The 55,623-nt window shown below is 67.9% G+C and carries 54 protein-coding genes and 1 tRNA gene (1 of these 55 only partly in view); 19 read left to right on the top strand and 36 right to left on the bottom strand.

Annotated features, from left to right (window positions below):
- From DIS04_RS05820 to DIS04_RS05780, 9 genes are all read right to left on the bottom strand, one after another.
- Positions 1–253, bottom strand: the 5' portion of a protein-coding gene (locus DIS04_RS05820) for a GNAT family N-acetyltransferase (protein WP_111412845.1). Its footprint begins 212 nt before the window's first position; only the first 253 of its 465 coding nucleotides appear in the window; the start codon lies at positions 251–253; its stop codon lies off the left edge, out of view.
- The gene (locus DIS04_RS05815; protein WP_111412844.1) at positions 243–1,049 is read right to left on the bottom strand and encodes a hypothetical protein; all 807 of its coding nucleotides are present in this window, start codon (positions 1,047–1,049) and stop codon (positions 243–245) included. Before DIS04_RS05815 ends, DIS04_RS05820 begins: the two co-directional genes overlap by 11 nt.
- A complete protein-coding gene (locus DIS04_RS05810; protein WP_111412843.1) occupies positions 1,046–1,354 on the bottom strand; it encodes a BolA family protein in 309 nt (102 codons plus the stop codon). The genes DIS04_RS05815 and DIS04_RS05810 overlap by 4 nt, the downstream gene beginning before the upstream one ends.
- 27 nt (positions 1,355–1,381) lie before the next feature.
- Positions 1,382–2,812 (bottom strand): MFS transporter, encoded by a 1,431-nt coding sequence (locus DIS04_RS05805; RefSeq protein WP_111412842.1) that lies wholly within the window; start codon positions 2,810–2,812, stop codon positions 1,382–1,384.
- A gap of 76 nt (positions 2,813–2,888) precedes the next feature.
- Positions 2,889–3,275: a hypothetical protein gene (locus DIS04_RS05800; protein ID WP_111412841.1), complete on the bottom strand. Its 387-nt coding sequence runs from the start codon at positions 3,273–3,275 to the stop codon at positions 2,889–2,891.
- Positions 3,276–3,347: 72 nt separating this feature from the next.
- Positions 3,348–4,898, bottom strand: a complete 1,551-nt coding sequence (gene lysS, locus DIS04_RS05795) for a lysine--tRNA ligase (RefSeq protein WP_111412840.1) — start codon at positions 4,896–4,898, stop codon at positions 3,348–3,350.
- 161 nt (positions 4,899–5,059) lie between these two features.
- A protein-coding gene (gene prfB / locus DIS04_RS05790) for a peptide chain release factor 2 (RefSeq protein WP_111412839.1) occupies positions 5,060–6,158 on the bottom strand; the annotation gives its coding sequence in 2 pieces (ribosomal slippage) (positions 5,060–6,082 and positions 6,084–6,158; 1,098 coding nt in all).
- A gap of 160 nt (positions 6,159–6,318) precedes the next feature.
- The gene (locus DIS04_RS05785) at positions 6,319–7,734 is read right to left on the bottom strand and encodes an OmpP1/FadL family transporter (protein WP_111412838.1); all 1,416 of its coding nucleotides are present in this window, start codon (positions 7,732–7,734) and stop codon (positions 6,319–6,321) included.
- A gap of 187 nt (positions 7,735–7,921) precedes the next feature.
- Positions 7,922–9,259, bottom strand: a complete 1,338-nt coding sequence (locus DIS04_RS05780; RefSeq protein ID WP_111412837.1) for an OmpP1/FadL family transporter — start codon at positions 9,257–9,259, stop codon at positions 7,922–7,924.
- Between the two features lie 336 nt (positions 9,260–9,595).
- On the opposite strand from DIS04_RS05780, the gene DIS04_RS05775 reads away from it, so the two are divergent.
- Positions 9,596–10,015: a VOC family protein gene (locus tag DIS04_RS05775; RefSeq protein WP_111412836.1), complete on the top strand. Its 420-nt coding sequence runs from the start codon at positions 9,596–9,598 to the stop codon at positions 10,013–10,015.
- A 14-nt stretch (positions 10,016–10,029) separates the two neighbouring features.
- Here DIS04_RS05775 and DIS04_RS05770 read toward each other — a convergent pair whose 3' ends face one another.
- The 11 genes from DIS04_RS05770 to ffh form a co-directional block, all read right to left on the bottom strand.
- Positions 10,030–10,647 (bottom strand): YitT family protein, encoded by a 618-nt coding sequence (locus DIS04_RS05770; protein ID WP_111412835.1) that lies wholly within the window; start codon positions 10,645–10,647, stop codon positions 10,030–10,032.
- An 82-nt stretch (positions 10,648–10,729) separates the two neighbouring features.
- Complete coding sequence (locus DIS04_RS05765; protein WP_422667694.1) at positions 10,730–12,529, bottom strand: single-stranded-DNA-specific exonuclease RecJ; 1,800 nt, start codon at positions 12,527–12,529, stop codon at positions 10,730–10,732.
- A gap of 256 nt (positions 12,530–12,785) precedes the next feature.
- Entirely contained in the window at positions 12,786–14,174 is a 1,389-nt protein-coding gene (thrC, locus tag DIS04_RS05760) for a threonine synthase (RefSeq protein ID WP_111412833.1), read from the bottom strand.
- Positions 14,175–14,177: 3 nt separating this feature from the next.
- Positions 14,178–15,494 carry a homoserine dehydrogenase gene (locus DIS04_RS05755; RefSeq protein WP_111412832.1) on the bottom strand — a complete coding sequence of 439 codons (1,317 nt, stop codon included), beginning with the start codon at positions 15,492–15,494 and terminating at the stop codon, positions 14,178–14,180.
- A gap of 70 nt (positions 15,495–15,564) precedes the next feature.
- A complete protein-coding gene (locus tag DIS04_RS05750; RefSeq protein WP_111412831.1) occupies positions 15,565–16,320 on the bottom strand; it encodes a DsbC family protein in 756 nt (251 codons plus the stop codon).
- Between the two features lie 3 nt (positions 16,321–16,323).
- Positions 16,324–17,226: a site-specific tyrosine recombinase XerD gene (gene xerD / locus DIS04_RS05745; RefSeq protein WP_422667601.1), complete on the bottom strand. Its 903-nt coding sequence runs from the start codon at positions 17,224–17,226 to the stop codon at positions 16,324–16,326.
- Positions 17,227–17,310: 84 nt separating this feature from the next.
- A complete protein-coding gene (rplS, locus tag DIS04_RS05740) occupies positions 17,311–17,667 on the bottom strand; it encodes a 50S ribosomal protein L19 (RefSeq protein WP_111412830.1) in 357 nt (118 codons plus the stop codon).
- A gap of 145 nt (positions 17,668–17,812) precedes the next feature.
- The gene (gene trmD, locus DIS04_RS05735; RefSeq protein WP_111413296.1) at positions 17,813–18,574 is read right to left on the bottom strand and encodes a tRNA (guanosine(37)-N1)-methyltransferase TrmD; all 762 of its coding nucleotides are present in this window, start codon (positions 18,572–18,574) and stop codon (positions 17,813–17,815) included.
- Positions 18,575–18,612: 38 nt separating this feature from the next.
- Positions 18,613–19,170: a ribosome maturation factor RimM gene (rimM, locus tag DIS04_RS05730; protein WP_111412829.1), complete on the bottom strand. Its 558-nt coding sequence runs from the start codon at positions 19,168–19,170 to the stop codon at positions 18,613–18,615.
- 23 nt (positions 19,171–19,193) lie between these two features.
- Positions 19,194–19,442, bottom strand: coding sequence for a 30S ribosomal protein S16 (gene rpsP, locus DIS04_RS05725; RefSeq protein ID WP_086508976.1), 249 nt, complete (start codon positions 19,440–19,442; stop codon positions 19,194–19,196).
- 231 nt (positions 19,443–19,673) lie between these two features.
- Positions 19,674–21,083 carry a signal recognition particle protein gene (gene ffh / locus DIS04_RS05720; RefSeq protein ID WP_111412828.1) on the bottom strand — a complete coding sequence of 470 codons (1,410 nt, stop codon included), beginning with the start codon at positions 21,081–21,083 and terminating at the stop codon, positions 19,674–19,676.
- A 276-nt stretch (positions 21,084–21,359) separates the two neighbouring features.
- Here ffh and DIS04_RS05715 point away from each other — a divergent pair, with 276 nt between their 5' ends.
- Both DIS04_RS05715 and DIS04_RS05710 read left to right on the top strand, forming a co-directional pair.
- Positions 21,360–22,160 (top strand): cytochrome C assembly family protein, encoded by an 801-nt coding sequence (locus DIS04_RS05715; protein ID WP_111412827.1) that lies wholly within the window; start codon positions 21,360–21,362, stop codon positions 22,158–22,160.
- Positions 22,161–22,235: 75 nt separating this feature from the next.
- Complete coding sequence (locus DIS04_RS05710; RefSeq protein WP_111412826.1) at positions 22,236–23,522, top strand: HlyC/CorC family transporter; 1,287 nt, start codon at positions 22,236–22,238, stop codon at positions 23,520–23,522.
- Here DIS04_RS05710 and DIS04_RS05705 read toward each other — a convergent pair whose 3' ends face one another.
- Positions 23,523–24,248: a 1-acyl-sn-glycerol-3-phosphate acyltransferase gene (locus DIS04_RS05705; RefSeq protein WP_111412825.1), complete on the bottom strand. Its 726-nt coding sequence runs from the start codon at positions 24,246–24,248 to the stop codon at positions 23,523–23,525.
- Positions 24,245–24,862 (bottom strand): TetR/AcrR family transcriptional regulator, encoded by a 618-nt coding sequence (locus tag DIS04_RS05700; RefSeq protein ID WP_111412824.1) that lies wholly within the window; start codon positions 24,860–24,862, stop codon positions 24,245–24,247. The genes DIS04_RS05705 and DIS04_RS05700 overlap by 4 nt, the downstream gene beginning before the upstream one ends.
- A gap of 160 nt (positions 24,863–25,022) precedes the next feature.
- Here DIS04_RS05700 and DIS04_RS05695 point away from each other — a divergent pair, with 160 nt between their 5' ends.
- Positions 25,023–25,697 carry an SOS response-associated peptidase gene (locus DIS04_RS05695; protein WP_111412823.1) on the top strand — a complete coding sequence of 225 codons (675 nt, stop codon included), beginning with the start codon at positions 25,023–25,025 and terminating at the stop codon, positions 25,695–25,697.
- A 5-nt stretch (positions 25,698–25,702) separates the two neighbouring features.
- Complete coding sequence (locus DIS04_RS05690) at positions 25,703–28,585, top strand: insulinase family protein (RefSeq protein ID WP_111412822.1); 2,883 nt, start codon at positions 25,703–25,705, stop codon at positions 28,583–28,585.
- Between the two features lie 94 nt (positions 28,586–28,679).
- On the opposite strand, the gene sbcB is transcribed toward DIS04_RS05690, so the two are convergent.
- The 4 genes from sbcB to minC all read right to left on the bottom strand — a co-directional run bounded on the left by sbcB (position 28,680) and on the right by minC (position 32,108).
- Positions 28,680–30,170 (bottom strand): exodeoxyribonuclease I, encoded by a 1,491-nt coding sequence (sbcB, locus tag DIS04_RS05685; protein WP_111412821.1) that lies wholly within the window; start codon positions 30,168–30,170, stop codon positions 28,680–28,682.
- Positions 30,171–30,261: 91 nt separating this feature from the next.
- Positions 30,262–30,513: a cell division topological specificity factor MinE gene (minE, locus tag DIS04_RS05680; protein ID WP_010630224.1), complete on the bottom strand. Its 252-nt coding sequence runs from the start codon at positions 30,511–30,513 to the stop codon at positions 30,262–30,264.
- Complete coding sequence (gene minD, locus DIS04_RS05675; protein ID WP_111412820.1) at positions 30,510–31,328, bottom strand: septum site-determining protein MinD; 819 nt, start codon at positions 31,326–31,328, stop codon at positions 30,510–30,512. The genes minE and minD overlap by 4 nt, the downstream gene beginning before the upstream one ends.
- A 51-nt stretch (positions 31,329–31,379) precedes the next feature.
- Positions 31,380–32,108, bottom strand: a complete 729-nt coding sequence (gene minC / locus DIS04_RS05670; protein WP_111412819.1) for a septum site-determining protein MinC — start codon at positions 32,106–32,108, stop codon at positions 31,380–31,382.
- A 252-nt stretch (positions 32,109–32,360) separates the two neighbouring features.
- Between minC and DIS04_RS05665 the strand changes: the two genes are divergently transcribed.
- Positions 32,361–35,144: a DUF349 domain-containing protein gene (locus DIS04_RS05665; protein ID WP_111412818.1), complete on the top strand. Its 2,784-nt coding sequence runs from the start codon at positions 32,361–32,363 to the stop codon at positions 35,142–35,144.
- Between the two features lie 60 nt (positions 35,145–35,204).
- On the opposite strand, the gene phbB is transcribed toward DIS04_RS05665, so the two are convergent.
- Positions 35,205–35,951, bottom strand: a complete 747-nt coding sequence (gene phbB, locus DIS04_RS05660; protein ID WP_111412817.1) for an acetoacetyl-CoA reductase — start codon at positions 35,949–35,951, stop codon at positions 35,205–35,207.
- Between the two features lie 198 nt (positions 35,952–36,149).
- Between phbB and DIS04_RS05655 the strand changes: the two genes are divergently transcribed.
- Positions 36,150–36,226: transfer RNA gene (locus DIS04_RS05655), tRNA-Met, on the top strand.
- Positions 36,227–36,446: 220 nt separating this feature from the next.
- Here DIS04_RS05655 and DIS04_RS05650 read toward each other — a convergent pair.
- From DIS04_RS05650 to DIS04_RS05635, 4 genes are all read right to left on the bottom strand, one after another.
- Positions 36,447–38,438 (bottom strand): acyltransferase family protein, encoded by a 1,992-nt coding sequence (locus tag DIS04_RS05650; protein WP_162623021.1) that lies wholly within the window; start codon positions 38,436–38,438, stop codon positions 36,447–36,449.
- Positions 38,439–38,578: 140 nt separating this feature from the next.
- Positions 38,579–39,433, bottom strand: coding sequence for a protein phosphatase 2C domain-containing protein (locus DIS04_RS05645; protein ID WP_111412815.1), 855 nt, complete (start codon positions 39,431–39,433; stop codon positions 38,579–38,581).
- Entirely contained in the window at positions 39,423–40,403 is a 981-nt protein-coding gene (locus DIS04_RS05640; RefSeq protein ID WP_111412814.1) for a kinase, read from the bottom strand. The genes DIS04_RS05645 and DIS04_RS05640 overlap by 11 nt, the downstream gene beginning before the upstream one ends.
- A gap of 31 nt (positions 40,404–40,434) precedes the next feature.
- Complete coding sequence (locus DIS04_RS05635; protein WP_111412813.1) at positions 40,435–41,103, bottom strand: vWA domain-containing protein; 669 nt, start codon at positions 41,101–41,103, stop codon at positions 40,435–40,437.
- Positions 41,104–41,299: 196 nt separating this feature from the next.
- Here DIS04_RS05635 and DIS04_RS05630 point away from each other — a divergent pair, with 196 nt between their 5' ends.
- Positions 41,300–42,232, top strand: a complete 933-nt coding sequence (locus tag DIS04_RS05630; protein ID WP_111412812.1) for a tetratricopeptide repeat protein — start codon at positions 41,300–41,302, stop codon at positions 42,230–42,232.
- Positions 42,233–42,278: 46 nt separating this feature from the next.
- On the opposite strand, the gene DIS04_RS05625 is transcribed toward DIS04_RS05630, so the two are convergent.
- Positions 42,279–43,457, bottom strand: a complete 1,179-nt coding sequence (locus tag DIS04_RS05625; protein WP_111412811.1) for a MalY/PatB family protein — start codon at positions 43,455–43,457, stop codon at positions 42,279–42,281.
- 35 nt (positions 43,458–43,492) lie between these two features.
- Here DIS04_RS05625 and DIS04_RS05620 point away from each other — a divergent pair, with 35 nt between their 5' ends.
- The 8 genes from DIS04_RS05620 (at position 43,493) to DIS04_RS05585 (ending at position 48,239) form a co-directional block, all read left to right on the top strand.
- Entirely contained in the window at positions 43,493–43,927 is a 435-nt protein-coding gene (locus tag DIS04_RS05620; protein WP_111413295.1) for a hypothetical protein, read from the top strand.
- Positions 43,928–43,958: 31 nt separating this feature from the next.
- Positions 43,959–44,774 (top strand): hypothetical protein, encoded by an 816-nt coding sequence (locus DIS04_RS05615; protein ID WP_111412810.1) that lies wholly within the window; start codon positions 43,959–43,961, stop codon positions 44,772–44,774.
- Between the two features lie 67 nt (positions 44,775–44,841).
- The gene (locus DIS04_RS05610; protein ID WP_111412809.1) at positions 44,842–45,255 is read left to right on the top strand and encodes an acyl-CoA thioesterase; all 414 of its coding nucleotides are present in this window, start codon (positions 44,842–44,844) and stop codon (positions 45,253–45,255) included.
- Positions 45,252–45,722: a Cys-tRNA(Pro) deacylase gene (gene ybaK / locus DIS04_RS05605; RefSeq protein ID WP_111412808.1), complete on the top strand. Its 471-nt coding sequence runs from the start codon at positions 45,252–45,254 to the stop codon at positions 45,720–45,722. The genes DIS04_RS05610 and ybaK overlap by 4 nt, the downstream gene beginning before the upstream one ends.
- A gap of 89 nt (positions 45,723–45,811) precedes the next feature.
- Positions 45,812–46,141, top strand: coding sequence for a hypothetical protein (locus DIS04_RS05600; protein WP_111412807.1), 330 nt, complete (start codon positions 45,812–45,814; stop codon positions 46,139–46,141).
- The gene (locus DIS04_RS05595) at positions 46,113–46,634 is read left to right on the top strand and encodes a DUF501 domain-containing protein (RefSeq protein WP_111412806.1); all 522 of its coding nucleotides are present in this window, start codon (positions 46,113–46,115) and stop codon (positions 46,632–46,634) included. Before DIS04_RS05600 ends, DIS04_RS05595 begins: the two co-directional genes overlap by 29 nt.
- Before the next feature lie 66 nt (positions 46,635–46,700).
- On the top strand, positions 46,701–47,258 hold the full coding sequence (locus DIS04_RS05590; RefSeq protein ID WP_111412805.1) for an LOG family protein: 558 nt from the start codon (positions 46,701–46,703) through the stop codon (positions 47,256–47,258).
- 9 nt (positions 47,259–47,267) lie between these two features.
- Positions 47,268–48,239, top strand: a complete 972-nt coding sequence (locus DIS04_RS05585) for an NAD(P)H-quinone oxidoreductase (protein ID WP_111412804.1) — start codon at positions 47,268–47,270, stop codon at positions 48,237–48,239.
- 11 nt (positions 48,240–48,250) lie between these two features.
- On the opposite strand, the gene DIS04_RS05580 is transcribed toward DIS04_RS05585, so the two are convergent.
- A complete protein-coding gene (locus DIS04_RS05580; protein ID WP_111412803.1) occupies positions 48,251–48,745 on the bottom strand; it encodes a 3'-5' exonuclease in 495 nt (164 codons plus the stop codon).
- Positions 48,746–48,801: 56 nt separating this feature from the next.
- Positions 48,802–49,320, bottom strand: coding sequence for a tetratricopeptide repeat protein (locus tag DIS04_RS05575; RefSeq protein WP_111412802.1), 519 nt, complete (start codon positions 49,318–49,320; stop codon positions 48,802–48,804).
- A gap of 244 nt (positions 49,321–49,564) precedes the next feature.
- Here DIS04_RS05575 and DIS04_RS05570 point away from each other — a divergent pair, with 244 nt between their 5' ends.
- Positions 49,565–50,596 carry an NADP(H)-dependent aldo-keto reductase gene (locus DIS04_RS05570; protein WP_111412801.1) on the top strand — a complete coding sequence of 344 codons (1,032 nt, stop codon included), beginning with the start codon at positions 49,565–49,567 and terminating at the stop codon, positions 50,594–50,596.
- 109 nt (positions 50,597–50,705) lie between these two features.
- Complete coding sequence (gene yaaA, locus DIS04_RS05565) at positions 50,706–51,512, top strand: peroxide stress protein YaaA (protein WP_111412800.1); 807 nt, start codon at positions 50,706–50,708, stop codon at positions 51,510–51,512.
- On the opposite strand, the gene DIS04_RS05560 is transcribed toward yaaA, so the two are convergent.
- A complete protein-coding gene (locus tag DIS04_RS05560) occupies positions 51,489–52,064 on the bottom strand; it encodes an isochorismatase family protein (protein WP_111412799.1) in 576 nt (191 codons plus the stop codon). The genes yaaA and DIS04_RS05560 overlap by 24 nt on opposite strands.
- A 90-nt stretch (positions 52,065–52,154) precedes the next feature.
- On the opposite strand from DIS04_RS05560, the gene DIS04_RS05555 reads away from it, so the two are divergent.
- Positions 52,155–52,976 (top strand): Tim44 domain-containing protein, encoded by an 822-nt coding sequence (locus DIS04_RS05555; RefSeq protein ID WP_111412798.1) that lies wholly within the window; start codon positions 52,155–52,157, stop codon positions 52,974–52,976.
- 3 nt (positions 52,977–52,979) lie between these two features.
- Here the strand turns inward: DIS04_RS05555 and DIS04_RS05550 are convergent, their stop codons facing one another.
- Positions 52,980–54,926: a methyl-accepting chemotaxis protein gene (locus tag DIS04_RS05550; protein ID WP_111412797.1), complete on the bottom strand. Its 1,947-nt coding sequence runs from the start codon at positions 54,924–54,926 to the stop codon at positions 52,980–52,982.
- Between the last annotated feature and the right edge of the window lie 697 nt (positions 54,927–55,623).

Raw genomic sequence — 55,623 nt, 5'->3', positions numbered from 1 at the left:
CCGCCAGGCCGCGTCGACGCATGTCCGGCGCCACCAGCATGGCCTGCAGTTCGGCCGCGTAGGGTAGCCTGGCGATCACGGCGTGGCCCACGAGCCGTTCGCCCAGCTCGGCGCCCCACACCCGGCACTCGCTGTCCAGAAGCGCCGCCTCGAGCTGGCCGCGCGACCAGTGGCGCGGCTGGCAGCCTTCCAGCGCCGCCAGTCGGTCCAGGTCGGCGAGCGTCAGCCGCCGCAAGCCGACCTCAATCGCCATCGGCGGCCTGCAGCGTCCAGGCCCGACGCCACGCCAGCAGGGTCGGCCACAGTTCGCGCTTGGCCGCGGCGCTCTGCGCCAGCTCGCCCAGCGCGGGCCCCTGCCAGCCGGCGAGCCCCATCAGCTCGAAATCACCCTGGGTAGCGTCGAGCAGGCGGTCGAGCGTGGCCTCCTGGCCGAACACCAGGATCCGCTCGAGCGCCCACCCCCGCCGGCGCGTGCCCTCGAGGAAGGCCTGGAGCCCTTCGCGTGCCTCCTCCAGCGGCGCCTCGACCGGCAGGTTGTCCATCGGTGGCCAGCGGAACGTCTCGAAGGTCAACGGGGTCTCGATGCCGATCCCCGCCGCCTGCAGCAGATTGCCCAGCAGCTGTGCCTCGGCGGCCTCGGGAGCGGCCGACCGGGGAACGATCACCAGCCAGCGGCCGGCCAGGCTCGTCACCTGCAGGGTGAAGCGCAGCGGCTCCTGGGCCGGGCTGGAGGGCGCGGGCGTCGTGCCCCCGCCGGACGTCGGCGCCTCGCTGTCGGGCGCGATGCCCAGCAGCTGGCGGGCGCGCTTGGGGCTCGCGCCCCGTGGCGGCTCCACGGCCGAGGGCGTGGGGGGTGGCTGACGCGCCGCGGCATCCGCCTCGTCGAGCAGCGCATGCAGCCGCTCCGCCGGCGGCGAGGCGGCCGGTCGCTCCGGCAGCTCCCATTCGCAGGCCTCGGTCGGCCGCGCATGGGGCAGTCGGTAGCGTGCCACCCAGGCGGTCAGTCCCATCGCCTCCAGGTACTGCAGGCGCTGCGGCTCGGTGGTCACGCGCCGGCGCCTCGACAGTCGGGCGAGTCGGGACGTCCCTCGCCACGGGAGGCCCATTCCGCGGGCGTATAGAGATGCAGTGCCAGGGCATGCACCGGCCCGGCCAGTTCGTCGGCGAGCAGCGCGTAGAGGCGCTGGTGGCGCTTCACCGGCATCAGCCCCTGGAAGTGCTCGGACACTACCGTCACCTTGAAATGGGTTTCGGAGTTGGCAGGCACGGCATGCCGATGGCTCTCGTTCTCCACCGCCACGTAGCTGGGCTCGAGGGCCTGCAGCTTCTCTTCGATAGCGGCCTGAATGCTCATGAGGGCTCCTCGATCATGGGTGAGGGTTCATTGTACTCGCTTGCTCGACGACTGCACCTGCGACGCCGTCTCGCGACTTTCCGCCTGGGCGGCGCCGGCCAGCGAGACCCGCGCCAGGCTGGCCGCGAGCGCCAGCAGGCAGGCAAGACATCCGACCCACAGGGTGGCCTGCACCGGCGCGCCGGTCGCCATGAAGGCACCCACCAGGGCCACGCCGAGGGACTGGCCCACGGTGCGCGTGGTGCTGAGCACCCCCGAGGCGCTGGTACTCAGCTCCCGCGGCGCGCTGGTCATCATCTCGCGGTTGTTGGGCGGCTGGAACAGTCCGAAGCCGATCCCGCACAGCGCCGTGCGCCACAGGCTGTCCACCACCCCGGCATCCGGCGGCAGCAGGGCCAGCGAGGCGAGCCCCAGCATCAACAGCACCAGCCCCAGGCTGGCCATGAGGCTGGGGTTCAGGCGATCGGCCAGGCGGCCGGCCAGGGGCCCGACCAGCATGATGGCAAGCGGCCAGGGGGTGAACAACCAGGCGGTATGCAGCGGCGAAAGGCCCATCTCCTGCTGGTAGAGGAACGACAGCGCAACGAAGGCGAGCCCCTGGCCGACGAAGGCCAGCCCCGAGGCCGATACCGCCAGGCGAAAGCGCGGCACCCGGAACAGCCGTGGCGGCAGCAGCGGATGGCTGGCCCGCCGCTGGCGACGCAGGAACAGCCCGCCCGCCACCACGCTGAGCGCCAGCCAGGCCAGCGCCTGCCACAGCGGCGCGCCGTGCCCCAGGGTGTCCATGGCCAGAAAGAAGCTGCCCAGCATGACCACCGAGCCCAGCGCCCCGCGGCCGTCGAAGCCGCCGCGCCGTCCCTTCTCGCGGGGCAGCGCACGCCACGCCAGCCACAGCGAGACCAGCCCCAGCGGCAGGTGCAGCGCGAACAGCCAGGGCCAGCTGACCGCCGAGAGTATCAGCCCGCCGAGGGCCGGGCCGGCGGCGTAACCGCCCGCCACCACCAGGGCGGAGAGCCCCAGCGCGCTGCCCAGCAGGCGGGTCGGAAAGATCGAGCGATAGAGCGACGGGCCGATGGAGAGCGTGGCCGCCGCCCCTAGCCCCTGCAGGGCGCGGAACACCAGCAGCCACTCCAGGCTGCGCGAGAGCGCCGCGCCGAGCGCGGCGAGCACGAACAGCGCCAGGCCGGCCACGTAGAGGCGGCGCCGGCTGATCATCTCGCTGAAGGAGGCGCATACCAGCAGGAAGGCGGCGCAGACGATCTGGAACAGGTTGGTGACCCAGACCGCGCGGGCGTCGGAGACCTCGAGGTCGCGCGCGATGGAAGGCAGCGCGATGTTGACCATGGTGACGTCGACCACGGCCATCAGGGTGCCGAGGATCAGCGCCAGCACCGCCAGGCGTCGCTCGGGGCCCGGCAAGCCGTCGTCGCCGGGCCGGTTGGAGAAGAGTCGGCTCATTCGGTTCCCATCAGAGCTTGTGACATAACGAGAAAACCGGCCGCAGCCGGTTCTCGAAGATCAACGAAGGAGCGAATCAGTCCTGATCCGTCTCCAGCAGCAGAGAATCGTCGACCTCGGAGATCTCCAGCGCCGTCTCGTCGTCGAGGTCGATGGCCAGGTAGCTGTGCTCGACCTGCAGGAAACGCTGGAACAACGCCCAGTCCAGGGCCTCGGGCCACTGGCGCTCGTCCTCTTCCCAGGCACGCAGTTCGGTCTCGAGGATCTCCAGGTAGCGCTCGCGCACGAAGGCCTCGAGCGCTTCCGGGGTGTCCATCTCGGGAATCAGATAGACGGTGCTTTCACGTTCGACGTCGGACAGGGTGAGGTCGTCGTCCCCCATGGTGGGTTCCAGGGCGTTGATCCAGTCCACGAAGTGCCGGGTCGGCCTGACGCTCAGGGCGGAGCGGTTGAGCAGTTTCATCGCGGTCTCCTCGACGTCGAAACGGTGATCATTATGGGTGCTACCGCCGCCGCTTACCAATACTTCCGCCCTTCATTCCACCTCGGGGCGCATGGCAGGGAACAGCAATACATCGCGGATCGAGGCGCTGTCGGTGAACAGCATGACGAGGCGGTCGATACCAATGCCCTCGCCTGCGGTGGGCGGCAGGCCGTACTCCAGCGCGCGCACGTAGTCGGCATCGTAGTACATCGCCTCGAGGTCGCCAGCCTCCTTCTCCGCCGCCTGGGCGCGGAAGCGCTCGGCCTGGTCCTCGGCGTCGTTGAGCTCCGAGAAGCCGTTGGCGATCTCGCGGCCGCCGACGAAGAACTCGAAGCGCTCGGTGACGAAGGGGTCGCGGTCGTTGCGTCGCGCCAGCGGGCTCACCTCGGTGGGGTAGTCGGTGATGAAGGTCGGGTCCTTCAGGCGATGCTCGACGGTCTTCTCGAAGATCTCGATCTGGATCTTGCCCAGCCCCCAGCCGTCCTTGACGTCGATGTCCAGGCGCTCGGCGATCTGCCGCGCGGCGGCCTCGTCGGCCAGGGCCTCGGCGTGGATGTCCGGATTGAACTCGAGGATCGAGTCGAACACGCTGATGCGCTTGAGCGGGCGGCCGAAGTCGTACTCGTAGCTCTCGAGCACCTCGCCGTCGGCGCTGCGCACGGTGTTGACCACCGTGGTAGTGCCCAGCACCTTGAGCGCGACGGCGCGCAGCATCTCCTCGGTGAGGTCCATCAGGTCATGGTGGTTGGCGTGGGCCTGGTAGAACTCGACCATGGTGAACTCGGGGTTGTGGCGCGTCGACAGCCCTTCGTTGCGGAAGTTGCGGTTGATCTCGAAGACCTTCTCGAAGCCGCCCACCACCAGGCGCTTGAGGTAGAGCTCGGGAGCGATGCGCAGGTACATGTCGATGTCCAGCGCGTTGTGGTGGGTGATGAAGGGCCGCGCGGTGGCGCCGCCGGGAATCGGCTGCAGCATGGGGGTCTCGACCTCCATGAAGCCGCGCTCCTCGAAGAAGCGGCGCATGGCGCTGATCACCCCGGCGCGGGTCTCGAACACCTTGCGCGAGTCGGGGTTCATGATCAGGTCGACGTAGCGCTGACGATAGCGCGCCTCCATGTCGGTCAGGCCATGGAACTTGTCGGGCAGCGGGCGCAGGCTCTTGGTCAAGAGCCTGGCCTCCTCCATCATCACGTAGAGGTCGCCCTTGCCCGACTTGTGCACCGGGCCACGGGCGGCCACGATGTCGCCGATGTCCCAGCCCTTGATATCCTCGAGCACCTCTTCCGCCAGCCCCTTCTTGTCGACGTAGAGCTGGATCGTGCCGGAGGGGTCCTGTATCACCAGGAAGGGGCCGCGCTTGCGCATGATGCGCCCCGCCACCGCCGCCGGCCGGTGCAGCGCCTCCAGCTCCGCCTTGTCCCTCTCGCCCAGCTCGGCCGCGAGGTCGGCCGCCAGGCTGTCACGGCGAAAATCGTTGGGGAAGGCGCTGCCGCCGGTGGCGGCGGCACGCTGGCGGCGCGCCGCCAGCTTGGCCCGGCGCTCGGCGATCAGGCGGTTCTCGTCGGTCTGGGGGCTGTCCGGGGAGGAGCTCTGGTTGGCCATCTCGCTACCTGTTAGCAGTCACAATATGCGGTGTTGTAAACGCGACTAGCGCCGCGCGAGCGAAGCTGAGACAAGGCGCCCCTCAACGAGAGAACGGAGTCGACTGTCGTCAATGGGTCTCTCGAGTTGAGGGGCCACGCCGTATCAGCGAGCGCAGCAGGCTATAGCCCCTGCTTCAAGCTGGCTTCGATGAAGGCGTCAAGATCGCCATCCAGCACCCGGTCGCAGTTGCTGGTCTGCACTCCGGTACGCAGGTCCTTGATGCGCTGGTCGTCGAGCACGTAGGAGCGGATCTGGCTGCCCCAGCCGATGTCGGCCTTGGCGTCCTCCGCCTCCTGCTTGGCAGCGTTGCGCTTCTGCATCTCGTGTTCCCACAGCTTCGCCTTGAGCTGCTTCATGGCGAAGTCGCGGTTGGCGTGCTGGCTGCGCTGGCTCTGGCAGGCCACCACGATGCCGGTGGGCTCGTGGGTGATGCGCACCGCCGAGTCGGTGGTGTTGACGTGCTGGCCGCCGGCGCCGCTGGAGCGGTAGGTGTCGACGCGCAGGTCCGCCGGGTTGATCTCGACCTCGAAGTTGTCGTCGACCTCCGGTGACAGGAACACCGAGGCGAAGGAGGTGTGGCGGCGGCCGCCGGAATCGAAGGGGCTCTTGCGCACCAGGCGGTGCACGCCGGTCTCGGTGCGCAGCCAGCCGAAGGCGTGGTCGCCCTGCACGTGCACGGTGGCCGACTTGATGCCCGCCACCTCGCCGGCCGAGACCTCGACGATCTCGGTCTTGAAACCGTGATGCTCGCACCAGCGCAGGTACATGCGCAGCAGCATGTTGGCCCAGTCCTGGGCCTCGGTGCCGCCGGAGCCGGCCTGGATGTCGAGGTAGGCGTTGTTGGCGTCCATCTCGCCGGAGAACATGCGCCGGAACTCGAGCTTCTCGAGGCTGCCCTGGAGCGAATCGAGCTCCTTCCGGACCTCGGCGACAGTGTCCTCGTCGGCCTCCATCTCGGCCAGCTCGAGCAGGTCGCGGCTGTCCGCCAGGCCCCGGTCGAGCTCGTCGATGGTCTCGACGATGACCTCCAGCGACGCGCGTTCCTTGCCGAGCTTCTGGGCGTACTCCGGGTCGTTCCAGACGTTCGGGTCTTCCAGCTCGCGGGAGACTTCCTCTAGCCGATCCTTGCGTTCGGCGTAGTCAAAGATACCCCCTCAGGACGTCTGTCCGTTCGGCCAGGTCCTTGATGAGGTTGTGGATGGGATTGGTTTCCAGCATGGGCTCGCTCGCCTGAATCGCATGGGGAAAACGGCCGCCGACGCATCAGTTGCACCCAAGGCGAGGGCGGCGCGGAAAAGGCGACTATTGTAGCGAACTTGCCGAGGTGGCGCATCCGTTCACCACGGCCGGGTTGCTGGCCATACGCTGCGGCTGACGATCAGAATCGGTAAGTGACCGCCGCCCCCACCGCGTGCGCCTCGGTCTCGTAGTTGGCGCCATAGTAGGTCGAGGCGTCGGCATCGACATCGATCAGCCCGGCCAGCGCCTCGCTCGATCCCCGGTAGGTGCGCGCCTGGTCGATCCGGGTGCGTTTCTCGTTGATGTAGGTATAGGCCAGATCGAAGCTCAGGTTCGGCAGTGGCGTCCAGCCCAGCCCCAGGGAGTAGAGCTTGCGGTCGTCCGAGGGAACGCGAACGCTGCGCGTGCGATCATTGGTTGGCGAATTGTCGATGGCAAAGCCCGCCCTTAGCGCCAAGGTGGAGCTCGGCCTGTACTCCGCGCCCACGGAGTAGACCCAGGCATCGCTGTACTCCTGCGGCTCGACAATGATCCGCTCGCCGGATTCCTCACCGTCGATGGCGATCTCCTCGAACTGGCTCCAGCGGGTCCAAGAGGCGCCAGCCATCAGCGTCAAGGGCTCGAACAGGTCATGCGAGATGGAGAAGTTGACCGTTTCCGGCGTGGTCAGGTCGAGGCTGCCGGGCTGTCTCGGCAGCATCTCCTGCACGAAGCCGGTGGTGTCGATATCCCCGGCCAGCTCGAACTCGACGCTGGAGCGATAGGTCAGGCCGAGCGACGTGGCATCGGTGGGGCGGTACATCAGCCCCAGATGATAGCCCCAGGCGTCGTCGTCACCACTCACCCGCACCTCCTCGTCGGTTTCGGGCGAGGGCGGCGTACCGTTCACGGCGTCCTCGATGTGCGGCACCTTGACGGCCAGCTCCCCCTCGGCACGGTTGTAGGTCAGCCCCGCGCCGAAGGAGAGTCGGTCGGTCAGGCGATAGGAGAGGGTCGGCTGCGCCGTTATCACACTCAGCTCGGTCAGGGTGCCGTGGTAGCGCCCCTCGAAGTCGTCGTCATAATCGGTACTGGCGCCGAACGGCACGTAGACGCCGAAGCCAACGCTGAGCCGCTCGGTGAGCGGCTGGGCGTAGAAGGCGTAGGGGATGAGTGAATCGGGCACCATGTTGCCCTCGTTGGTGCCCGAGACCCGCCCCATGTCGCCCGGCCCCAGCTGGAAGGTCAGCGGTGGCAGGAAGGGCAGCAGCGACAGGCTGCCCTCGGCGTCGGCACTGAAGTTGGACGACACGTTGTCGATCTCGGTGTAGGCACGAATGCCGGTCCCCCCGACCGATACCTGAGCATGATCGAGAAAGGACATGCCGGCGGGGTTGCCGTAGACGACGGTGGCGTCCGCCACGTTGGAGCTGCGCCCGGCATGACCGGTGCCCTGTGAACCGATGCTCTGGGCAGTGATCTCGAAGCCACCGGCGGCGGCATGATAGGCAGCCAGGGAAGCGAAGCTGCCCATGAACAGGGCGAGAGAAATCGAGGGAGTCTTGGTCTTGTTCATGAAAGTGTCCTGTTTCAGTCGTCTGTCGACGCTTGACGTTCACCGGGGCGAACACGGGACCCTTCCGTTCCATACTGCACAAACGTTCGTTTTATTTTTGGGCGAGAGGCGAACCTCTCTTGGCCGAAGCCGGATAGCATCCAGATGATACAAGGCCTGCCGGCAGTGCCGGCAGGCCATGCTTCGATCAGAAGCGATAGGTCAGCTGAGCGCCGAAACCATGGGCTTCGTTCTTGTAGTCCGCGGAGTAGGCCAACTCCGTTTCTGCCCCAGTACCCTCATGATCTATCCTTGTCTGATCAACTTGGGTGCTACGCTCGGTCAGATAGGAATAGGCAAAGTCCAGCGTCAGGTTTTCCGTAGGCGTCCAGCCGGCGCCGATGGAGAAGATGCGGCGATCGTCCGAGGGAATCCGTGCGCTGCGGAACTCGTCGCTGGTAGGCGTGAAGTCGAGAGTGACACCGGCACGCAGAACCAGCTGTGGGTTGAGCTGGTATTCACCACCGACACCGTAAGCCCAGGCATTGGAATAATCCTGGGTCTCCCGGGTGATCGTGTCGCCCGCATCATTCGTTACATGGATTTCCTCAAAGCGGTCCCAGCGAACCCAGGAGGCACCCGCCATCAGCTTCAAGCGGTCGCTCATCTGCTGGGTCACGGAGAAGTTGATGGTTTCCGGCGTTACCAGGTTCAAGCGTGCGTTGTCCTCCAACGCTGCACCTGTCAGGGGATTGGTAGCGACCGAACCATCGGGATTGGTTGCCCTGTAGGAACCCGTAAGGTCGTAATCGACCTTCGAGCGATAAGTCAGACCCAGCGTGGTTTCGGGAACCGGCTGGTAAATGACACCCAGGTTATACCCCCAGGCATCGTCGTCCCCCTCTACCCGTGAGTCGAGGTCTTGATCCGGATCCGCCATTCCCGCACCAGGCTGCGGCACTTGGCGCTGGAGTTCACCCTCCACACGGTTATAGGTAATGCCAGCGCCGATCGACCACTGATCGTTGAAACGATACGACACCGTGGGCTGGGCACTCATTACCTTCAGCTCGGTGTAATTCCCCAGATTGCGACCAACGAAGCCGTCTTCGTAGTCGGTCTGAGAGCCGAACGGCGCATAGACGCCAAAGCCAAAAGCCAGCCGCTCATTGACCGGCTGGGCATAGAAGGCAAAGGGAATCAGCGTACCCGGCACCATATCGCCTTCAGACGAACCTGTCGTCTGCTGAGGTGCCATCAGTGTACCAGCATTGGTTCGACTCGCCTCGGCATTACGGATCTCGCTATTGACGTTCAGATAGGTTCCGCCGGCGGTGAGCTGCGCGCGGTCGAGGAAGGACATGCCCGCCGGGTTGCCGAACACGATGGTGGCATCGTTGACGTTGGAGCTCCGACCCGCATGGCCATAACCCTGGCCGCTGACACTCTGCTCGTTGACCTGATAGCCGCCGGCGTTGGCCTGGCTGGCGAAGGCGGCAGCCGCGATGGCCACGGCCCAGGTGATCTTGTTGAACTTGTTCTGCATGGTCTCGACGTCCTCTATCCAGATGCGAGCTGGAGCTGGTTATCTGTTCCGCTCTCACCGGAGCGGTACCCTACCCGGTCAGTTTTCGCCAAACATTCGTTTGGATCAAGGCCAAACGTTCGTTTTAATGCGAGAAACCCTCATCCTTTAGTCCTACTCAAGCGTAAGCCGTTGAACTTTTTCCTGTACGACGCAACACACACGTCCTTGTCGGCGATCGCCCCTGCCCGACGATCCTGTTCTGCACGAGGCCTATCTTTCCGCCACCCTGCCAAGGCGCCGGAAGACGGCAAGTAGCTGCTACGCTGAAGACATATGGCCGGAGGAGAGAACGCCATGCCCAGACTCAACGGCGTACTGGAGACCGCGCTCTACGTCGACGACATGGATCGGGCGCGGGTCTTCTTCGAAGGCGTGATGGGGCTCGAGCCCTTCAACGCCGACCACCGCTTCACCGCCTACGACGCCGGCGCCGGTTCGGTGCTGCTGCTGTTCCTGCAGGGCGAGACGCTGGAGACCGTGGTGCTGCCCCACGACATGGGCACCATTCCGCCCCACGATGGCAAGGGGCGGGTGCATCTCGCCTTTGCCATCTCGGCGCGCGAACTGCCCGCCTGGGAGCGCCAGCTCGACGACCACGGCATCGCGATCGAGGGACGCACCCACTGGCCTCGCGGCGGCGAGAGCCTCTATTTCCGCGACCCGGATGGGCACCTGATCGAGCTGGCGACGCCGGGTGTCTGGCCTACGTACTGAGCACCGCCACTTCTTCAGCTCACGCCCATATAGCGACCCGGCTTGTGGTTCAAGGCAATGATCAGGTTCAGCGCCACGGCGCCGAGCACCGAGAGCCCGACCCGTTCCGGCGGCAGCACCAGCAAGGCAGCGAGCATGATCAGCGCGTCGACGCCGAGCTGCACGAAGCCGGCGCGCAGGCCGTAGCGGCCCTGCAGGTAGAGCGCCAGGATGTTGATGCCACCGAGGCTGGTGCGATGGCGAAACAGCACCAGCATGCCGATGCCGATCAGGCTGCCACCCATCAGCGAGGCATAGAGCGGGTTGAGGCTGTCGAAGGCGACCCACCGGCCGGTCAGCTCGGAGAACAGCGACACCAGGGCGATGGCGACGAAGGTGCGCAGGGTGAACGACCAGCCCAAGCGCTTCACCGCCAGGTAGTAGAACGGCAGGTTGATCAGGAAGAACCACACCCCGAAGCGCCAGCCGGTGGCGTACTGCAGCAGGAAGGCCATGCCGGCGGTGCTGCCGGTGAGCAGCAGCGCCTGGGTATAGAAGGTAACGCCGAGGGCGACGAACAGCGTGCCCACCAGCATCGCCATCACGTCCTCGTAGGGGCGATGGGGGTCGGTGGGAAGATCTTGGGGATCCATGCACGTTTCCTTGGGATGGCGGGCGGCACGCCCGAACGGGCCGGATTCTAGCGGGAATGACCCGCCAGGGCATTGACCTCGCTCAGCGGCCCAGCGGCTCGGCGTACTCCACCATCAGCTGCAGCGACTCCTGCCCACGCCAGCGGTTGCGGTTGAGGCGGTAGGCGCAACGCAGCGTATCTCCCATGCCGAAGGCCGGCAGCTCGCCCGGCGTCAGGGCGCGGAACCAGATCGCCTTGAGGCTGGCCGCCCCCGCCGACAGCACCAGCGACAGGTGGGTGCCGTCGGCGCCCACCGGCCGCAGCGACTCGACCAGGAAGCGGCCCTCGAACAGCGGCGCGTCGAATTCCCGTCCGTAGGGACCCAGCGCCTCCAGCTCGAGCAGGGTGGCAAGCTGGAACTGCTCCGGCGTCAGGGCGCCGTCGGTGAGCACATGGGGATAGAGCTCGACGCCCGCCAGCTGCTCCGCGACTGCCTGCAGGAAGGCTTCGCGAAAGGCTTCCAACCGCTCGATCGGCACGCCCACGCCGGCTGCCCCGCGGTGGCCGCCGAAGCGTGGCAGGGCGTCGGGGGCGAGCTCGTAGGCGCGCTGCAGGGCGTCGCGCAGGTGCAGCGCGTCGATGGAGCGCCCCGAGCCGGTAAGCATGCCGGGCGCCGCGGCCGGGGTCAGCACCAGCGCGGGGCGCCCGAAGGCCTGTACCAGCCGCGAGGCGACGATGCCCTGTACGCCGGGGTGGCCGCTGTCCAGAAACACGATGAGCGCCGGCTGGTCCGCCTCGAGCTGGGGCATGGCCAGGGCGCGCGCCTCCTCGACCATGTCCGCCTCGATGGCCTTGCGCGACTGGTTGTCCTCGTCCAGCGTCTGCAGGTGGCGTATCGCGGTGGCATCGTCCGCCGCCAGCATGAAGTGAAGCGCGGCGTAGGGGTCGTCCAGGCGCGAGCGGGCATTGATCCGCGGCCCCATCTGGAAGGCCAGCGTCTCGGCGGAAAACGGCACGCTGTCATCCCCCAGGCGCGCCGCCATGGCGCGCCAGCAGGCGGCCTCCATGCGATTGATCAGTGCCAGTCCGTGGCTGACCACGGCGCGGTTGGCCGGGCTCGCACCCAGCGAGACACAGTCGGCGACGGTGCCCAGCGCCACGTAGGAGAGCCAGGCGGAGAGCTTGGGCGTGGCTCGGGGAATCACCCCCCACTCGATCAGCACGCTGCGCGTGAGCGACATGACCAGCCAGGCGACCATGCAACCGGCAATGGTACGGTCAGGATACTGGCAGTCGCTGCGCGTCGGATTCACCACGGCATGGGCCGAGGGTGGAGGTCCCTCGATAGGCAAGGCGTGATGGTCGCTCACCACCACGTCGATGCCGGCCGCCTTGAGCCGGGCGATACGCGGCTCGTCGGAACTGCCGCAGTCGGCGGTGATGACCAGGCTCGGCCGCGGCGAAAGTGCCAGCGTGCGCTCCACCAGCGGCAGGCTGATGCCGTAGCCGTCGTGGATGCGGTGGCCGATCAGGCTGTGCAGGCGCGACTCCGGCACGCCGAAGAACTCCACCAGGGTGCGCCGTATCACCACGTGGGAGGTAATGCCGTCGACGTCGTAGTCGGTGAGGATGCCGATATGCTCGCCCTCCACCACCGCGCGCGCGATGCGCTCGGCGGCGCGGCGGCCGTCGGCGAGGCGCTCCGGGTGTTCGAGGTAGCGCAGGCTGGGCTGGGTCAGCGGTGCCAGTTCGCCTTCGTAGTCGGCCAGTCGGCCGGCCAGCACGCGCGCCTGCAGCTCGCTCAACCCCTCGGCGCGAGCGCGGGCGTAGAGTGCGTCGTTGCGCGGACGCGGCAACAGCCGCGGCTTGAGTCGGGCGTGCAGGTCGGGCGGCGCGGTCACGTCCAAGCGTGGCTCCTCTGGTTCGCATCCGATGGTACAAGGCGATGGAAACGGCGTGCAGAGCGAAGGGCGCCGGGGACAAGCCGAAGAGGGGGTCTTTTGCCATGGATGGCAAAAGTAGCGCCCAAGGAAGGGTTCACAGCGCCCCCTCGCAGGCCTGTCGCCGGATCAGCCCTGAGCGGGCATCTGGCGCCAGCGGCATAGAGGCTTCCCGAGGCCTTTCCCCGGCGCCCTCGCTCAGCTTCGGCCTTCCATTCTAGCGCCGGTTTTCGGCCACGAACGCCTGCACCTTCGCCAGCTCCGCCGGCAGCACGGTGTAACGCTCCTCACGTTCGAGCAGGTCGTCCATGTGCGGCGGCAGCGGCACGCCGGGGAAGCCCGCCTTGACCACCGCCTCGGCGAACTTGGCCGGGTGGGCCGTGGCCAGGGTGATCATCGGCGTCTCGGCGTCGGCCCGGGCCCGCTCGGCGGCGCGGTAGCCGGTGGCGGTGTGGGGGTCGAGCACTTCCTTGGTGCGGTGGTGCGCTTCGCGGATCACCTCGAGGATGGTGGCATCGTCGACGCTGTGGCTCGAGAAAAGCTTACGCAGCCGGGCCAGGGGGGCATCCGCCAGGGCAGTGGGCTCCTGCTGGAAGCGCTCGAGCAGCGCCGCCACGGCGGCACCGTCACGCTCGTAGGCCTCGAACAGCAAGCGCTCGAAGTTGGACGACACCACGATGTCCATGGAGGGCGCCAGGGTCGCCTTGAGCTCCTGCTTGGAGAAGTCGTTGGCGGCGATGGTCCGGTGCAGGATGTCGTTGGCATTGGTGGCGATGATGAACTGCTTGACCGGCAGCCCCATGCGATAGGCCATGTAGCCGGCGAAGACGTTGCCGAAGTTGGCCGAGGGCACGCAGAAGCTGACCTGACGATGCGGCGCCCCCAGCGCCACGCCGGCGGCCACGTAATAGACGATCTGCGCCATGATGCGCGCCCAGTTGATCGAGTTCACCGCCACCAGGCGCGTGCCGTCGAGGAAGCCCTGGTCGGCGAAGCTCGCCTTGACCATCGCCTGGGCGTCGTCGAAGTTGCCCTCGATGGCGATGTTGAAGACGTTGTTCGCCAGCACCGAGGTCATCTGGCGGCGCTGCACCTCCGAGACCCGGTTGTGCGGGTGGAGGATGAAGATGTCGAGGTTGTCGCAGTGGCGACAGCCCTCGATCGCCGCCGAGCCGGTATCGCCCGAGGTGGCGCCCATGATCACCGCGCGCTCGCCGCGCTTGGCCAGGAAGTGATCGAGGATGCGCCCGAGCAGCTGCAGGGCGACGTCCTTGAAGGCCAGCGTGGGGCCGTGGAACAGCTCGAGCAGGAAGTGATTGGCGTCGAGCTGGTTGAGCGGCACCACGGCATCGTGACTGAAGGTGGCGTAGGCGTCGCGCACGATGCCGCGGAAGGTCTCGTCGTCGATCTCGCCGTTGACGAACGGCTGCATCACGCGAAAGGCGATCTCGGCGTAGGAGAGCCCGGCCATGTCGGCGAGCGCTTCGCGGGAGAGCTGGGGGATCTGCTCCGGGACGTAGAGGCCGCCGTCGCTGGCCATGCCGGTCAGCACGACCTCTTCGAAAGAGAGCGCAGGCGCCTGCCCGCGGGTACTGATGTAGCGCATGGCTTACTCCTGCTCGTCCAGCGATTCGACGCGTATCCGCGTGACCGGCCCGGCGATGTCGGCCATCGACTCGATCTGGCGGATTGCCTCGTTCATCTGCTTTTCGCGGCAGCTGTGGGTCAGCAGGATGATCGGCACCAGCTCGCCCTCGGTGGCCTCCTTCTGCACCAGTGCCTCGATGGAGATGCCCTGCTCGGACAGGATGGTCGCCACCCGCGCCAACACCCCGGGTCGGTCCACCGCCAGCAGGCGCAGGTAGTAGGCGGTGACGATGTCCTCCATGGGCAGGATCGGCATGCCGCCGTCACCCTCGCCGATGCCGCTGAACGCCAGGTAAGGCACGCGGTAGTGGTGGTCGGTGGCGATGTCGCGGGCCACGTCGAGCAGGTCCGCCACCACCGCGGAGGCGGTGGGTTCGGAGCCGGCACCGGCGCCGTAGTAGAGGGTCGGCCCCACGGCATCGCCCATGATGGCGATGGCATTCTTGACGCCGTGCACGTTGGCCAGCAGACGCTCCTTGGGAATCAGGGTCGGGTGCACGCGCAGCTCCAGCCCGTGTTCGGTGCGCTTGGAGATGCCCAGGTGCTTGATCACGTAGCCCAGGTTGTCGGCCTGCTGCACGTCATCGAAGGTGACCCGCGAAATGCCTTCGGTGTAGGCCTTGTCGAACTGCAGCGGCACGCCGTAGGCGATCGAGGCGAGGATGGTCAGCTTGTGGGCGGCATCGATGCCCTCGACGTCGAAGGTGGGATCGGCCTCGGCGTAGCCCAGCGCCTGGGCCTCGGCCAGCACGTCCTCGAAGGCGCGGCCCTCGCTGCGCATGTGGGTGAGGATGTAGTTGCCGGTACCGTTGATGATGCCCGCCACCCACTCGATGCGGTTGGCGCCGAGCCCCTCGCGCAGCGACTTGATCACCGGGATGCCGCCGGCCACCGCCGCCTCGAAGGCGACGATCACTCCCTGCTCGTGGGCCGCCTGGAAGATCTCGTTGCCGTGGACGGCGATCAGCGCCTTGTTGGCGGTGACCACGTGCTTGCCGTTGGCGATGGCGGTCAGCACCAGTTCGCGGGGCACGTCATAGCCGCCCAGCACTTCGACCAGCACGTCGACGTTCGGATTGCGGGCCACCTCGAAGACGTCGTTGGTGGTCTTGATACCGGTGAGGTCGCACTCGGGGTTGGTGCTGCGCAGCGCCACCTGCTCGATGATGATCGGGCGGCCGGCCCGTCGCGCGATCTCGTCCGCGTTACGCGTCAGCACGTTGAAGGTTCCGCCCCCGACGGTCCCCAGACCACAGATTCCCACTCTCACCGGTTTCAATGTCCTGCTCCCCTGATGGTGTCGATGTCCAGCGTTCACATGCTTTCGGCAGCTCTTCGTCTGCCCTCACTCATTCTGCCAGGCCAAGCATCTCGGCCAGGCGATCGGCGGGTACGTAGCCCGGCACCAGCCGGCCATCGGGCAGCACGATGGCCGGCGTCCCCTGGACGCCCACGGCCATGCCCAGATGATACTGTTCCTCGACCGGATTGTCGCAGTCGGCGCTTGCCGAAATCTCCTGCTCGCGCTTGCCCGCGTTCATCGCCTCGCTGCGGTTGTCGGCACACCAGACCTGCTCGAGTATGCGCGCCCCCTCGGAGTCCATGCCGGCGCGCGGGAAGGCGAGGTAGTGTACCTCGATGCCCATCTCGTTGAGCGTCGGCACCTCCTCGTGGAACTGTCGGCAGTAGGGGCAGGTGGTATCGGTGAACACGACCAGCTCGGCGCGGCTGTCTGCGGTACCGCGGAAGATCACCCGCTCGCTCTCGGGCACCCGGGCGAGCTGCTCGGCGCGCTCCTCGTTGCGGCCCTGCTCGGTCAGGTTGGTCAGGCCACCCTCGCCATTCTCGTAGAGGTCGCCGACCAGGAAGTAGTTGCCTTCGGCGTCGCTGTAGAACGACTCGCCGGTCTCCAGGCGCACCTGGTAGAACCCTTCCAGGGGGGTTTCGTGCACGCTGGCGACGGGCATCGGCTGGCCGTTGACCTCCAGCCGCTCGATCAGCCGCTCGGCGCCATCGGCCAGGGCCGCGGCAGGCAGCAGAAGCGCCGCCAGGGGCAGGGCCTGGGCGATCAGGGAGCCGGCAGGACGATGAAATAACGCTGTCATGTTTCAGCCTCGAGGATGATGGTCGGCGTGCAGGGCTTCGAGTCGAGCCTGCGCAACGTGGGTGTAGATCTGCGTGGTCGACAGGTCGCTGTGACCGAGCAGCAGCTGTACGACACGCAGATTGGCCCCATGATTCAACAGATGCGTGGCGAATGCATGCCGCAGCGTGTGCGGCGACAGCGGCCGGGTGATGCCGGCGGTACGCGCATGGACCTTGATCCGGTGCCAGAAGGTCTGGCGCGTCATGCAGTTGTCGCCACGCCCGGGAAACAGCGCCGGCCGCGTCACGTCGGCCATCAGGGCGCCGCGGGCGCTACGCAGGTAGCGCGACAGCCAGTGTACGGCCTCTTCCCCCAGCGGGACCAGCCGATCCTTGTCGCCCTTGCCGCGCACCCGCACCACGCCCTGGCGCAGGTTGACGGCGTCCACGCTGAGCCCGACCAGCTCGGACACGCGCAGGCCGCAGCCATAGAGCACCTCGAGCATGGCGCGATCGCGAAGCCCCAGGTCGGTGGCCAGGTCCGGCGCCGCCAGCAGACGCTCCACCTCCTCCTCCTCGAGGGTGCCGGGCAGGTTGGGCCGCACCCGCGGCAGGCGCACGTCGGCCAGCGGATCGCACGCAAGATGCCCCTCGGCCAGCGCCCAGCGGTAGAAGCCGCGCAGGCTGGAGAGCAGCCGGGCGTTGCTGCGCAGCTGGTAGCCGGCGGCGCGGCGCTCGTCGAGCCAGGCCGGGAGCAGCGCCTCGCCCGGAGCGAGCAGCGCACCGCCCGCCTCGTCCAGTCGCCTGGCCCAGGCCTCGAGGTCGCGGCGATAGGCCGCCAGGGTATGCTCGCTCGCCCCGCGTTCCAGCCACAGGGCGTCGAGGAAGCTCTCGATCAGGGCCAGGGAGCGGGAGTCGTGTGTCATGTCATCGCCCAATACGACGAAGCCCCGCCCCGCGTGAGCGGTGGCGGGGCTTCGCATGGCGCAAGCGCCGTCAGCCGACCCGGATCAGGAGAGCTTTTCCTTGATACGCGCCGACTTGCCGCTGCGCTCGCGGAGATAGTACAGCTTGGCCTGGCGCACGTCGCCGCGACGCTTGACCTCGATGGAATCGACCAGCGGGCTGTAGGTCTGGAAAGTACGCTCGACGCCGACGCCGTGGGAGATCTTGCGCACGGTGAAGGCGGAGTTCAGGCCGCGGTTGCGCTTGCCGATCACCACCCCTTCGAAGGCCTGCAGGCGCTCACGGTTGCCTTCCTTGACCTTCACCTGCACGACGACGGTATCGCCCGGGGCGAATTCCGGCACCTGCTTGCTCATCTGCTCGGCTTCGAGCGCCTGGATCACCTTGTTCTTGCTGCTCATGACATAAACTCCTCGATGTTCGGCACCGACTGCACGGACGGTGCGTGATCCCGGCGCCCGAGCCTGGCTCGAGAGCGCGGGAGATGATGGGTGACGCAGATCCACCGCTCCTCGCCAGGAGAGTGCCCTGCACCTCCGCCCCGACCTATTTGTCGGACGAGGCGTACTCTTCGATGAACTCCTCGAGCAACTTGCGCTGCTCGTCGCTCAACGACCTGCCCTCGAGCAGGTCGGGACGCCTCAGCCAGGTCCGCCCCAGCGACTGCTTCAAGCGCCAGCGCCGGATCTCGCCGTGATGACCGCTGAGCAGCACCTCCGGCACCCGCCGCCCGTCGATCTCCTCGGGGCGCGTATAGTGGGGGCAATCCAGCAACCCTTCGTTGAAGGAGTCCTCGACCGCGGAGTCCTGGTGCCCGAGCACGCCGGGGACCAGCCTTGCCGCGGCATCGATCAGCACCATGGCCGGCAGCTCGCCGCCGCTGAGCACATAGTCGCCGATCGACCATTCCTCATCGATGTCGCTCTCGACGATGCGCTCATCGATGCCTTCGTAGCGCCCGGCCACCACCACCAGCGGGGGGCCGGACGCCAGCTCTCGCACGCCCTGCTGGTCGAGCCTGCGCCCCTGGGGCGACAGGTAGATGACCCTGGGGCGCCGCCCCGTGGCCTCGCCGGCGCGTTCGCGGGCGGCGTGGATGGCCGCGCGCAGGGTGTCGACCTTCATCAGCATGCCCGGCCCGCCGCCGTAGGGGCGGTCGTCCACGGTACGATGCCGGTCGCTGGCGTAGTCGCGCGGGTTCCAGAACTCCAGCGCCACCCGCCCCTGGCTGACCGCCCGCCCGGTGACGCCGTGCCGCGTGATGGCCTCGAACATCTCCGGGAACAGCGACACCACCCCGACCCACATGGCCGGCGCCTCGCCCGGCCCGGCTTCCGCCTCGGCGGTCAAAAGTCCGGATCCCAGTCGACGGTCATGGTGCCGCCCGCCAGGTCCACCTCGACGATCACCTCGTCGGGCAGGAAGGGCAGCAAGCGTTCACGATCGTCGATCGCCGGCGGCGCCCCCTGCGGGTCGCCCTTGACCACCAGCACGTCGTTGGCGCCGGTCTCGAACAGGTAGGCGACGCGGCCCAGCACCGCGCCTTCGCGGGTCACGACGGTGAGCCCTTCGAGCTGGTGCCAGTAGTACTCGTCGCCGCCGAGTTCGGGCAGGTCCGCCTTGGGCAGCAGGATCTCGGCGCCGGTCACGCCTTCGGCGGCCTCGCGCGAGTCGATGCCCTCCAGCAGGGCCACCAGGCCCTTGCCGTGGCGCCGTCCCTGCAGCAGCCGATGACGGGTCAGGGCACCGCCGCGCCTCAGCACCCATTCGGCGTAGTCGAGGATGCCTTCCATCGGGCTGGTGTGCGAGTAGACCTTGAGCCATCCCTTGACGCCGTAGGGGCTGGTCAGCTTGCCCAGCACCACGTGGTCGTCGCGTTCGCTTGGTGCGGCCTGCTCACTCATGGGCTTACCGGGGCATCGCAGGCTCAGGCCTGCTTGCGGGCTTCCTTGACCAGCTCGGCCACGCGATCGGACATCTGAGCGCCCTGGCCCTGCCAGTGGGCGACACGGTCCAGATCGACGCGCAGGCGCTCTTCCTGACCGCGAGCGATCGGGTTGAAGAAGCCCAGGCGCTCGATGAAACGGCCGTCGCGGGAGTTGCGTGAATCGGTCACGGTCAGGTGGTAGAAGGGACGCTTCTTGGCGCCACCACGTGCCAGACGAATGGTAACCATGGCGTTAACTGTCCTTCGGTTGAGGTTACGTTTACTACCGATATGCTCCGAGCCGGCGGTCGGCCGGTTTCTCGGCATTTGCCAGGAAAGCGGGCCCGGGGACCCGCCTTCGCGTCATTCGGTCACTTTCCTTACAAGCGTGCAGCCGGGCAGAGCCACGGTCCTGCCATGAAGACGCAGCATTCTACGGAAATCAGCCCGGCTTTGAAACCCTTTTATCGAGGCCCGCCATCAGCGCCAGGGGAAGCCGCCGGGGCCACCCATGCCGCCCATTCCGCCGGGGCCACCGGGACCGCCGCCGCCCATCATGCCGGACATGCCGCGCATCATCTTCTGCATGCCGCCCTTCTTGCCCGCCTTCTTCATCATCTTCTGCATCTGCTTGTGCTGCTTGAGCAGGCGATTGAGGTCGGGCACCTGCAGGCCGGCGCCGACGGCGATGCGCCGCTTGCGCGAGCCGTTGATGATCTCGGGCTTGCGCCGCTCCTGGGGCGTCATCGAATTGATCAGCGCCTCGAGCTTGCCCAGCTCCTTCTCGGGCCCCGGCCCCTGGGCCAGCTCGGCCATCTGGCCCATGCCCGGCAGCTTGCCGAGCAGCCCGCCCATGCCGCCCATCTTCTTGAGCTGCTGGAGCTGGTCGCGGAAGTCCTCGAGGTCGAAGCCCTCGCCCTTCTTGACCTTCTTGGCCAGCTGCTCGGCCTTCTTCTTGTCGACGGTGCGCTCGGCCTCCTCGATCAGCGACAGCACGTCGCCCATGCCGAGGATACGCGAGGCCACCCGGTCCGGGTGGAAGGGCTCCAGGGCGTCGACCTTCTCGCCCACGCCCATGAACTTGATCGGCTTGCCGGTGACGTGGCGCACCGACAGCGCGGCGCCGCCACGGGCGTCGCCGTCGGCCTTGGTCAGGATCACGCCGGTCAGCGGCAGCGCCGCGTGGAACGCCTTGGCCGTGTTGGCGGCGTCCTGGCCGGTCATGGCGTCGACCACGAACAGGGTTTCCTGTGGCTGGCAGGCGCGGTGCAGCTCGGCGATCTCGGCCATCATGGCATCGTCGATCGCCAGGCGGCCGGCGGTGTCGACGATCACCACGTCGTGGAACTGGATCTTGGCGTGCTTGATCGCCGCCTCGGCGATGGCCACCGGCTTCTGGTCGGAGCGCGAGGGGAAGAAGTCGACGCCCACTTCGCCGGCCAGCGTCTCGAGCTGGTCGATGGCCGCCGGGCGATAGACGTCGGCGGAGACCACCAGCACCTTCTTCTTCTCGCGCTCGCGCAGGTAGCGCGCCAGCTTGGCGACCGAGGTGGTCTTGCCTGCCCCCTGCAGGCCGGCCATCAGCACCACCGCGGGCGAGCCCTTGAGCGAGAGTCCCTCGTTGGCCTCGCCCATGGTCGCCTCGAGCTCCTGCTGGACGATCTTGACGAACTGCTGGCCCGGCGAGAGGCTCTTGGACACTTCCTGGCCCACGGCGCGCGCGCGCACCCGCTCGATGAAATCCTTGACCACCGGCAGGGCGACGTCGGCCTCGAGCAGTGCGCGGCGTACCTCGCGCAGGGTGTCCTTGATGTTGTCTTCGGTCAGGCGCGCCTGACCCTTGATCGACTTGAGCGTCTGGGAGAGCCGCTCACTGAGGTTCTGGAACATAAGCCACTCCGGCTGTCGGGCTGTGGGGTCGACGCGATGTCACGCCCAGGGCGGGAGGACCTGCGGCGAAGCGTCACGCGCTTCGAAGGCGACTGCAACAGCCCTGATCATGCGCTTGTAGAATCTGGCCGGCATTATACGCCCTGCCGCGGCCAGTCTCCATGCATGCCGCCCGAGCACGGCTGTGCGCCGCAGCGAGGATTGGGTATAGTGGCCCTCGGCAGACATCATCCACGAGATGCAACGCCGTCGGCGACGGCGCACGGACGACAACTGATGCAGGCGCTTCCTCTGGCCATCATGGCCCTCATCCTCTACCTGGGCGCAGCCTCCTGGCAGGGCCTCACGCTGCTTCGGCGCGTGCCGCAGCGCCCCGCCCTGGTCCGCGTCCTGGGCCTGCTGGGCCTGTTGTTCCACCTGCCCGTGGCCTTCAAGCTGATCGACCAGAACCCCGGCCTGATGCCGGGCCTCTCGACCAGCGCGGTGGTGCTGACCGCGATCATGGTCATCCTGCTGCTCGGCGTCAGCCTGGCCAAGCCGGTCCTCAGCGTGGCCGTGGCCCTGTTCCCGGTCTCGGGCCTGGCGCTGCTGCTGGCGGTGGGCCTGCCGAGCCCCGAGCGAGCCGGCGGCATGACCCCGGGCATCGCCCTGCACGCCATGAGCTCGGCGCTCGCCTTCGGCGTGCTGTTCATCGCTGCCTGCCAGGCCGTGCTGCTCGGCCTGCAGAACCAGGCCCTGCGCCACCACCATACCCGCGGCGTGGTGCAGGTGCTGCCGCCGCTGACCACCATGGAGCGGGTGCTGTTCGAGCTGATCTGGGCCGGCATGGCGCTGCTCACGCTGTCGATCGTCAGCGGCTTCATCTTCGTCGAGAGCATGTTCGCCCAGCACCTGGCGCACAAGACGATCCTGTCGCTGGCGGCCTGGGTGATCTTCGCCATCCTGCTGGTCAGCCACCATGTACTGGGCTGGCGCGGGATGCGCGCGGTGCGCTGGACGCTGGGCGGCTGCGTCGTCCTGCTGCTGGCCTATTTCGGCAGCAAGTTCGTGCTCGAGGTCGTGCTCAACCGCGCCTGAGCAGGAAGTCGCCTTGACACTGCAAGGCCGAATCCCTACAAACGGGGCTGACACGCCAGCGAGGATCCTACGACCTTGAGCGACGACTTCCCTTTGGGATTGCTGTTCGGCCTGCTTTTCCTACTCGTCTGTCTTTCCGCTTTCTTCTCGAGCTCCGAGACCGGCATGATGTCGATCAACCGCTACCGGCTGAACCACGAGGCCAACAGCGGAGACAGCCGGGCCCGTCGGGTCCTGCGGCTGCTGGCGCGACCCGACCGGCTGATCGGCGTGATCCTGATAGGCAACAACCTGGTCAACAACCTGGCGGCCGCCATCGCCACCGTGCTGGCCATTCACTTCTTCGGCGAGGTCTCCGGACCGGCGATCGCGCCGCTGATTCTGACCATCGTGCTGCTCATCTTTGCCGAGGTCAGCCCCAAGACCTATGCCGCGATCAAGCCCGAACGCATCGCCTACCCCTCCTCGCTGATACTCGAACCCCTGCTGAAGCTGCTCTATCCGCTGGTATGGCTGGTCAACGCGATCTCCAACGGCCTGCTGCGGCTGATCGGCGTCAAGAGCATAGAGGGCGGCGCCGACAGCCTGACCCGCGACGAACTGCGCACCGTGGTGCACGAAGCCGGCACGCTGATCCCCCGCCGCCACCAGGCGATGCTGCTGTCGATCCTCGACCTGGAGAACGTCACGGTCAACGACATCATGGTGCCGCGCCACGAGGTGGTCGGCATCGACCTCGACGACGAGCTGGAGGCCATCCTGGCCCAGATCCGCACCAGCCAGCACACTCGCCTGCCGGTCTTCAAGGGTGACATCAACAACATCATCGGCATGCTGCACCTGCGCAACGCGGCGCGCTTCCTGACGCGCAGCGAGGTCACGAAGGCGTCTATCGTGCAGGAGGCGCGCGAACCCTACTTCATCCCCGAGTCGACGCCGCTGCACACCCAGCTGCTCAACTTCCAGAAGCAGAAGCGCCGTATCGGCATCGTGGTGGACGAGTACGGCGACGTGGAAGGACTGGTCACGCTCGAGGACATCCTCGAGGAGATCGTCGGCGAGTTCACCACCGACGTGGCGGGCCAGGACCAGGATATCCATCGCCAGGAGGACGGCAGCCACGTGATCGACGGCACCGCCAACATTCGCGAAATCAATCGCGCCCTGGGCTGGAAGCTGCCCACCGATGGCCCCAAGACGCTGAATGGCCTGATCCTCGAGCACCTGGAGGGCTTTCCGGAGGGCCCCACCTGCCTGCAGATCGGTAACGTCCGCATGGAGATTCTCGAGATCCGCGACAACCTGATCACCTCGGCGCGCTGCTGGCAGGTGGTACGCAGCGGCCGCCAGCGCCAGACGTGATCAGCGCCGACGCGGCGAACAGGACGCCGCGCGCGGACAGGCCCAGGCATCGCCCTCGCTCTTGAGCGCCCGCACCCGCGCCTCGAGCAGCTCGCGACGCGCCAGCCTGGGCGGGACCGGCTTGCCGAAATGGAGTGCCACCCTGGCACGGAAGCGCTGCGGGCGCTTGGACAGTGCCGGGCCATCGCAGTGCGAGGTCCACGAGCCCCACAGGCCGGACAGGCCGGCCGGGATCACCGGCACCGGGTCGCGCGCCAGGATCGTCTCGAGCCCGCGGCGGAACGCATGCACCTCGCCATCCGGCGTCAGCCGCCCCTCGGGGAATAGCATCACCACTTCGCCGCTGCGCAGCGCCCGGCTGACCTGCTCCAGGGCGCGACGCACGCTGCCGGGGTCGCGCCGGTCGGATTCCACCGGGATCGCCCCCACCAGGCGGAACAGCCAGTTGAGCCAGGGCGACTCGTAGATCGGCCGGTCCATCAGGAAGCGCAGCGGACGCGGGCTCGCCCCGCCCATGACCAGCGCGTCCATGAAGCTGACGTGGTTGCAGACCACCACGGCGGGTCCCTTGGCGGGGATGTGGTCGCGGCCGCGCAGGCGCAGCCGATAGCAGCAACGAACCAGCAGGTAGATGAGAAAGCGGATGAGCGGTCGTGGTGAGCGCGCCACGCGCCAGCCGCCCAGTACCAGCAGGGAGCCGACCAGCCCGTACAGCGCCAGCTTCACGCGATATCGGACCTGTGCTTCAGGCCAGCGAGAATGGTGGAGAGCAGCTGGTCGAGCAGCTCGGGCACTTCGAGCTGCTGTCCCTGCCAGTAGCCCAGGCGCTCGTTGAGCCCCAGCTGGACCAGGCCGTGAACGCTGCCCCACAGGGTGCGCCCGAGGCGCCGGGCCTCCAGGTCGCCGAGCGCCGGCTGGTACTCCTTGAGGCCGGTCTCGACACGCAGGAACAGCGCCTCGATCATGTCCGACTGGCGCTGGTCGAGTTCGCCCTCCTGCGCCAGCGGGTAGTCGAACAGCAGTTGCCAGCGGAACGGTTCGCGCTGGGCGAACTGCCAGTAGGCCAGCGCCAGGGCGCGCATCTGCCTCTCCGGCTCCGTGCCCTGGGTCAGCGGCTCGATGACCGTACGCAAGCGGGCCAGGGTCTCGATGTTCACATGCTGCAGCAGGTTGCCGAAGCTGCCGTAGAGCTTGAGCAGGGTGCTCGGCGCGCAGCCCACCTCACGCGCCAGCGCGCGCAGCGAGAGCGCATGCACGGGGTTGCCCTGCAGCCAGTCATCGCATGCGGCCATGACCTGTGCATGGAGCGCTTCGGGCGCATGCTGTCGGGGACGAGCCATCGAGTTCCTCGCAGGAGGTGGTACATCGCAGGGCGACAGGACTTCGCCCGGTAGCTTAGGATAGCGCACATCGAACACTGTTTTCGACCATTGCGCGTCAACCCTTTTCAGTTTTCTTCGACTTGGCTAACCTGACGCCACCTCGTCACCCGGAGAGTCCATGGCCGGCCGCCTCTACATTCCGCCCCTCGACACGGCTCGACTGCTGCCCGACCTGCGCCAGGAGACTCCCCTGCTGACCGCCACCAACCTGGCGCCGAGGCGGCCGGTCTCGCACATCCGGCTGGAGGCCGGTCGTGCCACGCTGGCCCGGGTCTTCTGGGGGCTGACGCCGGCCTGGCTGACCGTACTCGATCACGCGCCTCACTGTGCCCGCGCCGAGTCGCTCGAGGCTCGCCCCATGTTCCGCGACGCCTTCTCCGCCCGTCGCAGCCTGGTCCCGGTGGGAGGGGTCTACGTATGGAAGACGCAGCCGCGCTTCAAGCAGCCGTTCCTGGTCGCTCGGGTCGATCGCGGCCCGATGCTGCTGGCCGGCCTCTGGTGCCGCTATCATACCGCCCTGACCGAACATGCCGACTCGATGGCGCTGATCACCGTGCCGACCAATGACTTCCTGGCGCCGCTCGGCGACAGGCTGCCGGCGCTGATCGATCCCGACGACGCCATGCGCTGGCTCGATCCGAGCACGCCGGAGGACGCCGCCCGCGCGCTGCTTCGCCCTGCCCCGCGGGAACTGTTGGGCGCCTTTCCGGTATCAATAAGGGTGAACAACCCTGCCGACCAGGACCCCGCCTGCGCCCACCCCACGGGTCCCATGCTGCGCTGGAACGAATAGGAGAGATGATGCTCATGCCCCGCCCGCCCCGGCTTCGCCCGGGCCGCCGACACCCGCTGCCCTGGCTGGCGAGCCTGCTGCTGGCCGGCTTCCTGCTGGCCGGCCCCGCCCAGGGCCAGCAGCCGAATGACGCCGCGCTCGAGGAGGCGGTCGATGAGGTCGTGCTGCCCCACGTCAGTCCCCACGACAGCCGCGACTACCGCGTGCTGCGCCTCGACAACGGCCTCACCGCCCTGCTCGTCAGCGACCCCGAGGCGGACCGGGCGGCCGCCTCGATGAACGTCGGCGTGGGCAGCGCCCAGGATCCCGACGACCTGGCCGGGCTTGCGCACTTCCTCGAGCACATGCTGTTCCTCGGCACCGAGCCGTTTCCCGAGGCCGACGCCTACCAGGGCTACCTGCAGCGTCACGGCGGCAGTCACAACGCCTTCACCGCTCCGCAGGACACCAACTACTTCTTCGACATCGAGCCCGAGGCGCTACCCGGCGCCCTGGATCGCTTCAGCGAGTTCTTCCTCACCCCGCTGTTCAACCCCGGCCAGCTGGAGAGCGAACGCAATATCGTGCATTCCGAGTACATGTCGCGCATCCGCGACGACGGCCGGCGCGAGAACGACGTGCTCAATCAGGTCCTCAACCCCGCCAACCCGACCACCGGCTTCTCGGTGGGCAGCCGCGAGACGCTGGCGGACCGGCCCGAGGGCGAACCCTCACTGCGTGAGCGGGTGATCGACTTCTACCAGCGCTACTACGATGCCAACGTGATGCACCTGGCACTGGTGGCCCCGCAGCCACTGGACGAACTGGAAGCGATGGTGGCCGAGCGCTTCGCCGACATCGCCGACCGCGACCTCGAGCGCCCGGTCATCGAGGAGCCGCTGGTGACGGAGGATGGCCTGCCTCGCTACGTGGAGCTCAAGTCGGTGCGCGACAGCCGCCAGGTGAGCTTCATGTTCCCGGTGCCCGACCCCATCCAGCACTATCGCCACAAGCCCGCCGACCTTCTTGCGCACCTGCTGGGCCACGAGGGCGAGGGCAGCCTGTTCGCCGTACTGCGCGAGGCGGGGCTGGCCGACGGGCTCTCCGCCGGCGTGGGCCGCGGTGACGAGCGCCACGCGCTGTTCACCGTCAGCGTCAGCCTGACGCCGGCCGGTGCCGAGCGCATCGACGAGATCGAAGCCACACTGTTCGCCGCCATCGAGCAGATCCGCGAGCAGGGCCTGGAGGAGTGGCGCTACGACGAGCAGGCCCAGCTTGCCGAACAGGAGTTTCGCTTCCAGCAGCATGGCTCGACGCTGCAGAGCGCCATGCGCCTGTCCATGAATCTGGCCCGCTTTCCGATGGAGGACGTGCAATATGCCGCCTACCGCATGGACGGCTTCGACTCCGAGCTGATCGGCACCTACCTCGATGCGCTTCGCCCCGAGGCGCTGCTGCGCGTCTATAGCGGCCCTGAGGTCGAAGGCGAGCGCAACTCGCCCTGGTTCGATACCCCCTGGCGCGAGATCGAACCGGAGGCCTCCACGGCCCAACCGCTGGCAGGCCTGGCCCTGCCCGTGCCCAACCCCTTCATCGCCGAGGACATGGCGCTGCTCGACGAGCAGGACGAACGCCCTGCCCGGCTGCTGGAGGAGGACGGCTTCGAGCTTTGGCACATGGCAGACGCCAGCTTCGACACGCCCAAGGTGGAGTGGCGCTTCAGCCTGCAGAACCCCACGGCCAGCAGTGATCCGCGCCACGCCGTGCTGGCGGACCTGCTGGCCGGCTGGCTGGAGGACAGTCTCAACGAGGAGTTCTATGCCGCGCGCCTGGCCGGCCACGACGCCGAGGCCTACGCCCATGCGCGGGGCATCACCCTGGCCTTCTCCGGCTGGCGCGACCGCCAGGACCGGGTCATGCGCCGCACCCTCGAGCAGCTGCGCGAGGGCGACATCGACGAGGCAAGCTTCGAGCGGGTGCGCTATCGCCTGCAGCGCGAATGGCGCAACGCCCCCCAGGCGGCGCTGTTCCGTCAGGGCCACCGCACGCTGGCCGAAGCCCTGATGCGACCGCACTGGCCGACCCAGAGCCTGCTGGAAGCCAGCCGCGAGCTGACGGTGGACGACCTGCGCGACTTCCGCCAGGCGTTCCTCGGCGAGCTGCGCCTGCAGGCCCTCGCCATCGGCAATCTCGATGCCGATCTGGCCCGCCGCGAGGGGCGGCTCGTGGCAGAGCTGCTCGACCCGTCGCTGCCTCGCGAAGCGATCCCGGACCTGACCCCGCTGCGCATCGATGACGAGCTGCCCACCCTGCGCCCGGTGACCACCCGCGAGGAGTCGCTGGTGCTGCGCTACCTGCAGGGGGAAGACCGCTCGCTCGACGCCCAGGCGCGCCTCTCGGTGCTCGGCCAGGTGATCGACACCCCCTTCTACCAGCGCCTGCGCACCGAGGAGCAGCTCGGCTACGTGGTCAGCGCCGGCTATTCGCCGCTGCTCGACGCCCCGGGGCTGAGCCTGCTGGTGCAGTCGCCCGATGCCGGCAGCGAGGAGATCCAGACGCACATCGACGCCTTCCTCGAGAGCTTCGGCCAGCGCCTGGCGGAGATGGACGACGACGACCTGGCCCCCTATCGCCAAGCCGTGCACGACGGCCTGCTGCAGCGTGACACCAGCCTGTCGGAGCGGACCAATCGCCTTTGGCGCGCGCTGTCGTTCGGCGATACGGAGTTCGACCGCCGCGAGCGCCTGGCTCAGCGTGTGCTCGCGGTCACCGCCGACGACCTGCGCGAGACCTGGCCGACGCTACTCGAGACGGCCATTGCCACCATTGCCTACGACCCGGGCGACGAACCCAGCGACGTGGCCTCCCTGACCCGGCACCTCGAGCCGATGCCCGAAGCCGACGACTGACGACAACCGCCCACGGCGACGCGCCCGGCCAATGGCCGGGCGCTGTCGTATCCGCTCCGGGTCGGGGCGGCACGGCTGGCCGCGCCGCGCTTGCTCAGCCGAAGGCCTGGGCCGGCATCATCGCCTCCACGTGCATGACCAGTTCCTCCAGTACCAGCCGGTCGCGGTCGCTCAGGGCGACCTGATTGAGCCGCTCGATCTCGCGGGCGAAATCCTTCAGCGTGAACCCGGCCACGGCGGCATCGTTCATGCGCTCCCAGCGGTAGACCTCCCAGCGCGACTGCTCCTCGCCGCTGAGGGTGTCGGGATAGTTGCGCGCCCGATAGCGGAACAGCATCTCCTCCAGGCGGGGGTCCTGGAAGGCAAACCGGGCGTCCACCAGGTCCCAGGGCGGCGTGGCACGGACACGCTCCATCTGCTGGCGATCGCTCGGCGAGAAGAAGCCGCCGCTGTAGAGCATCAGGTCCGGGTCGTGGGGGCCGTCGGGGGGCGCCTGGGCGAAGACCTCGGCCGCCTTGGCGGCCGCCTCGGGACTCGCCGCGAGACGCTTCCAGTTGGCCCGGCAGGCGGCCAGGTCGAGCCCCAGGCGCTCGACGATCTCGCCGTACTCGCCCTGGCGCGGCCCCTCCGCGTCCTTCAGCGCCGCGGCGGGCAGGATCACCGGGCTGCGGTTGATGTGGATGACCTTGAGCGGGATGCGCGCCTCGCCCTCGGCCAGGTCGTCGCTGCTGACGAAGACGCGCTGGCGAATCTGCTCGGCATCCAGCTCGATCAGGGCGCCAGGGTCCACCGAGAGGTCATAGACGATCACCCCGTTGGGGTTGGTGGGATGCTCGGCCAGCGGCATCACCAGCGCGCTGCAGCCGCGGCTGGCGGGGTAGCGGCGCGACACGTGCAGCACCGGCTTGCGCCCGGGAATATCGAGGCGCCTGGCCACCTCGCGCTTGTTGCGCAGCGCCAGCAGGTGATCGAAAAGGCGCGCATTGCGCTGCCTCAGCAACCGGGCCAGGGCAATGGTGGCACGCACGTCGGCCACCGCATCGTGAGCCCCCTCGTGGGCGATGCCGTTGGCGGCGGTCAGGTCCTCGAGCCGGAAGCTGGGCGAGCCGTCCTCGCGGCGGGGCCACTCGATGCCCGCCGGGCGCAGGGCATGGAAGGTCCGTACCGCATCGATCAGGTCCCAGCGCGAATTGCCGTTCTGCCATTCGCGGGAATAGGGATCGAGCAGGTTGCGGTAGAACAGGCAGCGGCTCACCTCGTCGTCGAAGCGCAGGCTGTTGTAGCCCAGCGCACAGGTGCCGGGCTCGCTCATCAGCGCATGGATACGGCCGGCGAACTCGCTCTCGGGCAGCCCGCGGCGCCGCGCCTGCTGCGGCGTGATGCCGGTGATCAGGCACGCCTGGGGGTGCGGCAGGTAGTCGTCCGCCGGCTTGCAGAAGAGCTCGACCGGTTCGCCGATCTCGTTGAAGTCGATGTCGGTGCGGATCGCGGCGAACTGCGAGGGCCGGTCGCGACGCGGATCGGCGCCGAATGTCTCGTAGTCGTGCCAGAGAAAGGTCATCGGGGCGGCATTGGGCTTCGCCATGGGCGCGGTGTCTCCTGACGGCGTCCTGAATGGCACAGCCTAGCATAGCCCCGCGGGCGACTCAGCCGCGCGGCGCTTCGTTCGGCCTTCCCTAGCTGCGCGGCAGGGTGACGTTGAGCTCCAGCACCGAACAGTTGTCCTCGCTATCCAGGCTGATGTTGATGGCGTCGTCGTCCACCTGGACGTAGCGCCGGATCACCTCCAGCAGCTCCTTCTCCAGCATCGGCATGTAGTCGGGCTGGCCACGCTGGCTGCGCTGGTGCGCCACGATGATCTGCAGCCGCTCCTTGGCCACCGAGGCGGTCTTCTTGCGTTCGCGCTTCAGGAATTCCAGCAACTTCACCGGCGACCTCCTCCGAACATGCGGCTCAGCAGGCTCTTCTTCTGGAGTTCATGGAAGCGCAGGGGCACTTCCTCTCCGAGCAGACGCGAGACGGTATCCATGTAGGCCTGGCCCGCATCGCTGTTGTCGTCATGGGTCACGGGCACCCCCTGGTTGGAGGCACGCAGCACCGCCTCGGACTCGGGAATGAGACCGATCAGGTCGATGGCCAGGATCTCGCGGATGTCCTCGAGGTTGAGCATGTCGCCATGATCGACCCGGGTCGCATTGTAGCGCGTGATCAGCAGGTGCTCCTTGACCGGGTCCTCGCCACGCTCGGCACGCCGTGTCTTGGAGGCGAGCAGCCCGAGGATGCGGTCGGAATCGCGCACCGACGACACCTCGGGATTGGTGACCACGATCGCCTCGTCGGCGTAGTACATGGCCAGCTGGGCACCGCGCTCGATACCGGCGGGGGAGTCGCAGAGAATGTAGTCGAAGTCCTTGCCCAGGGTATCGAGCACCTTCTCGACGCCTTCGGACGTGAGGGCGTCCTTGTCGCGGGTCTGGGAGGCCGGCAGGATGTGCAGGTTGTCGACCCGCTTGTCGCGGATCAGCGCCTGGTTGAGCCCGGCTTCGCCCTGGATCACGTTGACCAGGTCGTACACCACGCGGCGCTCGCAGCCCATGATCAGGTCCAGGTTACGCAGCCCCACGTCGAAGTCGATGACGACGGTCTTGTTGCCTCGCAGCGCCAGCCCGGTGGCGATGGCCGCTGCACTGGTAGTCTTGCCGACCCCACCCTTGCCTGAGGTCACTACGATGATCTTGGCCAAGTTGTACGTTCCTTTGGATAGACGAAGAATGACGAAGAGAGCGCAAGCCGCCTAGGCCAGCGAGGTAATCCCCAGTTGGGCATCGCGCAGGGCGACCTGGACCGAGGAGCCCAGCAGATGCGGGTCGATGTCCTCGAGGCGCTTGTAGTTGCCCGCCACCGAAAGCAGCTCGGCATGCAGCTCGCGGCAGAAGATGCCGGCTTCGGTATCGCCATGGATCCCGGCCAGCGCGCGGCCGCGCAGCGCGCCGTAGACGTGGATGCTGCCGGCGGCCAGTACCTCCGCCCCGGCATTGACCGCCCCGATGACCACCAGGTCGCCGTCGGGGGCGCTGACCTGCTGCCCCGAGCGCACCGTGCCGCGATAGATGCGACCGCCGCTGGCCGCGGGTTCGCTGGCGCCCAGCGTCGCCGTTTCGACGGGCGGCACCTCCTCCAGCGCGCGGGCACGCGCGCCATCGGAGGGCGGGAACCAGCCCAGGCCCAGCGCCCAGGCCGACTGCTTCACGGGGTCGGCACCGCCACGTACCGCCACCGGCAGCAGCTTGTGGGTGCGGCACACGGCACAGATTCGCTCCAGGGCCAGGTGGGGCTCGTCGAGCTTCTCGACGCTGAGGACCACGGGGGTATGCTGAAAGAAGGCCGGGGACTGGCTGAGCTTGCCCGAAAGCTGCTCGCGGATCCGCTCCGGATCCGCGCTCGCCAATTCCATGACCGTCATGGGCAGCATGCCCCCCTTGAAGGTGAATGCCATGTCTGCCCTGTCCACTTTGAGGCTCATTGCCGGACTCCACTCGGGTGTTGTCGGGTCGTGGGACTAAAGCTAAGCGACTCCCCTCCCCCCTGCAACTGATGATACGCCCAGCCGGGGTCCGGCGGCCATTGTCGCCATTTGCCCACACGCTCCTGTTCCGGCAGGCTTTTCCGCAGCGGCGGCGCGTGCTTAGATAACACACATTAGACGAAAGACGCCGACTCGACAGCAACAATACGGCTTGCGCGCACCTTTGCGCCTTCATTTTCAGGATGCCTCATGCCCGGATTCCTTCGCCGCCTGTTCGCCCCGCGCTGGCAGCACCCCGATGCCCAGGTCCGATGCCAGGCCATTGCCCGGCTCGACCCCGCACGGCCCGATCAGCGCCAGGCCCTGGAAGCGCTGTGCCTCGATGCCGAAACCGCCGTGCGCCAGGCAGCGCTGGAACGGATCGACTCGCCCGAGACGCTGCTCCGGCTTCTGGCCCGTCAACCGGACATGGCCGAGATCCGTCAGCGCCTCGTCATCCTGCTCAGCGGCCAGGGCGGCGGGCTCGACCTCGCCCAGCGCCTGCGCATCGTCGAGGGCCTCGACGACCGGACGCTGCTCTCGCGCGTCGCCCTGGAGGGCGACAATCAGCAGCTGCGCCTGGCCGCCGTGGCACGCCTGACGGCCGAGGAGGATCTCATCGAACAAGCCTGCGACAACGGCATCGCCGCCGTGCGCCACGCCGCGGCCTCGCGCGTGACCAGCGAGGCCGGACTGCAGCAACTGGCCCAGCGGGCGCGCCGTGACCGCCAGGTGATGCGCCAGGCGCGCGAGCGCCTGAACCGGCTGCGCACGGATGCCGCTTCCCTGGCCGCGGCCCGGGCTCGGCGGGAAGCGCTGCTGGCCAAGCTGGAGGCCCACGCCAAGGCTCCCTGGGAACCCCTCTATGCGGGCCGCTACCGTCATCTCGTGCGCGAATGGGAGGCACTCGACGACCTGCCCGGAATCGAGCAGGAGCGGCGCTTCCACGAGGCCTGCCTGCGCTGCCGCAAGGCCATTTCCGATCACGAGGCACGCGAGCACGCCATTGCCGAGACGGATCGCCGCCGGGAGCAGGCGGCCGAGGCCCGGGAGTCGCTGCTCGAGGCGCTGGAAGAGAGCCTCGCCGGCCTGCCCAGGGGCGACCGTCTGACGGGCCAGGACATTGCCAGCCTGCGCGCCCAGAAAGTGCTGCTGGCCAGCCGCTGGCAGACGCTCTCGGACATGCACGTGACCGACGAGGCGCTGCGTCAACGCTACGACACCGTGCTCAGGGATTACGACGAGGTACTCGCCGCCTGGGAGCGCCTCGAGGCCCAGGCGGCCGACATCGAGCAGGCCCTGAAGGAGAAGGACGCCGAGCGCCTGCAGGCGACCCTCGCCGCGTGTCACTGGCCCGACGCACTGCCGCCGACGCCGCTGCTCGCCCGCGCACGGCAATGGCTGGCTGGCCGCGAGGGGTTGGAGGAGGAGGGCGTGGAGGCACGTCTCGAACGCTTCAGCCAGGACCTCGCCCAGTTGGAGACGCTGCTCGACCGCGGCGCCTTCAAGGGCGCCAGCCGCCTGCACCAGAGCCTGAGGCATCGTGCCGACTCGCTGCCTGCCGCTGGCCTGCGCCCCTATCAGGCCAGGCTCAAGCGGCTCGGCGCCCGGCTGGCGGAGCTGCGCGACTGGCGCGGCTTCGTTGCCGGGCCCAAGCGCGAGCAGCTGTGCCAGGCCATCGATCAGCTCGCCGACGACAGCACCATCGCGGATGCCGAGCTCGACCGGCGCCACCGGCAGCTCGTCCGCGACTGGAAGGGACTCGGTGACGCCGCCGCCAGCCGCGAGCTCTCCGAACGCTTTCGCCGCGCCTCCGACCGCATCCACCAGCGCCTGGCGCCCTGGCACGAGCGTCAGGCCAGCGAACGCCAGCGCAACCTCGAGGCGCGCAGCGCCCTGTGCGAGCAGCTCGAAGCCCTGCTGGACACGCCCGCCGCCGATGCCGACCCGGACGCGCTGCGGCGTATCCGCGACCAGGCCCGCGAGGAGTGGCGTCGCCACTCCCCGGTGCCTCGCGAGCAGGCCCAGGCCATCGGGCGACGCTTCGGTCGCATCCGCTTCGCCCTGCAGGGCCTGATCGACGAGCGCGCCAAGGAGGTGGCCGACGCCAAGCGCCGGCTCATCGAGGAGGCACAGGCGCTGATCGAGCACCCGTCGCCCCCCGACGAGCGGGCGGAACGCGCCAAGCGCCTGCAACAGCGCTGGCGGGAGCTGGGCCGAGCACCGCGCGGAGAGGAACAGACGCTGTGGCGCGAGTTCCGTGCGGCATGCGACCAGATCTTCGCCATGCGCGAGGCCCAGCGTGACGACCGTGCCCAGCGCGCGCGTCAGCGTCTCGACGAGATGCAGACCCTCATCGACCGGCTCGACGCCTGGCAGCCGACCCGATACGCCGACGGCAGCGTGCTGGAACAGGCCATCGCGCAGGCCGCCGCCCTGGAGCCGCTGCCCTCGGGACGGCGCACGGAGGGCATGCGGCGCCGCTGGAGCGGTATCGTGCGCACCCGCCGCGAGCGCCTGGCACGCCTGGCCGTGGTGGAGGAAATCCAGCGCTGGCAGGCGTGCCGGCCCCTGCTCGAGGCCCACCTGGCAGCCGATGCCGCCTGCCTGGAGGAAGGACACGGCGAGGACGTTCCCCTCGACCCGCGACTCGCACTACCCGAGGAGATGCACCGCGCCCACGAACAGCGCAACGCCTCGCGGCGAAACCCGCTGCCACCGCAGGAGGTCGGCGAGCGGCTGGCGCGCCTGCGCGTGCATCTCTCCCTTCTCGCCATGGGCCGCATCAGCCAGCACGACGAACCCCTGCGGCTGGCCATCCAGGTCGAGCGGCTCAACGAAGGGCTCGGCCGCGAACTCAGTCGCGCCGAGGAAGTGCGCATCGTCCTGTGCAACCTGCTGGCGACGGGGCCGGTCGCTCCAAGGCAGTGGCAACAAGAAGTCGACGAGTTCGATGCACTGCTCACGCGCCTGACACGCCTGCCGCCGCCCTGACGCGGCCACCCAACGAAAACGGGAGGCCCAGGCGGCCTCCCGTCAGGACTCACCGCAGCGTCACCCCATGAACTGGCCGCCGTTGATGTCGATGTTGGCCCCGGTAATGAAGCCGGACTCCTTGTCGGCGAGGAACACGACCAGACGAGCGATCTCCTCCGGCGTGCCATAGCGCTTCACCGGGATGGTTTCACGAATGGCTTCGCGCACGTTCTCGGGAATCTTCATGATCATGTCGGTGGCGATGTAGCCAGGCGACACGGTGTTGACGGTGATGCCCTTGGTGGCCGTCTCCTGGGCCAATGCCATGGTCAGGCCGTGCATGCCGGCCTTGGCCGCCGAGTAGTTGACCTGGCCGAACTGTCCCTTGCGGCCATTGATCGATGAGATGTTGATGATGCGCCCATACTTGTGCTCGAGCATGCTCTCGATGACGCTGCGGCAGGTGTTGAAAACGCTGTTGAGGTTGGTGTCGATGACTTCGTGCCACTGCTCCGGCGTCATCTTCTTCATCGTGCCGTCGCGGGTGATGCCGGCACAATTGACCAGGATGCTGATCGGCCCCTGGGTCGCCTCGATCTCCTTTACCCCCTTCTCGCACTCCTGGTAGTCGGTCAGATCGATACCCGACAGGGAGATATTGTCGAATCCGTCGGCCTTCTGAGTCTCGAGCCAGGTCTTCGCCTTTTCCGGATTATGGTAGCCCGCCACCACGTGGTAACCCGCCGACGCCAGTGCGCGACAGATTGCCGAACCGATCCCACCGGTTCCGCCGGTGACCCACGCTACGGGTGCTGATTGAGTCATATTACACCTCCCTGATCATGACGCTTGTAATCGCTTTGCCGGACCTGCTGGGGCAGGCCAGCCGTAACAGGATGCTGGCAGAACGGCTCGCCTTCAAGCTTCCCCCTCCTGATTATGGACGCAAGCGCCACGCTTGCACGAACAACCTCGGCCACCTTGACATAGCGCATGAAAAGCGTAGAATACGCAACACGTTGATGCGGGGTGGAGCAGTCTGGTAGCTCGTCGGGCTCATAACCCGAAGGTCGTCGGTTCAAATCCGGCCCCCGCTACCAAATACGAGAACCGAGGCCACACAGCCTCGGTTTTTTGTGGTCTGAAGGACGGGTAGCGAACCGCCGACCGTCGGTTCGCTCTTCGTTTCCGAATCAGCGGCCCCCGCGACCCAAGACGAGAACCGAGGCCACACAGCCTCGGTTTTTTTGTGGTCTGAAGGGCGGGTAGCGAACCGCCGACCGTCGGTTCGCTCTCGTTTCCGAAAGGTCACGCCGCCGCTCACGCTCCGGGCGCTTCCAGCAGCCAACGGACCTCGTCGCGGGCGGTGGCGGAAAGCTGCCTGGCGGCGCGCGTCGTGAGATGGTGCTCGTCCCGGTACACCACCGTATCGCCCAGGATGGAATGGCACCTCCCGCCCGGGCACAGCTGCGCCTGGAAGTCGACGACCCGGACGTTCGGTTCTTCCTCGGCGATTCCGTGCATGACCTCCAGCATGGCCTCCCTTCTCTTTTCCCTTCGCCGCTGGAAGTCGTTGCACGACGCCTCCGTTCGCCTGGCCAGGCAATCCGTCACCGGCACGCTGAACACCGGCGTGGGCGCCACGACAATGACTCGCAGGCCATGACCGAGCAGCATCCCGACGGTGTTCCGCAGCCCCTCCTCTGCCTGGTCGATATGCGTCTTGCTGCTCGCTCGCCCCAGCCAGCTGGCGCTCAGCACGACCCCGGACAGGCCACCCTCGGCCAGCCGGGCAAGCTCCCCTTTCATCGCGCCCTTGAACAGCTCGCAGTGCCGGTCGTTCTCTCGTGGATGCCCCTCCTCGTAGCCATGGGAGTAGCCCAGCAAGGGGGGGCATGTGCTGAACGTGCGCTGAAGAAAGGTGAACCCAAGGTCATCGGCAAGCTCGTCCAGCATCGGCGAGTAGTGGTCCGCATGGGAGTCTCCCCAGAGCAGCAGATCCGGAGCAGCGGCGGCGGGCCGGTTCACGCAGTCGGCTGCGTCCGGCAGCCCCTGGAAGGGGAGGCTCAAGTGGCAGCCGTCCCGCAGGTCAGGCATGTCCTCGGCGGCGCGCTCGAGCTGCTGGTAGAACCCCTCGCTCTTCTGCTGGTTGGCATGGCTCATCAGCCCGAATGCGGCGAGAGCGAGCAGCAGGGAAGACAGGCCGCCCAGCCTGACGAGCTGCTTGTGGGACACGGAGCGCCTGGAAAAGAACCCCGCCACCGGCTTTTCCACCAGGCCGTAGGTCAGGAACGCCAGCCCCAGCGCAAGGCCGGCCAGCAACAGGTCGCGCATCAGATCCCCCTGCCCCAGGTGGTAGGCGCGCGCCATGGCCAGTAGCGGCCAGTGCCATAGGTACCAGGGATACGACACCTGGCCCACGAGGACGAAGGGCCGCGTGGAGAGCAGCCGGGAGAGAGGGTTCGGCCCTCGGCCTGCCCCGGCCACGATGAGGGCCAGCGCCGAGAGTACGGGAAGCATGCCCACCCAGCCAGGGTAGGCATGGGAGCTTTCGATGACGAACGCCGCAGCCAGCAGCAGCGCCGCCCCGCTACCCGCCAGCACCGACTGGGCACCGATGGAAAGCCGCGGAAGCAGCCCGCGACCGACCACGCATGCCAGCAGCGAGCCCGCCAGCAGCTGCCAGCCGCGGGAGAGAACGGAGAAGTAGGCCGCGTTCGGGTTGCTGTCGGCCAGCCAGAGCCCATAGCCGAAGGAGGCACCGATGCCCAGCGTCGCCAGCGTCACAATGACCGCCCACGGCCGTTTGCCGTGGCGCTTGGCAAGGGCCGTGCTGACGATGAGCAGAACAGGCCAGACGGCATAGAACTGCTCCTCCACCGACAGGGACCACATGTGCAACAGCGGAACCTGGTCGGTGGGACCGTCGAAATAGCCGCCGGTCGTCGCGCTGAAGTAGTAGTTGGCGAAGAACGCGAGGGAGGCGATGGCCGATTCCGCCAGGCCCTGCTGTTGCCCGACGGGGGTGAGAAGCACCTGACCGAGGACGAGGGAGGCGGCGATCACCACGACCATGGCCGGCATCAAGCGGCGCACACGGCGACCGTAGAACGCGAGGAGGCTGATGCGGCCGGAGTGCTCCAGTTCCCTCAGTAGGAGGCTCGTGATCAGATAGCCCGAGATGACGAAGAACACGTCGACGCCGATGAACCCGAACCCGAGGCCGGGCACTCCGGCATGGTAGGCGACCACGAGGGTGACGGCTATCGCCCTAAGGCCATCGATATCGGGCCTGTACTGCGGCTTCGGCATCGTTCCCTCCATCCATGAGGTTCCGTTCGTCGTGCGGCTCGCGTGGCCTGCCTGGGTGACGGCCAGGCCATGACGATCAGGCGCCATACGACCAAGCATAGCCCGGGCGGCTGGTTCCCTTCAGCGGTGGTCGAGGTCCATCAACCTGCTTCGAGCTCCCTGGCCAGCAGGGCGATGCTGCGGTCGTCGCCGCCGGTACCGCGGCAGAAGCTCTCCGCGTAGAACCGGCGCACCAGGTCGCGCTGGCGCAGCCGCCCCTGGCGCAGGTCGTCGAACCAGAGGCTGAGCTGTCCCGAGATCTGGCCGCCGTCGAGCGAGACCAGCTTCTCGGCGGCGCCATCGCTCAGCACGGCCATGCCGGTCAGGGCCGCCATCGTTTCGCAGCCGTACTGCACCTGCTCGAAGCTCAGGCGCTCGTCGACGAAGACCGTCTGGTTGGCGAACTCCCCCTTGCCACGCTCCCCCAGGGTCGAAAGGTGCGGGGCCAGCGCGGGCTCTCCGTTCTCCGCCTCGCAGGGAACCGCGCGCTCCAGCACGATCTCGCCATCCCCCACCTTGAGCCACAGCAGCCGGGAGCGCCCCGCGACGACGAACAGCAGCGTCCCGCGCAGGTCGCGGACCGGCCGGCGCTGCTCGACGGCCAGGTCGTCGAGCGTGCCCCGGGCATGCCGCACCAACAGCGAGGCGACCTGGCGGACGGCCTCGGGGTCCGGCTCGGCATCGGCGTCGAGCAGCCAGCCCAGCTGCGTCCCCAGGGTATCGGCCAGGCGCAGCATGGCAACGACCAGGGTGCGGGCGCCGAGGTCCGACGCCGGCGAGCTGCCGGCCCCGTCGGCCAGCGCCAGCGCGGGGCGCGGGGCCGACACGCTCCCCGCGGCGTCCTGGCAGGGCAGCGGCGGCTGGCTCTCCAGGTGGGCCAGCCCGGCGGTGGCGACGCTCAAGGCCGACCAGGCGCAGCTCGGTTCGCTGCCTGCGCGTTGGGGGTCAGCGGGCATGCAGCACCTGCGAGCGCAACGGTCGGCCGGGCTTGGCCAGGCCCACGGCGTACTGGCCGGCCGCCATCGCCTCGCGATAGTCGTTGAGCGCGGCGTGCCACTGGGCCAGCGTGGCCCGCTGGATGGGGGCATCGGCCCCCACCGTGAAGGTGGTCACGAACATGTCGCGGATGGCATCGGGCAGGTCACTCCAGAGTTCGTACCACACCCCCTGGGGCACGTCGCGCTGGCCGCGGCCATAGGCGAAGTTGCCGCGCCGCAGGTTGCGCACCGGGTCGTCGCCGCCGACGATGTCGTAGGGATGGCGGCCCAGCATCAGACACTTGAACAGCACGATGGCCAACGAGAAGGCTTCGCTGCGCGGCGTGCGCACGGTATGCCGGAAGGAGACGCCCTGGTGCTCCTTGGGGGTCATGTCGGGGCTGCCCACCGGACACGGATAGAAGGTGCCCTCGACGCGCAGCTGGTAACTGTCGCAGTCGATCAGCGTCACCTGCTCTGAGGAGGGCACGCAGAAGACATTGTTGAGGTTGTAGTCGCCGATGCACACCCCCGCCTCGTGCAATTGCTGCACGATCTCGACGAAACGGATCAGGTAGCCGACGATCCGGCGCCGGTCGAGGCCGGGAAAATAGCGCTGGTAGAGCAGGGCGTGGGCGAGGAAGCTCATCTTCACCCCCCGCGCTCGGTACATGGCGAACCCGATCCAGCGATGCTGTTCGTCGAACACGCGGATCAGCGGCCAGCAGACATCCCGGGTCATGTGGGCGTCGCGCAGGCCGCGCATGGCCTCGACCTTGCGGTGCAGCTCGTCGCCGCGCCTGTCGAGGATTTCGGGGTAGTACCACTTGACGATCACGTCGGGGCGATCGCGCAGGGCGAAGATCTCGCCCTCGCCCCCGCGCTCGAGGCGCTTGCCGAGCCGGCGCTGCTTGCCCTGCGAATCCGTCACCACCAGTGCGCGTACCAACCCTCGGCCTCCTTCGACATCATGCAGCCTTCTAGATGCTGTCCCAGCTGTCGGTCGGCGGCAGCTTGACCTGGTCGGTCGTCGACGACGACGCCGAGACGCGGCTCATGCTGGCCGAGAGCCAGAGGAAGAACTCGCGGAACTTCAGCCCGTCGAGGCGCTTGGCCGGCCGGGTGGAGAACGCCCCGAGCGCCTCGAGGTCGGCCTCCTCGACGCCCACCGGCATCACCACCAGCTTGCGCTGCTGAGCCAACGTCCGCGCTCTCGCCGAGGCCGCCTGCCACTGGTCGGTCGGCACACCGTCGCTGATCACCACCAGCCATGGCTGGTAGTAGGCCACCCCCGCCTTGCGGTAGGCCGCGGTGCGCTCCTCCAGGCGGTCCAGCGCCAGCTCCATGGCACCGCCCAGCGGCGTCAGGCCGGAGGCGGTGAACTGGCGGCACTGCGATATATTCATGGCCGTGGTGAAGGGCAGCTGCTCGGTGACCTTGCCGCCGGCGGTGATCACGCCGAGCTCGACGGAGCAGGCGGCCATGTCGTCCTCCTGGATGGCCGAGATGAAGGCCTGCACGCCGGCGTTCAGCTCACGAATCGGCGGACCGAACATCGACGCGGAGGTATCCAGCACCAGCATGCAGGCGCAGCGCGGTGAAGGGTTGTCGATCAGATCGCTATCGCTGTTCAGTCGGTACGTCGCCATCCCACGGCTCCTCATGTCTGGACGCCCGGCCACGAGTCGGCCGAACGAAGACGAGACTATCACAGCCCCGCCATGGATGCCGCGCCCAGGGCCGCCGACTGGCCAACGCGACCTCGCGACCGGCGCCCGCCCCTTGAATCCGGCGGCCTTTACCCGCATCTTTCGAACAAACTCACCCTTTGCCAAGGCCGTTTCCATGTCCATCGTCGACCCTCGCAACGGCGCCCCGCTGACGGCGCCTCAGGAATCTCCCACTGCCACGCAGGAAGCGGCGCCCAGCGATGAGCAGCTGATCATCGACGTCGACCGCAACAACATCCAGCAGTTGCTGGAGTTCTCCATGCAGGTGCCGGTGCTGCTCGACTGCTGGGCGCCCTGGTGCCAGCCGTGCAAGGCGCTGATGCCGATCCTCGAGAAGCTCACCCGCGAGTACCGTGGCAGCTTCATCCTGGCCAAGCTCAACATCGAGGACAACCAGGAGATCGCCGCCCAGCTCGGCGTGCGCTCGGTCCCCGACGTCAAGCTGATCAGCCAGGGCGGGCTGGTGGATCACTTCCAGGGCGCACTGCCCGAGAAGGAGATCCGCGAGTGGCTGTCGCGCTACTTCCCGGCGCCGGAGGACGCCCCGGCCAGCCCCGAGGAGCAGGCCGCCGACGCCCTGGCCCGGGGTGATGCCGCCACGGCCCGCGCCCTGTACGAGCAGCTCGTGCAGCAGCACCCCGAACACTACCCCTACCAGGTCGAGCTGGCTCGCGCGCTGGTGGCAGAGGGCAGCAGCGAGGAGGCGCTGGCCCTGCTCGACAACCTGCCGCCCGAGGAGCGCGACGCGGCACCGGCGCGCGGCGTACGGGCCAGCGTCGAGTTCCGCAAGGAGGCGCCGGGCGACGAGGAGCTGGCCGCCCTGGCCGGGCGCGACGACAGCGAGGCGCAGTACAAGCGCGCCCTGCGTCAGGTCGCCGACGGCGACTACGAGGCGGGGCTGGAAGGGCTGCTCGGCGTGATGCGCAGGGATCGCGCCTACGGCGACGACGCGGCGCGCAAGACGCTGCTGCGGGTCTTCGATGCCCTGGGCGCCGACCACCCTCTGACCGTCACCTATCGCCGCAAGCTGTTCACGCTGCTGTACTGATCGCTCCCTGCGAGGCGGCGCCAGTCGCCGCCTCGCGGCTGCCGCGTCACGCCCGCAGCACCCTGTCGAGGCGCTGCAGGGCCTCCTCGAGCTGGGCGGCGGTGGTGCCGAAATTGAGCCGCACGAAACCCGGCCAGCCGAAGTCGGCCCCGTCGGAGAGTGCCACCCCGGCCTGCTCCATCAGCACTCGCTGAGGCGTACCCTCACGGTGTGCCAGCCCCTCGGCGCGGCGCAGGTCGAGCCAGGCCAGGTAGGTCGACTGCGGTGCGCTCATGTTCACCCCCGGCCAGGCCTCGACGCGCTCGGTCAAGGTCCGCCGGTGGCCACGCAGCACCTCGAGCAGGGCCTGGCGCCAGCGATCACCACGCGCATAGGCCACCTCCGCGGCCACCAGCCCCAGCACGTTGACGTCCGGCATCAAGCCCCGCATTGCCGCGGCGAAGCGCCGCCGCAGCGAGGCGTCCGGGATCACCGCGCAGGCCGCGGTCAGGCCGGCGAGATTGAAGGTCTTGGAGGGCGCCCAGAGGGTGATGATGCGTGCCGCCAGTGCCGGGAAGGCCGCCGCCAGAGGCCGATGCACGGCCCCTTCGTCGAGCAGCAGGTCACAGTGCAGTTCGTCGGAGACCACCACCAGGTCATGCCGCTCGACCAGGGCCGCCAGCCCAGCGAGCTCCTCGTGGGACCAGACCCGTCCAGTGGGGTTGTGCGGATGACACCACAGCAGCAGCCGCGTCTCGGGCGTGATCGCCGCCTCCAGCGCCTCCAGGTCGAGCCGCCACGCCGCGCCAAGGGCGTCCGGCTCGCCCAGTGCAGCCTGCTGCGCCAGGCGCCCGGTGCGCTCGGCCACCTTGAGGAACGGGGGGTAGATCGGCGTGACGGTCAATACGCCATCGCCCGGCGCGGTCAGCGCCAGGCTGGCCAGGTGCAGGGCCGGCACCACGCCGGGCAGCCACAGCTGCCACTCCGGCTCGATCGGCCAGGCGTATTCGCGGGCACTCCACTCGCACAGGGTGTGCCTGAGGCTGTCGGGCACCAGACCGTAGCCGAAGACGCCGTGGTCGACGCGCTGCCTCAGCGCCTCGACCACCTCGGGCGGAGAGCGGAAGTCCATGTCGGCCACCCACAGCGGCAGAATGCTGGCATCATAGCGATGCCACTTCTGCGAGGGCCACTCGCCCCGCTCGGGGTGGCGACGCTCGACAGGCGTGGCAAAATCGAACTCCATGTTCTCTCCTCGGAAGCAGCAGTATGAGCGAAACCATGCCGCAAAGCGGCTTCTATGCCAAGGCACGCCGGGGCATGCCGGCGCTGATCGACCAGTGGCGCCAGCTCGGCCAGGGCGAGCCGGACCGCCTCGCCCTGATCCTGGCCGAGACGGCCCGGGTGGCGAAGCTGGGCGAACCCGAGGCCACGCCCGACGGGGCCCGGCTCGCCGAGTGGAGCCGCCCTGGGGCCGGCGACGACATTCCGCTGTGGGCGGCATGCACCGCCGCCTTCCTGCTGTTCCAGATGCCGGCGCGACCGGTGCCGCGGAGCGACGAGGAGGCCTGCGCCTGGGCCTACTGCTGGCTGCGCAATCGCCAATTCGCCAGCGTCGACGACGCGCGTGCCGCCCTGCCCGCCCACCTGCAGGAGATGCTCGCCCATGCGGTGGGCGCCGCCTGGGCAGATCGCCAGGGCCTGCGCCTGGTCTAGCCTCGCTCGCCCATCAGCCAAGGAAAACCCCATGGATGTTCCCCTGAGCTGGCAGTTGGCCAAGCTCGCGGTGTCGATCGGCATCGTGCTCGGCCTGTCGCTCGTCGCCGAGCGCGTCAGCACCCGGGTGGCCGGGCTGCTCTCCGGCTACCCCCTGGGCACCGCCATCGCGCTGTTCTTCATCGGCCTGGAGATCTCGCCGGGCTTCGCCGCCGAGAGTGCCGTATTCAGCCTGGCGGGGTTCACCGCCACCATGGCGCTGGGCGGCGGCTACCTGCTGTGCGGGCGCCGCGACGGGATCGTCGGCGTGCTCGCCGGCACCGCGGGCGGGCTCATCGCCTGGTGGCTGACGAGCCTGGCGCTGACCCGCGTCGAGTTCGATCGTCTGAGCGGCACTCTGGTGACCCTGGTGGCCATCTTCGGCTTCACCTGGCTCTATCGTCACGTGCCGGAGACCCGGGTCAAGGTGCGTCATGACGGCTCGCGCTGGCAACCACTCGTGCTGCGCGCCGGGCTCGCCACTGCCATCGTCTTCGTGGTCACCGGCCTGGCCCACCTGCTGCCGGCGTCCTGGGCCGGCATGCTGGCGGCGTTCCCGATCTCGATGTACCCGCTGCTGGTGATCCTGCACCTGACTCATGGCGCCGCGCCCGCCGCCACCGTGATCAAGCACTACCCGGCCGGCCTGGGTGCACTGCTCTGCTATGCGCTGTGCGTGTCGCTCACCTATGCCACCCTGGGCCTGCTGTGGGGCACCCTGGCGGGGTTCGCGGTCGCCACGCTGTGGCTGCTGGGCTGGATGCGGCTGCAGGCCTGGCACGGCGCGAGACAGGCGGCCGGCACTTGACCTAGCGCTTGCTCGGGGCAATGCTGTCGACGGCACACCACTAGACCACCAGCAAAGGGACACCCACATGTTCGTGCGCACCATTGAGCCGGCCTTCTACGACACCGATGCCCTCGGACACGTCAACAATACCCGCCTGCCGGCCTGGTTCGAGCTGGCACGCAACGACCTGTTTCGCCTGTTCACGCCGGACCTCGACCCACGCAAGTGGCGACTGATCATGGCACGCATGGAGGTCGACTACCGCGCCGAGCTGCACTACGGCCACGATATCGAGATTCGCACCTATGTCTCGCGCCTGGGCAACAGCTCCTTTACCGTGACCCAGGAAGCGTGGCAGAAGGGCGAGATGACCAACCTGGGCCACACCGTGATGGTGCACTTCGATCACGACACCAAGCGCGCCGTGCCGATCGAGGGCGAGCTGCGCTCGGCGCTCGAAGCTCACCTGCAACCCATCGAGGAGCCGACCGACGCATGACCCCGGCCGTGAAAGCGCTGGAACGCGACGGCGCCACCTTCGAGCTGCTCGGCTACGAGCACGATCCCCGTGCGCCGGCCTACGGCGAGGAGGCCGCGAATGCCTTGGGGCTCGATCCGCACAGCGTGTTCAAGACCCTCATCGCCCGCCTCGACGATGGCCGCCTGGTGGTGGGCATCGTGCCGGTGACCGGCCAGCTCGACCTCAAGGCGCTGGCCAAGGCGGCCGGGGCGCGACGCGCCACCCTAGCCGCGGCGGCCGACGCCGAGCGCGCCACCGGCTATGTGCTGGGCGGGATCAGCCCGCTGGGTCAGAAGAAGCGTCTGCCGACCTTCCTCGACGCCAGCGCCGAGGCGCTCGAGCGCCTGCACGTCAGCGGCGGCCGCCGCGGCCTGGAGATCGCCCTGGCGCCGGCCGACCTGCGCCGCCTGTGCGACGCACGGCTGGCAGCGCTGTCACGCGGCTGAGCTCTTCTTGAGCCGATCTCCCTCAGCGCTGGTCAAAGCGACATGCCCCGACGCCATGACGGGCCACTCATCGCCGGCAGGAGTCCAAGATGGCCATTCGCTACAACCTCTGGCTCGACCCCGACAACGTCGCCCAGCATCGCGCCGTGGAAGCCGACCTGGAGCGCTACTTCATGGAGCGGTTCGCCGACTACCCCCACATCCGCTTGTTCGGCGCCGATCCCTACGATTATGATGCCCCGTTCAACCGCCTCTATGACGTGCTGATGGCGCGGGCCAACGAGTACTGCGAACGTCGGTGGCGCGGCTACGTGCCGACGCCCGAGCAGCTCAACCGGACCTTCTTCCGCGCCGTCGGCCGCTCCAACAAGTTCGTACGGGACCACAACGATGGTGATCCAGACCGACCAGATGCCTGACGCCCGCCAGCTGGCCATCATTGCCGAGCAGTTGGGGCGGGCGCCGCGTGGCATCGAGGCGGTGGCCGCCGTTGACGGCGAGGGCACCCCGCTGGTACTGCGCATGGCCCCCATCGTCGATGGCAAGCCGTTTCCCACCCTCTACTGGCTCTGTTCCGAGCGCCTCAAGATCGAGATCTCGCGCATCGAGGCCAGCGGCGTCATCAAGCAGCTCGAGGCCAGGCTGCGCGAGGACGTCGACTTCCTCGAGGCCTACCACGCCAGCCACCGCGACTACGTGGAGGCCCGCTGGCAGCACATGAGCGCAGCGCAGCGCCACGACGTCGAGCGGCTCGGCTACACGGAGGTGATGCGCGAGCGCGGCATCGGCGGCATCGCCAACTGGAACCAGGTGCGCTGCCTGCACACCCAGTACGCCCACCACCTGTGCGGCAACAACGCCATCGGCCAATGGCTCGACGCCGAGTTCAGCGTGGCCGGCTGCCTGCCCTGACGCCATCCCGACGCTTTCGAAGCCTCTCCCCGGCAGCTAGGATAGGAGCTTGCCAAGGAGAAGCGCATGTCGAATTTCTGTGTCTACCTGGGCTCCCGCGACGGTCGGGATCCCGCCTTTCTTGAAGCCACCCGGGCGCTCGGGCGCGAGCTGGCCGCGCGCGGCCATGGCCTGGTCTATGGCGGCGCCCGCATCGGCCTGATGGGGGCGCTGGCCAACGCCGTGCTCGAGGGCGGCGGCAATGTGGTCGGGGTGATGCCCGACCACCTGGTGGAGCGCGAGCAAGCACACACCGGCCTGCCCACGCTGATCCGCGTCAACAACATGCACGAGCGCAAGGCCAGCATGGCCGCCCATGCCGATGCCTTCATCGCCCTGCCCGGCGGCATCGGCACCCTGGAAGAGCTGTTCGAGGCCTGGACCTGGCAGTACCTGGGGCTACACGACAAGCCCATCGGCGTGCTCGATACCGCCGGCTTCTACGCTCCCTTGCTGGGCTTTCTCGACCGGACCGTGGAGCACGGCTTCCTCAATGCCCGCACCCGCGCCTGCCTGGTCGATGCCGAGGAACCCGCCGCCCTGCTGGACGCCCTGGAGGCCAGGCTCGCCGCAACCGTCACCTAGGAGGCCGTCATGCTTGCCATCGCCATCGAGCAGGAGCGCCTGGACTGGCGAGAGCAGCCCGCTCCCCCGGGGCCCGAGGCGGGAGAGGTTCGCCTACGGGTCGCCTGGGCCGGCGTCAATCGCGCCGACCTGATGCAGCGCGCCGGACACTATCCCCCTCCGCCCGGTGCCAGCGAGATCCTCGGCCTCGAAGTCAGCGGTACCGTGGCCGAGGTCGGCCCCGGTGTCGACAGGCTGCGCCCCGGCGACCGGGCCTGCGCCCTGCTGGCGGGAGGAGGGTATGCCGAGGAGGTCGTGGTCGATGCCCGCCAGGTGGTGCCGCTGCCCGAAGGCTTCGGTCTGCGCGAGGCGGCCGCCCTGCCCGAGGCGTTCGCCACCGCCTGGCTCAACCTGTTCATGGAGGGCCACCTGGCGGCCGGCGAGCGCGTGCTGCTGCACGCCGGCGCCAGCGGCGTCGGCACCGCGGCGATTCAGCTCTGTGGCGCTTTCGGCCACCCCTGCTTCGTCACGGCAGGCAGCGACGACAAGCTCGCCGCCTGCCGCGAGCTGGGCGCCGACGGTCTCTTCAATCGCCATCAGGGCAGCTTCGTCGAGGCCGTCAAGGGCTGGGGCGGCGCCGATCTGATCCTCGATCCGGTGGGCGCGGCCTACCTGGCCGACAACCAGCGGGTCCTCAACGTCGACGGCCGCCTGGTGCTCATCGGCCTGATGGGCGGCCGCCGCGCCGAACTCGACCTGGGGCGCATGCTGATGAAGCGTCAGCGCCTGATCGGTTCGACCCTGCGCGCCAAGCCGCCGGCGGCCAAGGGAGCCATCCTCGACGCCCTGCTGACCCACGTCTGGCCCCGCCTGGCCCGCGGCGAGATCCGTCCGCTGATCGACCGCACCTGGCCGATCGACGAGGCGGAGGCCGCCCACGCCCATGTCGAGCGCGACGCCAATATCGGCAAGGTACTGCTCGCGGTGAGCGGCGAAGGCTGAAGGAAGCGAGCTCAGCCGGCCTGCTGACGTGTGCGCTGGTAGGTGAGCTGCAGCAGGCGGGCGTCCTCGCCGGCACGGTGCCGATGGATGCCCAGCTCTTTGACCAGCGTTTCGCGGGTCCGGTGCCAGGCGGCAAGCTGCTGTTCGCTGAGCAGGATACGCAGCGCCTCGAGGCGAAAGGCGGGAAGCATGCCGGCATGGTGGAACAGCAGCGACAGCCAGGTGTTGTCGTAGCCCCAGCTGTCGCTGTAGGCCACGCCGATCTCACCCAGCTCGTCGTTGAGCCAGCGCGCGACCTGAGCCACGGGCAGCCCCTCGCGCTGCAGGCGCGCGCGGGAGATGCCGTGCAGCAGCTCGGCCTTGGGGTCCCAGTGCGTCCATTCCGCCAGGGGCTGGACGAGGAAAGCGCAACAGCTGCCGTCGGCCCGTGCCAGGCCGATCTCGATGGGGTAGCTACCGCGCCCGAACCCGGACGCCTCGATATCCAGCAGTGTCGGCAGCGTCACGAATGGGCGGGTCCTCGAATGCTGGGCCGTCGGGCATGAGCCGTGGCAGGGAAGGGTCAGTGTCGGGCCTGGACGCCGTCGCTGTCCAGCGCTTCACTCTTCAGCCCGGCATGGCGGTCGGCGAGCGCCTGCCAGCGCTCGGCCTGGACGCTGTCCACCGGCAGGCCCAGCTCACCGAGGCGGTAGGCCCGGGCCAGGCGCAGCGCGGCGAGCGGGTGGCCGGCCTCACCGGCGCGGGCGTACCAGGTCACGGCACGCTCCTCGCGGCGGGGATACTGGGCGCAGCCGTGTTCGAGGATACGCCCTGCCTGGTACTGGGCCTTGAGATTGCCGATCTGGGCCGCCTCGAGGACGTAGCGCGCGCCGCGCGCCTTGTCCTGGGGGCTGACGCCGCGCTGGAAGAGCATGTGCCCGTACAGCGACAGCGCCGCGGGGTGGCCGGCGTCGGCACAGCGCTCGAAGAGATGCATGGTCAAACGCTGGGTACGCGGGGAGCGAGGCAGCCAACGCGTGTGGAAGAGCTGTTCCGCAAGACGATATTCGAGCCGGGTGAACAGTGATGATGCCTGCGTCATGGTGCAAACAACCTTGCGTGCGTCTTGAAGCTGGCCGATGACGTGGCGCACACCCCTGTGGTCGTCGTCATGGCCTGTCTTGAGCTCGCCGCGGGACTCCGCCGGGGCCGCTGAGGGTCGCCAGCATACGCTCGCCCCGGCGACGACTCAACCCCCACGATTTGCTGCCTTGGTAGGCCTCGGCTAGCATGGCTCTGGATATGCCACGAGAACGCTTGCGACCCCACCTCAAACAGGAGCGATGATGCAGACGCGACCGCTTGGCGATACGGGCATCGAGGTCAGTCGCCTGTGCCTGGGCACCATGACGTTCGGCGAGCAGAACAGCGAAGCCGAGGCCCATGAACAGCTCGACCGCGCCGTAGCCTTCGGCATCAATTTCATCGACGCCGCCGAGATGTATCCGGTCCCCCCCCGCGCCGAGACCCAGGGCCGCACCGAGACCTACATCGGCAGCTGGCTACGGCGCCGCGAAAGCCGCGACGACGTCATCATCGCCACCAAGGTGACCGGCCCCGGCCTGGAGCACATCCGCGGCGGCCCGCGCCTCGACCGCGAGCAGATACATCAGGCCATCGACGCCAGCCTCGCCCGGCTGCAGACCGACTACGTCGACCTCTACCAGCTGCACTGGCCGGAGCGCTCGACCAACTACTTCGGCCGGCTGGGCTACGAGCACGACGAGGAGGAGCGGGCCATCCCGCTGGAGGAGACCCTCGGCGTGCTCAAGGAGTTGGTCGAGGCCGGCAAGGTACGTGCCATCGGCCTCTCCAACGAGACGCCCTGGGGGGTGATGAAGTCGCTGCAGCTGGCCGAGCGGCTCGGCCTGCCCCGCATCGCCTCGATCCAGAACCCCTACAACCTGCTCAACCGCACCTTCGAAGTCGGCCTCGCCGAGATCGCTCATCGCGAGAACGTGGGCTTGCTGGCCTATTCGCCCCTGGCCTTCGGCGTGCTCTCGGGCAAGTACCTCGACGGCGCGCGCCCGGAAAATGCCCGCCTGACCCTGTTCGAACGTTTCCAGCGCTACACCTCGCCTCTCGCCGAGCAGGCCACCCGAGCCTACGTCGACATCGCCCGCGAGCATGATCTGAACCCCGCGCAGATGGCGCTGGCCTTCGTCAACTCGCGCAGCTTCCTGACCAGCAACATCATCGGCGCCACCACCATGGAGCAGCTCGAGGACAACCTGGCCAGCGAATCGCTCAAGCTCGAGCAGAGCGTGCTCGACGCCATCGACGAAGTGCATCGCCGCATTCCCAACCCCTGCCCCTGAGATCCGCGCAAGCAAGCCGGGGCTATCGTCGCGATAGCCCCGTATGCGGGCCGCTATTGGTATAATCACGCCATTCCCGACTCTGCCCATCCAGGTAACAGGAGCGCCCATGCTGAGCGTGATCTCTCCAGCCAAGACGCTGGACTTCGAGACGCCGGCCACCACGGCCGTCCACACCCAACCGGATTTTCTCGACCACAGCCAACGGCTGATCGCTCACCTGCGCGACTACTCGCCGCAGCAGCTCAGCGAGCTGATGGGCATCAGCGACAAGCTGGCCGGCCTCAACGCCGCGCGCTTCGCCGAATGGCGCCCGCCCTTCTCCCCCGACAACGCCAAGCCGGCGGCCCAGGCCTTCCAGGGGGACGTCTATGTCGGGCTCGAGGCCGCCAGCTTCAGCGACGAGGACAACGCCTTCGCCCAGCAGCACCTGCGCATCCTCTCGGGGCTGTACGGCCTGCTGCGCCCGCTCGACCTGATCCAGCCCTATCGCCTGGAAATGGGCACTCGCCTGCCCAACCCGGCCGGCAAGGACCTCTACGCCTTCTGGCAGGGGACCCTCGCCGAGGCACTCGACCGCGCCATCGCCGAGAGCGGCTCCAGGGTGCTGGTGAACCTGGCCTCAAACGAATACTTCAAGGCCGTCGACCCCAAGCGGCTCGCCGCCAGGGTAATCACGCCAGTGTTCAAGGACGAGAAGAACGGCCAGTTCAAGATCATCAGCTTCTATGCCAAGAAGGCGCGCGGACTGATGGCCGCCTGGATGATTCGCCAGCGCCTGGACGACCCGGGTGGGCTCAAGGAGTTCGACGTGGCAGGCTACGCCTACAACCCGGCCATGTCCGAAGGCGACACCCTGGTCTTCACCCGCCGCGAGGGCCAGGGCCGAGGCTCAGAAGAAGCGCAACGGGCGTGACGAGCGCGGCTTGAGAAACGCCTTGTGGAGCTGGCGGAAGCGTTCGCCGTCACAGCGCTCGAGCCATTCGTAGGCGACCATGTCGGCGCTCACCGGGACCGCCCCAGCGCTCACCACGCGTTCCCGGGCGAGCCTCGCCTCCTCCGCGCGCCGGCTGACCGTGGCCTCGCAGAGCCAGTAAAGCGCGTAGCCCGCTTCCAGCAGCCCGAGCCCGGTCTGCAGCACGCAGATATGTGCCTCGCTGCCGCACAGCACGATCTGACGCCTGCCGCTCTGCTCCAGCGCGGCCGCGAACTCCGGCTCGGCGTGCGCGTTGAAGTGCGTCTTCTGCCAGCGCAGGTGATCGGGGAGCGCCGTCAGCAGGCGTGGATCGCTGCCGCCGAGGCCCTCGGGATTCTGCTCGGTAAGCCATACCGGAACCGACAACGCGCAGGCGATACCGCCCAGCCACGCTGCCTCGGCAACGGCCTGCTCGCCGCCGTCGACCACCGGCAGCAGGCCGGCCTGGAGATCGACCACCAGCAGCAGGCTCTCTTCGCTATTAAGACGCATGGCATTCCCCATTTTTTGTCGTCACTTGGGTCAGCATAGCGGCTAGAATGGGCCTTCCAAATTCGACTTTCCCCATAGAGAGATCAACCGATGCGACACTTATTCGTCATGCTCATGGTCGCCGTGCTGGGCTTTGGCCTGGCCGTCGAACATGCCGAGGCCCGTCGCCTGGGCGGCGGCGGCAATGTCGGCAGCTTCTCCCGCTCGGCCGATCGTCCCGCCGCCGCTCCCAGCCAGTCCGCCCCTTCTCGCCAGGCGCAACCCAACCCGGCCACCGGCTCACGCATGCCCGGCATGCTCGGTGGCATGCTGGCCGGCGGCCTGCTGGCGGCCCTCTTCTTCGGCGGCGCCTTCGACGAACTGCGGCTGATGGACATCCTGCTCATCGCCGGTCTCGGCTTCCTGCTGTTGCGGCTGCTCGCCCGTCGGCGCCCCGCCGTGGCAGGCGGACCGCAGCCCACCGCGCGTCAGTCTCACGTCGCCCCCCACGCCTTCCAGCCGGCGCCCGGCGCGGCCATGGGCGGGGCCACCTTCGGAAGCCTGCCCGACTGGTTCGACCGCGAGCGCTTCCTTGCCGGTGCCAAGGAGCATTTCATGATCTTGCAGCGCGCCTGGGACAACAACGATTTCGGCGGTATCCAGGAGTACGTCACTCCCGAACTCTACAACCTGCTTCGCGAGGAACGCAGCAGGCAGCCGGCGAACAACCGCACGGAGATCGTGCGCCTGTTCGCCGAGCTCGGCGATGTACGTGAGCTGGGCGAACAGGCCGAAGCCACGGTGATCTTCCATGGCATTCTCGACGAGAACGGCGAACAGTCCGAATTCAACGAGACCTGGCACCTGACGCGCCAAGTGCGTGACGGCGCTCCCTGGTACCTTCAGGGCATCGAGCAGAACGCCGCTGGCTGATCCCTACAGGACCTCCAGTGCCAAGGGTCGGCTGCGCTCCTCGCGGTGCCGGCCCGCCGTTGCTTCCACGGCCCGTTCCAGAGCCTGGTGCTCCATCGCACTGCGTTTCAGCCTGAAACGCCCGACCATCTCGGCCAGCCGGTCTGCCTGCTCTCGCAGCTGCTCGGCCGCTGACGTCGTCTCTTCCGCCAGGGCCGCATTCTGCTGCGTCATTCGGTCAAGTTCCGCCACGGCCACATTGACCTGTCCGATGCCGTCGCTCTGCTCGTTGGCGGCATGGCTGATCTCGCCCAGCATGCAAGCGACACGATCGACGCCTCCCATCAGTTCCTGCATGGCGTCGCCGGTTTCACGCACCAGGTGCGTGCCGCCCTGCACCTTCTCGCTGGACGCTTCGATGAGCTGGCGTATGTCACGCGAAGCCGCGGCACTGCGCGTGGCCAATTGCCTCACTTCCCCCGCCACCACGGCGAAGCCCCTGCCGCTCTCCCCGGCCCGCGCCGCCTCTACCGAGGCGTTCAGCGCCAGCAGGTTGGTCTGGAAGGCGATGTCGTCCATTACCTTGACGATGTCGGCGACCCGTCGGGAAGCCTCGTGTATCTCACTCATGGTCGCGACGACCTGCTCTACCCTGTCGGAGGTACGCTGCGCCAGGTCCGAGGCTCCCTGAGAGAGGACGCTGGCCTCCTGTGCCGAAGCAGTGGTGTTGGCCACGGTGCCATTGATCTCCTCCATCGAGGCCGAGGTCTGCTGAAGGCTGGACGCGGCCTGATCGGTGCGCCGTGACATGTCGTGGCCGCCGCTGGCAATCTCCTGGGCCGCCAGCCGGACCGAATCGCTGCTGCTTCTCACCTGGGCCAACACGTCGTGCATCTTGTCGGCGAAGGCATTGAACTGGATGGCGAGCTCGGTGCTTTCATCGCTGCCCTCGACCGGAAGACGCAGCGTCAGGTCACCGTCGCCCTCGGCGACTTCTCGCATGGCGTGGGCCGTGCGTCTTATCGGCCGAAACAGGGCCTTCAGGAGCATGGCGACCACGGCGAGGCTTGCCAGCAGGATCAGCGCCACGCTGAGCACGACCAGCAGGACAGCGCGGTTGAGGTCGGCGAACAGCTCTCCCCGCGGTATCTGGGCAAAGGCCACCCAGTCGGTCCCCGGCACCTCGATGGCTGCCACCAGTTGTTCGGCCCCCTGGGCGTCCTTTGCCGTCGCGTAACGATACCCCTCGCCGGTCACCAGCTCCTCGGCGATGTCTTCCCAGCCCGGCAGGGCCTCGACCGGCTCGCCTACCCGCTCCGCCCCCTCGGGATGAATGCTGATGGTGCCGTCTCGGCTTGCCAGGAAGACGCCGCCGCTCTCACCCAGCCGATAGCTGCGTATCGCTTCCGCCATGGCGTCCAGCGAATATCCAACGCCCGCGATTCCCACGCGCTCACCATCGGTCTCGATGACATGATTGATGAACACCTGGACCTGACCGCCTTCGGCATCGACATTCAACTGGTAGGCCTCGCCATCGTTGGCATCGACCAGATCGTAGAACCAGCGGTCCCGTTCACGGTCCAGCGTGCGTTCGGCGCCATTCTCCGTATAGTAATTGCCGCTCTGGGCCGAAACGAAGAAAACGATACTGGCTCCGCTACGCTGCCGTATGTCCCGGAAATAGTCGACTGCCTGCGCGGCTCCTTCCTCGGGTTCACCCGCCGACAACCACTCCCTCAGGTAACGGTTGTATGCCAGGTTCTGGGCGGTGGTAATAGGGCCTGTCAGGGTCGCATCGATGTCGTTGCGGATACTCTCCAGCGTGGCAGGCAGCTCAGCCTCCGTGACTCGTTCCGTGACCAGGTCCCCGAAGAGCCGGTACTGGACAGCGGTGGAGCCACCGACAATCAGCAACATGAACAGACTGATACAGAGCAACAGCTTCTGGGCGATCGTGAGTTTTATCATGGGCTTCCCTTTGCCTGCGGCGCATCGTCAGTAAGAGACACGCCAAACCTGACCATACGGTCAGGTTTTCTATCGACCACCCACAGGGAAACTTTAGGGCGCAGCTCACTGACCGTGCATTGTCACCGATCCTCCTCTTCCGCATCCTCCTCGATCTCCTCGCTCACACTCTCCAAGCGTACTTCCAGATCCTTCATGGAGCGGTCGATATTACGTTCCACTCTCTCCCCATGGCTGGGGCCGTCGCAGCCGCCAAGACCTCCCGCTAGCAAGACGATCACTACGAGGACAAACCGCGTCATTTTCATCCCTGAACACCTCGCACTGGCGTAGTTTTCTACCGACTACTCCCGCCCGCCAACGTTCCTTTGCTCAACGTGAATAAATGAAAATCCGTCGGGGTTCACTTACCTGCCCTTCTGGTCGCCTGAAGAAATAAAAAACCCTGAGCGCTGTCGCACTCGGGGTTTTCGGGTGAGATGCCCGACGACCCGGGCGGCGCCCCGCTGCTCGACTCGTCTCATCCTGAGGCTCGCCCTTCGGGCCGCTGCCGCGGTTTCCGCCTGTTCCCGACAGGCGGGATCCGTGGGAGGCCCCTGAAACGACGAAACCCAGCCTCTTTCGAAGCTGGGTTTCTGTAAAGATGCCTGACGATGTCCAGGGCGGCTCCCCGCTGCTCGACTCGTCTCATCCTGAG

The organism is Billgrantia lactosivorans (assembly GCF_003254665.1).
Classification (GTDB): Bacteria; Pseudomonadota; Gammaproteobacteria; order Pseudomonadales; family Halomonadaceae; genus Halomonas; species Halomonas lactosivorans.
Note: the sequence above shows the minus strand (reverse complement) of the source record. Positions and strands in the feature narration are given on the sequence as shown.

Excerpts from the sequence above, each read along its gene's own strand:
- DIS04_RS05750 (WP_111412831.1), bottom strand. The coding sequence starts at position 16,320 with ATGACAGCGTTATTTCATCGTCCTGCCGGCTCCCTGATCGCCCAGGCC.
- DIS04_RS05595 (WP_111412806.1), top strand. The coding sequence starts at position 46,113 with ATGGTGATCCAGACCGACCAGATGCCTGACGCCCGCCAGCTGGCCATC.
- DIS04_RS05700 (WP_111412824.1), bottom strand. The coding sequence starts at position 24,862 with ATGGCTCGTCCCCGACAGCATGCGCCCGAAGCGCTCCATGCACAGGTC.
- DIS04_RS05715 (WP_111412827.1), top strand. The coding sequence starts at position 21,360 with ATGCAGGCGCTTCCTCTGGCCATCATGGCCCTCATCCTCTACCTGGGC.
- rplS (WP_111412830.1), bottom strand. The coding sequence starts at position 17,667 with ATGAGCAGCAAGAACAAGGTGATCCAGGCGCTCGAAGCCGAGCAGATG.
- rpsP (WP_086508976.1), bottom strand. The coding sequence starts at position 19,442 with ATGGTTACCATTCGTCTGGCACGTGGTGGCGCCAAGAAGCGTCCCTTC.
- xerD (WP_422667601.1), bottom strand. The coding sequence starts at position 17,226 with ATGACACACGACTCCCGCTCCCTGGCCCTGATCGAGAGCTTCCTCGAC.
- DIS04_RS05590 (WP_111412805.1), top strand. The coding sequence starts at position 46,701 with ATGTCGAATTTCTGTGTCTACCTGGGCTCCCGCGACGGTCGGGATCCC.
- DIS04_RS05665 (WP_111412818.1), top strand. The coding sequence starts at position 32,361 with ATGCCCGGATTCCTTCGCCGCCTGTTCGCCCCGCGCTGGCAGCACCCC.
- rimM (WP_111412829.1), bottom strand. The coding sequence starts at position 19,170 with ATGAGTGAGCAGGCCGCACCAAGCGAACGCGACGACCACGTGGTGCTG.
- sbcB (WP_111412821.1), bottom strand. The coding sequence starts at position 30,170 with ATGGCGAAGCCCAATGCCGCCCCGATGACCTTTCTCTGGCACGACTAC.
- ffh (WP_111412828.1), bottom strand. The coding sequence starts at position 21,083 with ATGTTCCAGAACCTCAGTGAGCGGCTCTCCCAGACGCTCAAGTCGATC.
- DIS04_RS05690 (WP_111412822.1), top strand. The coding sequence starts at position 25,703 with ATGATGCTCATGCCCCGCCCGCCCCGGCTTCGCCCGGGCCGCCGACAC.
- thrC (WP_111412833.1), bottom strand. The coding sequence starts at position 14,174 with ATGCGCTACATCAGTACCCGCGGGCAGGCGCCTGCGCTCTCTTTCGAA.
- trmD (WP_111413296.1), bottom strand. The coding sequence starts at position 18,574 with ATGTGGGTCGGGGTGGTGTCGCTGTTCCCGGAGATGTTCGAGGCCATC.
- DIS04_RS05805 (WP_111412842.1), bottom strand. The coding sequence starts at position 2,812 with ATGAGCCGACTCTTCTCCAACCGGCCCGGCGACGACGGCTTGCCGGGC.
- DIS04_RS05560 (WP_111412799.1), bottom strand. The coding sequence starts at position 52,064 with ATGCGTCTTAATAGCGAAGAGAGCCTGCTGCTGGTGGTCGATCTCCAG.
- yaaA (WP_111412800.1), top strand. The coding sequence starts at position 50,706 with ATGCTGAGCGTGATCTCTCCAGCCAAGACGCTGGACTTCGAGACGCCG.
- DIS04_RS05650 (WP_162623021.1), bottom strand. The coding sequence starts at position 38,438 with ATGCCGAAGCCGCAGTACAGGCCCGATATCGATGGCCTTAGGGCGATA.
- ybaK (WP_111412808.1), top strand. The coding sequence starts at position 45,252 with ATGACCCCGGCCGTGAAAGCGCTGGAACGCGACGGCGCCACCTTCGAG.
- DIS04_RS05575 (WP_111412802.1), bottom strand. The coding sequence starts at position 49,320 with ATGACGCAGGCATCATCACTGTTCACCCGGCTCGAATATCGTCTTGCG.
- DIS04_RS05610 (WP_111412809.1), top strand. The coding sequence starts at position 44,842 with ATGTTCGTGCGCACCATTGAGCCGGCCTTCTACGACACCGATGCCCTC.
- DIS04_RS05780 (WP_111412837.1), bottom strand. The coding sequence starts at position 9,259 with ATGCAGAACAAGTTCAACAAGATCACCTGGGCCGTGGCCATCGCGGCT.
- DIS04_RS05800 (WP_111412841.1), bottom strand. The coding sequence starts at position 3,275 with ATGAAACTGCTCAACCGCTCCGCCCTGAGCGTCAGGCCGACCCGGCAC.
- DIS04_RS05615 (WP_111412810.1), top strand. The coding sequence starts at position 43,959 with ATGGATGTTCCCCTGAGCTGGCAGTTGGCCAAGCTCGCGGTGTCGATC.
- DIS04_RS05585 (WP_111412804.1), top strand. The coding sequence starts at position 47,268 with ATGCTTGCCATCGCCATCGAGCAGGAGCGCCTGGACTGGCGAGAGCAG.
- DIS04_RS05785 (WP_111412838.1), bottom strand. The coding sequence starts at position 7,734 with ATGAACAAGACCAAGACTCCCTCGATTTCTCTCGCCCTGTTCATGGGC.
- DIS04_RS05810 (WP_111412843.1), bottom strand. The coding sequence starts at position 1,354 with ATGAGCATTCAGGCCGCTATCGAAGAGAAGCTGCAGGCCCTCGAGCCC.
- DIS04_RS05770 (WP_111412835.1), bottom strand. The coding sequence starts at position 10,647 with ATGGATCCCCAAGATCTTCCCACCGACCCCCATCGCCCCTACGAGGAC.
- DIS04_RS05645 (WP_111412815.1), bottom strand. The coding sequence starts at position 39,433 with ATGCCCGCTGACCCCCAACGCGCAGGCAGCGAACCGAGCTGCGCCTGG.
- DIS04_RS05600 (WP_111412807.1), top strand. The coding sequence starts at position 45,812 with ATGGCCATTCGCTACAACCTCTGGCTCGACCCCGACAACGTCGCCCAG.
- minC (WP_111412819.1), bottom strand. The coding sequence starts at position 32,108 with ATGAGCCTCAAAGTGGACAGGGCAGACATGGCATTCACCTTCAAGGGG.
- DIS04_RS05570 (WP_111412801.1), top strand. The coding sequence starts at position 49,565 with ATGCAGACGCGACCGCTTGGCGATACGGGCATCGAGGTCAGTCGCCTG.
- DIS04_RS05695 (WP_111412823.1), top strand. The coding sequence starts at position 25,023 with ATGGCCGGCCGCCTCTACATTCCGCCCCTCGACACGGCTCGACTGCTG.
- DIS04_RS05550 (WP_111412797.1), bottom strand. The coding sequence starts at position 54,926 with ATGATAAAACTCACGATCGCCCAGAAGCTGTTGCTCTGTATCAGTCTG.
- DIS04_RS05775 (WP_111412836.1), top strand. The coding sequence starts at position 9,596 with ATGCCCAGACTCAACGGCGTACTGGAGACCGCGCTCTACGTCGACGAC.
- DIS04_RS05620 (WP_111413295.1), top strand. The coding sequence starts at position 43,493 with ATGCCGCAAAGCGGCTTCTATGCCAAGGCACGCCGGGGCATGCCGGCG.
- lysS (WP_111412840.1), bottom strand. The coding sequence starts at position 4,898 with ATGGCCAACCAGAGCTCCTCCCCGGACAGCCCCCAGACCGACGAGAAC.
- phbB (WP_111412817.1), bottom strand. The coding sequence starts at position 35,951 with ATGACTCAATCAGCACCCGTAGCGTGGGTCACCGGCGGAACCGGTGGG.
- DIS04_RS05555 (WP_111412798.1), top strand. The coding sequence starts at position 52,155 with ATGCGACACTTATTCGTCATGCTCATGGTCGCCGTGCTGGGCTTTGGC.
- DIS04_RS05625 (WP_111412811.1), bottom strand. The coding sequence starts at position 43,457 with ATGGAGTTCGATTTTGCCACGCCTGTCGAGCGTCGCCACCCCGAGCGG.
- DIS04_RS05630 (WP_111412812.1), top strand. The coding sequence starts at position 41,300 with ATGTCCATCGTCGACCCTCGCAACGGCGCCCCGCTGACGGCGCCTCAG.
- DIS04_RS05635 (WP_111412813.1), bottom strand. The coding sequence starts at position 41,103 with ATGGCGACGTACCGACTGAACAGCGATAGCGATCTGATCGACAACCCT.